Origin of the sequence: Victivallis sp. (assembly GCF_048170485.1) — a bacterium.
Taxonomy (GTDB): Bacteria; Verrucomicrobiota; Lentisphaeria; order Victivallales; family Victivallaceae; genus Victivallis.
Map to the genome: position 1 here is coordinate 1 of NZ_DBEXAY010000290.1, position 40,638 is coordinate 40,638.

Below are 40,638 nucleotides of genomic sequence, written 5' to 3' on the forward strand. Positions count from 1 at the left end.
AGGAGGGAGTGCTCGAACGCTTCCCCCGGCGCGGCGTCTTTGTGCGCAGCACCCCGGCACCGCGCGGCATCTGCCACCGGATCGTCTTCGTGCTGCCCGACGAACCGATCGGCGACCCCACCCGTGGCTTCATCCACTGGAACCGCTTTCTCGAATTCAACTCCGGGCTTGCCGAAGGGGCGCGCCGGAATGCGCTCGAACTCTCACTGCTGCCGGTCAGCCGGGTGCCGGAGCTCCGCAGCGACAGCGGGGTGCTCGCCGCCGTCATCGTCTCCACCGCCGGGTTCGGTTGCAGCGGTACCGGCGACCGTTATCTGCGCCACTTGCGGAAAAACCGGATTCCGGTCATACAGATCGGTCCGGAACCGCCCGCTCCCGGGGTGAACTGCATCCGGTACGACCGACAGGCAGCCTGCCGGCTGGGTGGGGATTTTCTCGCGTCAGCCGGATTCAGCCGGATCATTTTTCTTCGTTCTCACCCGGACGGGATGCGCAGCGGACTGATCCGGCAGCGGCTGACGGAGCTGGGGGCCGTTGTTGACAGCCGGGAGATCCTGCTCAGCGAGGAGATCGATTCGGCCGCAGCGGAACTGCGCCGGGAGTTTGCAGCGATGAAACCGCTTCCGGAGCTCTTCTACTGTGACCGGATGATCTATCCGCTGGTTCTGCTGCGTGTTGCGGCAGAGTTCGGCCGGGTGCCGGGACGCGACTTTCAGGTGCTGGCCTTCACCTGCCGCACCGCAATGGAGCACATTTCGCCCGAACTGGGCTACCTGCGGATCCCTTACTACGAGATGGGACTCTCCGCCTGCGAGCTGGCGCTCCGGCTCGACAACGATCCGGACCGGGTGGAGTTCATCGAACTGCCGGTGGAACTGGTGGCATTCCGCCCCGTTGCGAAATAAAGTTTTTTACCGAAACTGGTCCGAACCAGATGGGAGAGTAGGAACGATGACAAGATGGAAACAACAGCTCGGCGTAATATCGGTGATGCTCGCCCTCACCATGCATGCGGTCAATGTGCGTGATTTCGGAGCGGCGGGCGATGGAAACACCGATGATACCGCGGCGGTTCAGCGGGCGCTGGACGCGGCGCTGCGGACGGCGGACAAGGGGCGGTTCGGCCTGGCGCCGCTGGTTCCGAGGGAACCGCGCAGAAACCTGATCGGCGACAGCGGAACGCCCGAAGTGTTCTTTCCGGCGGGGGTCTACCGGATCACTTCGCCGCTGGTCGGCGGACGGATCGCCATGCTGCGCGGCGCGGCAGGAGCGGTCATCGAACAGACAGATCCGGCGGCGGACCTGCTCTATTTCGACGCGGGGCGGCGGCTCCGGATCGAAAATCTGACCTTCCGCGGCGGGAACTGCCAGTTGCGGCTGTGGACCCGCAACGGCGACATGTCGATTCTGGCGGTGGACCGCTGCCGCTTCGAAGGGGCAAAGGTGGCGTTCCGGACCGACTCGCTGGCGTTGCGCGGCAGTCCTCCGCAGAAGAAGGTTCCGCCGTACACGGTCCGGCGCGCGCCCGACGGCCGGGCGCAACTTGCGCCGCGTTCGCCGGAAAATCTCAAATGGATGTACAACTCGACGATCGTCTCTTTCACCGGCTGTGAGTTCCGCGACTGCCGCCGGGCGGTCTGGAGCCAGGTGGATTATCTGGTTCTGGAGAACTGCCGCGTCACTCCGGCGCGGGAGGCGGCCGCTTCGATTTTCTACCATCGCGGACTGGTGCGGGTCAACGAACTGACCGGGAGGGCCGATCCGGCTCCGGGGCGGAGCAGCGTCTGGTTCGAACTGGACCGGGATAGCGAAACCACCCCGCCCATCACGGCGGAAGGAGGGTACTGGAGCACCGGCAGCTACGCCTTCCGCAAACTTGACCTGGACAACACCGGGGAACGGGGGATGTGCGTGGTGCGGAGCAATTGTATCCCCCGCCGGTCGCCGCGGTCGATTCTGGTGACCGACAGTATCGTCAGGGCAGCGGGTTCGCCGGAAAACGGAATCATCCACATCGCGGCGGGAACGCATCCGAATCTTATGGTGGTCCGCAACGTCCGGGAGCGTTCCGGGCGGCCGGTGCGGGCGGTCTCCTACGAGCGGGAGCCGGAGAGCGCCGGACTGGCGCGGCTGCGCCACTACCGCGACACGCCGGTGACGGAGAACTATTCCATCGTGCTCGATGGCAACAGCGCTTCCATCGACAACCGTCTGCCGGAAGCGCTGCTCCCCTTCCGCGACCGCACCGTCGCCGTCGAAATTCCGCCGGAAACGCCGCGCCGCTCCCGGTCAGAAGCTGAGGAGAGCTGCCTCCCTGCAACCACGCTCAAACCCGGCCTGAAACAGGATCAGTCGGCCGAACTGCAGAAACTGGTCGATGAAGCTGCAAAGCGCGGCATGCACACGCTGCTGATTCCGGGAGAGCGCTACCGCGTGGATCGGACCATCGAACTGCCACCGACACTGCGCATCGCCGGGCGCGGGGTCGCGCTGCTCCATTCGGACAATCCGGAACAGATCTTCTTCCGCGGCAAGGCGGTACGCGACATCACCTTTGAAAACCTGAAATTTTCCGGCGGCAGAAGCGCGGCACAGCTGGAAACGCCGGGCAATGAACCGGTGCGGGCGGAGTTCGATTTCTGTGCCTTCTTCGGACAGACCGGCACCGCGGTGGAATTCCGTGCCGGGAGCGGGAAAACCGGGGAGCCGAACCAGGCGCGGCTTACGTTGCGCAACTGCCTCTTCCGTTGCCGACGCGGGGTGGACACCAATGCTGCAGAGAGTGAGCTTCGCACCTCGTGGTTCCATAACACGCCGGAGCTGAACGACTCCGGATTCCTCCTCAACCGCGGTGGGCGGATGGTGATGATCGCCAATCTGGGGATTCCAACCGCATTCGCCCCGCAGAAATGGAAGACTCTTCCGCAGGATGTATTCGGGCGAAATCTACGCTGGGTGGATAATTACGGCACACTCTATCTGCAGGACAACCGGTTCGGCGGAGAGTCCGCGGGGGGAATTCCCGCAGTCTTTCATCGCGTTTCCGGCGGGGAAGTTGTAATCGAAGGCGGCTACTGCAGCCATTACAATCCGACGACGATGCAGAGCGTGATCCACTTTGAAGCGTTGCCGGAGCGGCTGGTGATCCGGGAGCTGGTCACTCATCCGGACCGAGCTCCGGGAAAACGCCGCCTGCAGAGCGGACTCTCCGGCGGGAACGTGGAAATTTCAGGGGTCTTCGCCCGATACTGACCGGAAAAAAAGAGATCGAGATGAATTCGACAAAAGATAATCGCCTGTCACCGGACATTCCCCGGCCGGCCTCGAGAAAATGAACCGATAAAATTCAACATTGATGGAGGTTTCATCATGTCCCATCGCCTCTTGCTCACCACCGCATTCTCTTCCCATCCGGAAAAAGAGGCTTCCGCCACTGGCCAGCCCGCCTCCTCCGCCCCGAACCCGGCACCAGCACCCTGCCGGATTTTTACACTTATCGAACTTCTCGTAGTGATCGCTATCATCGCGATTCTCGCTGCAATGCTGCTGCCGGCACTGAACAAGGCGCGGGAGGCGGCACGGCAGGCGAGCTGCATAAACAACCTCAAACAGCACGGCACAGGCGTGACATTCTACCACGACAGCTATGACAACTACGTTGTACCATACCGGATGGGCGCAACGGCGGGGAGTGCAACGATGTGGCACTTCGCCAACAGTGCCTACGCCGACATCTTCAAGCGGTTTGACCAGGTACAATGGGACACCTCGGACAACAGCCGGGTTTTCCACTGTCCATCGGTTCCGCGCGGCATAAAATTCTACTATGACGACACCCAGACAGAGGAGCTGGCGCCGTGCAGTTACATGATAAACAGCGGCATCAGCTTCAGCATGAACCATCTTGACAACGAAACCTGCCCCCCTCGCAAGGTTTCCTCCTTCAAAAACCCGTCGCGTATTCCATATATTGTCGACGGACTGGGACCGGCGCAGTACGATTCGTGGCGGGTGGGAGTCTCCGATCCATTAGTGGTGATGGGTTCCGGGCCCAATCAGCGGAAAATCGACTATCGTCACAACGGCAAGGTTCTGATTCTCACGCTGGGCGCAAATGTGACCTCCACCAGTAATCTGCCCAAATCGGAGAAGCCGCCGGCGGGAGCACAGGATGTGCTGAAATAGCAGGAGGAGCAGGAGAAAAATTTCGTGCCTGCTTTTCCGATGATGGAAACCGTTCCGTTGCGATGATATATTATCGATGCAACAGGAAATTCCAGCAGGAGGACGACCCATGATGATCCGGGCAATCGAAGGCGACATCACAACTCTGGCGGTCGACGCCATTGTCAACGCGGCGAACTGTTCGCTGCTCGGCGGCGGAGGCGTGGACGGCGCCATTCACCGGGCCGCCGGGCCGGAACTTCTGGAGGCGTGCCGCAAATTCGGCGGCTGCCGGACCGGCGAGGCGAGAATCACCCCGGGCTTCCGGCTCCCGGCAAGATTCATCATCCACACCCCCGGACCGGTGTGGCACGGCGGAGACCGGAACGAACCGGAACTTCTCCGCAACTGCTACAACAATTCTCTGCTTCTGGCGGCGGAGGCGGAATGCCGCTCCATCGCCTTCCCCTGCATCAGCACCGGCGTCTACCACTACCCGGCCCGGGCGGCGGCGGAAATTGCCGTCACCGCGGCGCGGGAGTGGTCCGGTCCCCTGCCGGAAGAGGTGATCTTCTGCTGTTTCAGCGCCGGAGCACTCGCCATCTACCGGGAACTTCTGGAGCGGCAGGAAGCGTGAACTATCAGGAACCGCTGTTCCGGCCCCCCGCGGAGGCCGGGAGCCTGATCTTTCAGGTGGCATACGGCTGTCCGCACAACCGCTGCCGTTTCTGCGGCATGTACAAGCGTGTCCGCTACCGGCTCCGCCCGGAGGAGGAGGTTCTGGCCGAAATCGCCGACGCGGGACGCCGCCATCCCGGGACCGCGCGGGTCTTTCTCGCCGACGGCGACTGCATGGCGCTCCCCTTCGACCGGCTGAAACGGTATCTGGAAGCTCTGAATCGCGCCTTCCCCTCGCTGGCGCGGGTCGGCAGTTACGCCAACGGCAGTTCGATTCAGAACAGAACCGGCGAGGAACTCGCCGCCCTGCGCCGGCTCCGGCTCCACACCCTCTACCTCGGGCTCGAAAGCGGTTCGCAGGAGGTGCTCGATCTCTTCGGCAAAACCGAACAGGTCGAAGGGATGATCGAAGCGGTGCTCCGGGCACAGGCGGCCGGTCTGCGCCTTTCGGTGATGGTGCTCATCGGCCTCGGCGGACGCGCCCTGCGTCAACCGCACATCGAACGGACCGCCGCCGCCCTCAACCGGATGCAGCCGAGACTGCTTTCGGCTCTGCGGTTCATCCCGATTCCCGGCCTGCCGTTTCCGCCCGGCTTCGAACCGGTGACGGAGCTGGAGGCGGTGGAGGAGCTGCACGAACTCATCAAACGTCTGGAGCTCGACCACACCGTGTTCCGGGCCAATCACACCTCGAACCCGGTGCCGCTCTCCGGCAGGCTTCCGCAGGACCGGGAGCGGCTGTGCCGGGAGCTCGAATGCGAACTCGCCTCCGGCACGCTCGACCGGAACGGCCCCGGCCCCCTCCCCGTTGAACTGTGACCGTCAGGAGGGCCGGCGGCATTCCCGGCGGAAGGCGGTCGGCGTCTGATCGGTGTAGCGCCGGAATTCCTGGGAAAAATAGAACTGATTGCAATACCCGAGTTTCGCAGCGATCTCCTTGATGGAGAGATCCGTGTGCCAGAGCAGTTCTCGTGCCTGCTCCACCCGGCAGGTATTTCGATACTTCTGCGGCGAAATGTGCAGTTCCTCCCGGAAAATCCGATTGAGGTTGGTGAGGCTCATCCCCAGTTCGGCGGCGACCTCCTTCATCTCCAGCGGTTGGTCGAGTGCAGATTCCAGCTTCTGTTGCGCCTGCGCCAGCAAGGGTGCGTTCCGACGGCGGCTGCGCAGATTGCCGGAGAGCTGGAGCAGAAACTTGTATCCGGCGGCGAGCAGTTCCGGAATTTCCTCTTTATCTCTGCGTTCGAGCAGAGACCTCATCGTGTCGATACTCTCAAAGAGCGGCGCAGGCTCCCCGACATACTGCATGGTGAAGCGATCCAATCCCAGCGTGGTGCAGATCGATTCCAGGTGAGGACCGGCGAATTCGACGACCAGTTTGCGGTAGCCCCCGGTGGAAAAGGTGTCGAACGAGTAACTTGTCCCCGGCGGAATCAACAGCACCATCCCTGGTTCCAGCAGATATTTGCGCTCTCCATGCCGGTACATCAGCCGCCCTTCCAGCACCAGAGAGACGATCATGAACCGGCAGAACTCCTCCCGGAACAGAAACCGGTTGGCGCGGTGCGCCTCCTCCACCGTAAACGGATAGAATGGATAGAAATCGCCCTCCATGAAATTCCGGCTGCCGGCAGAGCGAATCCGGGCCGCAAAATAATCCCCCTCATGATGATACCGATGTTTTGCGTGATTGCTCTGTTCCGCCGCCATGGTCGAAATCCATATTCAATCTGGTTGTTCCATGCATATTTTATCACGGGAAACAGTTGTTTCAAGCCATCCCCGGTGATATATTGAAAAAAACAGAAACACAGGAGTCGATCCCTCATGGCAATGCATTGCGAAATTCCGTTTCCCGGTATCCGAAAGCTCACCTTCGGCGAACCGGAAGATTGCGTCCCCTCCGCCCAGCCCTACCGGAAAGCGCCGCTCGCCGACGCGATCGCCGAACTGCCGGAACCGGAGACCGCCCCGTTCCCACTCGAAGAGATCCGCTTCACCCTCTCCGCCCGCGGCTGCCGCCTCGAACTGCCGCTCCGGCCGGGCGAGGATCTCTACGGCTTCGGACTCCAGCTTAAAAGCCTGCGCCAGACCGGGAAGAAGCGGACGCTCCGGGTCAACAGCGACCCGGTCGCCGACACCGGCGACAGCCACGCACCCGCACCGCTCTACTTCTCCACCGCCGGGTACGGCGTCCTGCTGGACACCGCCCGCTACGCGACATTCTACACCGGAGGAAACCTCCCCTTCTCCCGCCGGAAAGCCGCCGCCTCCGCCGGTGACATCAAGCTCACCGAGGAGGAACTTTACGCCTCATCCGGCGCGACGGCCCCGGTCATCGCCGAGGTTCCCGCCGCCCGCGGCGTCACACTCTACCTCTTCAGCGGCCCCACGCTGCTCGACGCAGTGCGCCGTTACGTGCTCTTCTGCGGCGGCGGCTGTCTGGTGCCGGAGTGGAGCCTCGGCAACTGGTACCGCGCCTGCGGCACCGCCACCGAAGCCGGAGTGGCCGGACTCGCCCGCGAACTGCGCGAGGAAAACATTCCCTGCGACGTGCTCGGGCTGGAACCGGGCTGGCAGTCGCACGCCTACTCCTGTTCACTGCGCTGGAGCGAGGAGCGTTTCCCGCACCGCCGGGAGCTGATACATTCCCTGCGCGACGCCGGATTCCGGGTCAACCTCTGGGAACACGCCTTTCTCCACCCCACCTCGCCGCTCTACGAACCGATGGCGGAGTATGCGGGCGAATTCGAGGTGTGGCAGGGGGAGGTCCCCGACTTCACGATTCCGGAGGCGGCGAAACTCTTCCGCGACTATCACGCGGAGGAGTTCACCCGGCAGGGCATCAGCTCCTTCAAGCTCGACGAGTGCGACAACTCCGACTTCATCCGCAGTCCATGGTCGTTCCCGGAGTGTTCCCGCTTCCCCTCCGGCTGCGACGGCGAACAGATGCACTCGCTCTTCGGGCTGCTCTATCAGCAGACGATCCTCGACGCCTGCCGTGACGCCGGAATCCGCACCTGCGGGAGCGTCCGCAATACGCACGCCTTCGCCCCGCCGATGCCCTTCGTGCTCTACAGCGACCTCTACGACCACCGGGACTTTCTGCGCGGCGTCGCCGGGTGCGGCTTCTCCGGCATGCTCTGGACCCCCGAACTGCGCCACGCCCAGTCGCCGCGGGACTACCTGCGCCGCCTCCAGGCGATGGTGCTCGCGCCGCAGATGCTGATGAACATCTGGTCGATGCCCCACCCGCCGTGGCGACAGCTGGTCCGCGAACGCAACCTCGCGGGGGAATTCCTCCCCGAGGCGGAACAGCTCCGGCTCAAAACGCTCACCCGGAAGATTCTGGAACTTCGCATGGGATTCATTCCCTGCCTCTACGCCGCCTTCGCCGACTACCATTTCCGGGGGATTCCGCCGTTCCGCGCGCTCGCGATGGAGTGGCCGGAGGATCCCCGGCTGCGGGAGGTCGATCAGGCGTGGATGGCCGGGGAGAATCTGCTCTGCATCCCCTTCACCGCCGACGAGGAGGAGCGCACCGTCCCGCTCCCGGAAGGCGGCTGGCGCGACTACTACACCGGTGAGCTGTTCCAGGGCGAAGTCACCCTCCGCCCGGACGAGGAGACACTGCCGATTCTGGTGCGCGAAAATTCGATCGTTCCGGTCGCCCGGCCGGTCACCCACGTCACCGACGGCATGGTCTACCATCTGGTGTTGCGCCTTTACGGCAAAACGCCCCGGCCCGCCCGGCTCTACGCCGACGACGGCTGGAGCTTCGGCTGGGAGAACGATCCGGAGCACTGGGGCGAGGTGCGCGCCGACGGCACCGCCTCAACCTCCCTCTCCGGCCGGTACCGGGTCGACGCGGTCGAAGAGATCGGCCGCTGATTCCGGAGCGGCCGCGTCAGGAGATGCGGCGGAGCGCAAGTTCGATCGCCGCGTAGAAACTGCCGGTGTCGGCCACCCCTTTCCAGGCGATGTCGAACGCGGTGCCGTGGTCGGGACTGGTCCGCACCACAGGCAGACCGAGCGTCGAATTGACGCCGCGGTCGAAGGCGAGCATCTTGAAGGGGATGTGCCCCTGATCGTGGTACATCGAGACGATCCCGTCGTAGCGGCGGCGGGTCTCCTCGATGAAGAGCGTGTCGGGCGGGAACGGCCCGTCGATGTCGATCCCCTCCGCCCGGAGCGCAGCGAGCGCGGGCTTGACCGTCTCCTCATCCTCCCGGCCCATACAGCCGTTTTCCCCGGCGTGCGGATTGAGGGCGGCGGCGGCGAGCCGCGGATGAGCGACCCCTTCGCGCCGGACCACCTGATCCAGCAGCCGGGTCACGTCGACGATCCGCTCGAAGGTGACCTGCCGCGGCACCTCCGCCAGCGGAATGTGGGTGGTGACGAAGACCATCCGCAGATCTCCGGCCGACTGCATCATCACGAAATTCCGGGTGCCGCACAGCTCGGCAATCCGTTCAGTGTGCCCGGTGAAGGGGATTCCGGCCAGGTTGACCGAATACTTGTTCATCGGGGCGGTGACCAGCGCCCCCGCCTTCCCGGCGAGAACGTCGAGCGTCGCCATGGTCAGCGCGTCGTAGGCGAGTCTGCCGCAACGCGCCGAGGCTTCCCCGATCGTCAGCTCCGCGAAGGGAAGAGTTCCGGCGGCGCAGACCTCCGGCAGGAGGCCGCCGCTCCACCGTTTCGCCGCCTCCGCGAGGATCGACGGTTCGCCGTAGAGGCGGAACTTCACCCGCCCGGCGAACCGGGGATCGGCCGCGGCGCGCACCGCCAGTTCCGGACCGATTCCGGCGGGATCCCCCGCCGTCACGGCGATGACCGGCAGGTCGGATTTCATCGTCACCACTCCTGCCCTTTCTTCATGAAGTAGGCGGCGACATTGGGCACGATCGGCTTGATCAGCGTCTTGATCGCCTTCGCGTATTCGCGGATCTCCGACTGGGCGTGATCGCTGTCGCGCAGTTCGAGGAAGTGGAGCAGATTGCCGAGATCAACCGTGCCCCAGAAGGTGACCATCATGTTCTGCGGAAGCACGCCGCGCGCCTGTTCGCGGCAGACGCCCGACTCCAGCAGATGCTCGTAAAGTTTCAAACTGGCGCGGTTGTGCGCGTCGATCTCCGCCTTGAGCTCCTCGCCGCCGAACGAGGGGTCGAAATAGGAGGCCTGCCGGTTGTCCTCCGACTGGCGGCGGAGGGTGCCGGGGGTGTAGAACTCCATGTCGATCTGGGTGTAGCGGCGCGAAATCTCATTGTAGCTCCAGGTGCGATGGCGGTGCCACTGCCCCCGCACGAAGAGCGGGCAGTGCACGCTGAAGGTGAAAACGACATGCTCGAGCGGGCTGGTGTGGCGGTTTTCAATGAGGTAGTTCAGAAGCCCGATATCGCGCTCATCCATCGTCTGCTTGAGCTTGCCGAAGGAGACCCGGGCGGCGTTGACGATCGTCGTCTCCGTGCCGAGGTGATCGATCAGGCCGACCCATCCCTGGCCGTCGAGGACTTTCACATGATTGGCTGGCGGTACGTTGAGATGTTCCATTCTCTTGCTCTCCCGTTGGCCGCGAGGGCGGCCGCTTTATGTGTTGACTGTTATTTCGTCTTCGTTTCGTTCGTTTCCGGAGCCGGGGCCTTCTCCCCCGCCTCTTTCAGCAGCTCCTGCACCAGCATTCTGGCGGCGGCGGCCGACTTCTCCACGGCCGCCGACATGGCCTGAACCGCCGTCGCGGGAGAATCGTCCCGCATCGGAACCTCATAAAATGCATCCCGTTCCAGCCGGCCGCCGTCGGAGAGGCGGGCCGAATAGTTCACGCCGACCACCGCCCGCTTCCGTCTCCGGTCGAATTCGAACCGGTAGACGGTGCCGCTCAATCGAACCACTTCACTGTTGCCGCGCACCTCTTCCGGGTCCGGCATCGCCGCCCGGAGCCGCCGTTCGATCAGCAGTTCCGGGCTGACCAGCCAGCGGTTGTACTCGTCGGTCAGCATCCGGTCGTTCTCCTCCCGGACCAGAAAACGCCGGTCCGCGCCGGAGACGTTCCGGAACACGCCGAAGCGCACCGGCACCGGCAGCGGCGCAATCTCCTCCGACGGCGGCTGAGCCAGATCATACTCCGCCGGCTCCACATACTCCGGCCCCATCAGAGCGCACCCCGCCGCCGCGAACAGCGCCGCCGTCAGCATCGTCATGACAACTTTCTTCATACTCTCTCTCCGCAAATTCATCCTACCGCGCCGGCGGAATCCGCAGCGTCTGCCCGACCCGCAGACCGGTGGCGCTGTTCAGCTGGTTCGCCTCCAGAATCAGCCGGTATTTCGAGGCCGAGCCGTAGAAGCGGCGGGCGATTCCCCCCGGCGTATCCCCGGCCCGGACCGTATAGAACTGCTCCGTCTCCACCGGCTGGGGCCGGGCCGGAGACGGCGGCGCGACGGGAGCGGCCGGAGCCGCACTCCGGACCTGCGCCTTCTGCCGGTCCATGATGTAACGCTTGAGAAAACCGATCTGACGGCGCAGCGCGGCATTTTCCTGCGTCAGCCGCTCCAGTTCATCCGCCGGAGGCGACGGCAGCTCTTCGCGCGAGAGTTCGCGCAGGAGCTTCGCCCGCGCCATCCGGCAGTACCCTTCGACCGTCTGCCGGTCGGAGGAGTCGGGCGCCAGCGCCAGATAGCGCCGGTAGAAGTAGAGCGCCGCCGCTGGATCGGCCAGCGCCTCGTCGTAAAGGGTCGCCAGCGCGAGATTCGCCTCCGGCGCATCCGGACGGCGTTCGACCAGCCGCCGGTAGAACCGTTCCGCCGCCTCGGCATCCCCTTCCCGGCGGCTGCGGTCGCCCTGCACCATCAGAGGATCCCGGCGAATGTCCCCGTCGCCGCATCCGGCGACGAAGAACAGCAGAAGGAGCGGCAGAAGGACAATCGCTCTCATCGCTCCGCCTCCCCGGCCATCCGCTGCCGGAGCACCGCAAGTCCGCAAACCGCCGCCGTCTCCAGCCGGAGCACGTAGGGGCCGAGGTTGAGCCCGCGGACCCCGGCGGCGAGAAACGCCTGCTCCTCCTCCGGAGTGAATCCCCCTTCCGGGCCGACCAGCCAGGCGAAATCGCCCCCGGCGGTCTCCTCCCGGGGTGAAGCCTTTCCGGCGTCGACCGCGCCGAAAAACGCCTGGATCTTCCGAGCCCGGATCTCCTCCAGCGCCTCCGACGGCTTCACCATCGGCAGAATCCGGGGGAGAAACGGATTTTTCGACTGCTTGCACCCTTCGCGGAGCAGAGTTTCCCAGCGTCCGCTCCCCTCGGGCTGCGCCACCGACCGTTCGCAGTGGAGCAGACGGATCGACCAGACCCCCAGTTCCGCCGCCTGCTTGAGCAGCACATCGAACTTCGCCCGGCGCGGCACCGCGCAGTAGAGATGGAGCCGCCTTGCCGGCTCCGGTTCGCGGCGACGCTCCTGAATCACCAGCGTCCGGCGGGGTTCCACCCGGGCAACGGCAACGAGACCGCACCCGTCGAAGAGCGCAACCTCGTCGCCCGGCGCCGCCCGGAGGGTCCGGAAGAGGTGGTCGAACTCGCTCTTTTCGAGCTCCGCCGCCTCGCCCGGCGCAGGGATGGTTTCACAGAAAAATGTACGCATGAAAAATCCGTATCTGATTGTCTCGCCTTAATTTACCCCCCCTGACGGAAAAATTCAATCCCGCGCCGGAAAATTCCCGGCTAGGGGCGGTGTTCCGGGCACCTCTCAGCGCCCGAGATAGCGGCGGTGTACCCGCATGCCGATCGAACAGAGCAGATCGTAGACGTGGGTTCCCTTGAGCTGCGCCCACTCTTCGAACGGAATGAAGCGGTCCCCCTGACGGCCGATGCAGACCACCTCGTCGCCCGGTTTCGCCTCCGGCGCGTTCTCCAGAGAGATGGTGGTGTAATCCATCGAAATGCGCCCCAGCACCGGGCAGAGTTCGCCGTTGACCAGCACGTAGCCCCGGTTGGAGAGCGCCAGCGGCAGTCCGTCGGCGTACCCGGCGGCGATGGTGCCGACCCGGGTCGGACGGGCCAGCCGGTGCATCCGGCCGTAGCCGATGCAGGAGCCCGCCGCGAGGACCCGCACGGCGGCGAGCCGGGTTTTGAGTTCGACCACCGGCGAGAGGCGCATCGACTGGCGCACCTCGTTGTCGTAGTAGCCGTACATGTTGATGCCGCACCGCGCCATGGTGAAGGGGGCGTGCGTGCTCTCGGGGAAGTTGTTGAGCGCGTCGCTCGCGGCCATATGGATGTCGGGGAAGGTCATTCCCTCCCGCGCCAGCTGGGCGAGCAGCACCTTGAAGGCGGCGAGCTGGCCGAGACTGTAGTCGTCGTAGCGCCAGAAGGCGCTGGAGAAGTGCGAATAGATTCCCTGAATCTCGAGGTTGGGCAGACCGCGCATGGCGAGGATCTGCTCCGCGGCGTTCTCCGCGGGCATGCCGAGCCGCCCCATGCCGGAGTCGACGGTGACGGCACAGCGCACGCGCCGGTTCTGGTGCACCGCTTCGGCGCTGATCTTCCGGGCCATCTCCAGGTCGTTGAGCGGGCAGACGATGCCGTGTTCCACCGCCGGGGCGATCTCGTCGGGCAGCAGATTGCCGAGGATCTGGACCGGCAGTCCGAGCGGAGCAAGTTCCAGCGCCTCGTTGATTTCGGCCACGCCGAAGGCGCATGCACCGGCGGATTTCACCACTTCGGCCACCGGCAGAACGCCGAGTCCGTAGGCGTTCGCCTTGAGCACCGCCATCAGCCGGCAGGGAGCGACCCGCCGCCGGATCTCCATGAAATTCTCCGCCAGAGTATTTAAGTTCACTTCGAGATTGACACGGCTTTCCTGGCTCATTTTTCCCTCAAAACTGATTTGGACAAACAGATGCTTCCGCATAATATATCACGCGTGCCGCCGGAAACAAGTCTCCGATCCGGCGCCGGCTCTTGAAAAGTATGCGCCACGGGTGTATATTATTCGGTTATCATTCGGAATAAAACAGAAACCACAGTTTCTCAAGGAGTGAGTAAAACATGTTCAGCGCATCCGATTTGAAAAAAGGGCTGAAGATCCAGATCGACGGCGCCCCGTGGGTCATCACCGAGTTCGATTTCTGCAAGCCGGGCAAGGGCACCGCGCTCTACCGCTGCAAACTCAAGAACCTGATCAACGGCTCCGGCATGGAGAAGACCTACCGGCCGACCGACAAGATCGAGAAGCCGGACCTCGAAGAGCGGGAGATGTACTACTCCTACTTCGACGGGCACCACTACATCTTCAGCGATCCGAACACCTACGAAGAGATGGCGGTCTCGGCGGAAACCCTCGGCAAGCAGGCCTATTTCCTGATCGAGGACAGCCTCTGCAACTTCGTCCTCTTCAACGGCGAGCCGATTGAAATCACACTGCCGACCTTCATCGAGAAGGAGATCGTCGAGACCGAGCCGGGCGTCCGCGGCGACACCGCCACCAACGTCACCAAGCCGGCGAAGATCGACAACGGCTACGAGATCCAGGTGCCGCTCTTCATCAACCAGGGCGACATCGTCAAGATCGACACCCGCACCGGCGAGTACGCCGAGCGCGTCAGCAAGGCGTAATTCCGCCTTCGCAAAAAAGCCGGAAATTCCGGCACACAAAAAAAAGAGCTGTCGCCAACTTCTATCAAGCTTGCGACAGCTCTTTTGTATTCAGCATATTGGAAAGCCATGCGTCATTCGCAGCCCGGCATTTCGGACATACCTCTTCTGTACAGAGAAATTCTTTCTCCTACCAACGCAGGTAGCGGAAAGGATCATCGCCAAGTTCATGATCCCGGCGATAGTCGGGATCATATACATCACGAATCACCCGCCTGACCCGGAACTGATCGGGAGTGGCAACAATACCGCCGCTGCCGAAGTGGTCAAAAATCCGGATTGCGATCGTATTCCACTCGCCGAACCGGATCCATTCGCCAGGAACCGGATAACTGCGTTTCAGCTCCCAGAAATGGGGAGTTTTCTTCGATATTTCACCGATTTTTCTGCCATTCCAGAAGGTGACGTCGCAGTCATCGACCACACCGAGATCCAATACGATCTCTTCGCCCCGCCATTGAGCGGGAATCCAGACTTTCCGACGAACCCAGAAAACTCCATCAAATTCGGCAAGTTCTCCTCCGAGGTCCTCGATCTTGCCTGGCAGAGAAATTTTCCGCCAGGTGGAGTCGTCAAATCCGCCTTGAGCAAACCCTTTCGCCAAGCCGGCATCGCCGGGATCCTCATGCGCCTGCTGTGGCGTCTGCGCCTTCGACAGCGGATGAGTCACCATCATCCGCCATGTTCCGGCCAGCGGCAGAGAGGCCGGTCCGCGGGTTCCGCCGTTCAACAAAGCATCTTCGCGCAGGAAACGGCCACCGGAATTGGCGATCAGCTGTGCCAGCAGACGCCGTAACCGCCAGGAGGTAAAACGTAAATAGGTATTCTTTTCCACGGCTAGCTCATCCGGCAGCAGAGCAAGGGCAACCGCCGAACCGTTCCCGGCCCGGTACCGCTGCAGCAAAGGACAATCCGACAGGAAAAGCACCGCGTCAACATCCGTCCGGGAACGGAACTCCGAAACAGAACAACCTGCGACTTCCGGCCAGTCCGGTATTTTCATCCGATTGGAAAACTGGCTTTTTTCCAATCGGAATCCGAAACGTTCCGGAACACTCCCCCGTTCAATCAGAATAACACGGCCGCCGGACTGGAGAAATTGCTCCAGCTCAATATCGCGGACCCGGTTTCCTTCTCCAAGAATTACCAACCCTGACTCCGGCAGCCGGTCGGCAATGGTAAAATCCACCTCCATCTCCGTCAGAAGTTTCGCCCCCTTCTCCCCGCCGATGTAACTGGCACGCATTCCCGGGCGGGCAACGGGAGCCGTCGCCAGATAATGCAGAATCCGCAACAGAAACCGGTCCGCAACCGGATCCGGCTGTGTCCGCTCCGTAAGATCGAGCGAACAGTAAATCACCCGCCCGGAGCCAAGAGTTTTCTCCATCAGCGGCGTATAAGCAAGGTCAAACTCCCCTTCCAGCAGCGGAGTCCAGGAACCGTGATGCGGCTTTTCTACCGCGATCGACGCCACGCTGCCCTGATTGCTCACATGCCAGCCGAAAGGCAGAGAAGCTTTGGGCCATGCGATCGAAGTCCCGGACTCCTCCGGCAGAAGAGTTCCGGCTCCCCGCCAGTTGCAGAGTTCCCCGGCATCGATTCCGGAGAGTATCGGGTGATTCCGTTGCGTGGCAACCGGCCAGAAGCGTCGGGAGACATGGCGGGATATCCGGAACTTGCCAGCATCCATCAACACGTCACCGGTTTGCCCGAGAATCAACAGCCGGCCGCCCGAACGGACAAAACCATCCAGAGCTCCCGGTAACGGCTCATTCAGCGCTCCCTGCGCAACGACCAATACGTTCCCTGCGGCAGCTTCCCCCTTCCACTCCCGAAATGGAATATTCAAACGGAGAAAATCCCGCCGTACGGCTGCTCGTGGATCAAAGAGAAGTACCTCATTCGCCATTTTTTCACGAATAACCGGGTAAACGGAAAAATGGAATTCATCGAAGACATCACCTTTGCCGAATTTTCCCTTCACCCGGATCACACCCGATGTGCGGGCAGCGGTTTCCGGCAACTCAGTCTCCAGCGGCAGAAGAATACTTTCCCCGACCGGAACACTTCCTGTCAGCCGGCCGTCGGCTATCGTTTTTCCGTTCACGACAATCTCGAACGAAAGCCGATACTCCTGTTTCGACCGTTCGTCATTGCAGAGCGCGATCGATTTGCAGAGCTTTTCACCACTGTAATAGTGATGTCCTTTTTCCGTGAAGGAGTGGATCTCCCCCGCGATATACATCAACAGAGGGGTATTTACCGCCTGCAGTTCGCAACCCGGCAGTGTTATTTCAGCCCCGTCTTTCAGGCCGAATATGAACAGGTCGGCCTCCCGTTGAAACCAGCCCCGGTCGCCGGGTCGAAATGCGGGCAGCGGACGACGCCCGCTCTTCATCTGCCAGCCGGCGCCCCATTCCCACGGGATCACGCCTCCGGAAACTCCCCAACTTCGAAATGAACGTAATGTATTGCGAATAAACAAAGATTGTAATTCAAGCGCCGCCGGAGCATACACGATCTCCGGATGTGACTGCATCCAGCGATACTGCTGTTTTTCCACAAAGAAACTGCGGATCATTTTGCGGTATTGCGGCCGTTCCAGTTCGTATGCTTTCTCTCCGAGGCTGGCGGCACAGAATTCCGTCAGCAACGGTTCGGAAGCAGGAGCGCCAAATGCACCGTTGCGGCCTCGAAAGAAGTTGTAACTGAAAGGAGTACCGAATTCCACCGCCATAAAAGGCATATCCCCGGATTTCACCCAGAAGCGGAACCACTCCTCCCGTTCCTGAAGCGGCAGCAGATTCAAATAGAAATTACACGCCTGAAAGTCGCCGAGATTGGCGCCGGAATGCATCGCCACCGGCCGGGAGGGATCCATTGCCCGGATCACCTGCAGTTGTTCGCGGGCAGGAGCGGTAAAACGCTGCCATGCCGCATCGCCCTCCAGCGCCCGGCGGTTTCCGATACGCCTCGGATTCTGATCGTCGATATGTGCATACCGGTTAGGGGTTGCCGCCAATAGAATAACAGATGGGTTGTTGCGAATCTCCTTCCATTGCCGGACCAGCTCCCGACGCCAGCGTTCCTTCACCGCAGGACTCTTCCACTGTCTCACGTAAGCCGTAGCCGTATGAGCAGGATACATCAGCAGAAAGCCTTTTTCATCGGCAATGTCAGCCCACGCTTTCCGGGCGATGATGCGGCCACGTTCATAATGGTCGTTCGGCCAGAGTTCAGCAAGGTTGAAATGGCTGGCCAGAAAACCGTCGATCTGCGCCGCAATGGCGGAACGGAATCCGCCAACCGCCACCTCGTGAAATGGCAATGTCGGACGAAAGCGAATCTTCTTTCCATTAAGCAGAAAATCCCGGCCCGCGATTCGGATGTCGCGGAATCCGAATCGTTCCCGAAACACATCCCGCGTCACACCGTCTATGCGGAGCACACTCTCCAGCGTGTAGAGATACGGCTGCCCGACATCCCACAGGATCGGATTCTCCCAGTGATCCGCCAAGGTAACACTCTGCAAACCGCCGCGATTCAGCGATCGTTCCCCGGAAAACTCCTTGACACATCTCCCGGCAGCATCAAGAATGCGGAAATGGAACTGAGCTGGACCGCTCTTCTCAACCCCGGTAATCTCCACATCCACCGAAATTTGTTTTGAACGGGTGTCCGTGCGGATAAACACACCGTCAATATGAATTCCGCCAGGACGGGAAACAAGCAATACGTCGCCGGGAATGCCGCGTGCCGCCAGAGGCCGATCCACCTCGACGGAATGACCGGCATCCAGCACCACTTCGTTCCGCCCTCCGCCGGAAGCAGTCACAAGCAGTTCCAGCTCCGCCCTTTTCCCCGCCTCCAGAAAAGGAGTGATGTCGAGTTCACCCCCCGGCCAGTCGATTTTCCCGGCATATTCTCCATCGACCCGGAGTTCCGCATCCGTGGAAACCCGTTCCAGCCGCAGAAAAATCCGACGATTTTTCCATGTTTCCGGTAAAGTGATACTCCGCCGGAACCGTGCACGGTCAAGCCGGTTCAGTGCAAGATTCTTCCAGGCAGGACCGTTGCCGGATACAATGACAGCGCATTCCGGTCTGCCCCAGTAATCGGCATGCCACAATCCAGGAACCCGGCAGAGTCCCCATTCCGCAGAGTCATCTGCCGAACCATCTCTTTCCCCAGGAGCAAAGCGCCAGATTCCGTTTAAAACAATTTCTCCCCGAACCCCGCCTTGCTCAATGACCGGTTCTTTTCCCCAGCATAGAGCATCCGTATCAGATGCCACCAGAAGCAATTTCTGATCCAGAGCGTCCACCGAAATGGACTTGACCAGCAAAACTCCGCACGCCTTGAACAACCCGACTTGAAATCGTACCGAAGCGGCTCCAGTCGGAACGGGGCTTTCTGTAACAACTTTTTGGAACTGTGGTGATGCCGTCTTCAATTCCGGAGCATTGCCGTATCCGATAACTTTTCCTCCGGCATCCAGAAACGTCAGGGAAACCCGGGCGGTATTCCACGGTTCGGCACCGGGTTTCAGCTCCGGCGCGCAAAAAACAACCGAAGTGCGGAGACGCCTCCACTCGGGTTGCAACCGGAGCAGACGGCCGAGGTAGATCGCCTGTGCCGCATCGGAATTGCCTATGCGAACCACAGTCTCCTTCTCCACTGACGTCATCGAAACCCGGGTACGAAGCGCATAAGGAGAGACCTCCCAGCCAGACGGCAACCCTTCCCGGTTCGTTTTCGCCGTGGTAAACTCCCCCTCCGGTAAAAGGTTCGCAAGCGAAATCAATGGAAATAACATGAAGAGAAGAAGAGAAAAACGGGACATTTTCATCATTCTCCACCCAGTCGAACCACCTGCAACGATTTGAGCAGAACAATTCCCTGTGCCTTGAACAATCCGGCTTGCAACAGGATAACCGCACTGCCGGTTGGAATCGCATTTTCCACCCGGATCTCACGGAATTCCGGCTCTGGAGCTTTCAACTCCAACGCGGAACCATATCCGATCGTCTTGCCTGTCGCATCGAGAAACGTCACGGAAATCCGGGCATTGTTCCATGCCTCCGGCCCCGGTTTCAACTCCGGAGCAGCCATCTCAGCAACCAGCAGGATCCGTTTCCACTCCGGTTTCACCGGCAGTCTGACCGCGGCATACAGAGCCGCCGGACGATCGGGACTGGCAATTTTCAGGAAGGTCCCTTTTTCTCCCTGTTCCAGCGAAACGTGTGAGCGGAGGGCATAAGGGGAGACCTCCCAACCGGACGGTAACGTTTTTCCTGGCGCGATACCAGCGGAAAAATTCCCGGCTGGCAATAAATTTTCCGATGCCGGTTCCGCCCCGGAACAGATGACAGCACAACAGGTGAGCAGCAGAGACCAACGTAACATTTTTCACTCCTTTTCCTTTATTTCAATATCGGACGAACCGTGTAATTCTCAAAAATCAGCTGAGAAACACTTCCGCTGAGAGAAGGACGCAAGTCACATGCAATCCCCAGTTTTCCCCACAGAGCAGGAGCATTCAAATACCCGGCGTGTCCATCGGCGTACGCGTAACAGCCACTGTCACGGTGAATGAAGAGCGGTCGAGCATCCACATAGACATCACCTGCCGTAGCGATGACGGAGGAAAATCCGGCCGACCCACCGCCGGCGGCACCCACATGGAACACATTCTGCTCAGCATGATATTCAGAAAACGACATCAATCCGGAATATCCCTGACGTGTCCGGCCGATGTCACTGACGTGGGCAGTGTATTTTCCGCGCTCACTCCGGCTTGCGTGAACCGTCGGAACCGGCAGCGCCGCTTCCCGGATACTGTAAACTCCGGTCAGCCAGCGGTTCATTGAGTAAGAACAACGTTTCGTTCCGCCCCAGTCCACCCGTTCAACTGCATCGGAGGGACAGCAGAACACATTCCAGTCTGTCAGATAAGCGGTATTGATACTGTTCCAATCCGAGCTCAGGACCATATAACCGATTTCTCCAAAATAGCCGTTGTGGTCATTGATATAGGAAGCATTTGCCTGGGCAATCTGCTTCAGATTCGAGGTACAGGAGATCCGTCGGGAACTTTCCCTTGCGGAAGAGAGGGACGGCAACAGCAGTCCGGCCAGAATCGCGATGATCGCGATTACGATCAGCAATTCAATCAGCGAGAATCGATGGTTAATACAACGTCTCATTTTTCCTGCTCCGTTTCCGGTGACCGGTGCAACTGCGGCCGGCCCCAGTAAGCATTGTTGTTCCAGAAACATTTTCCCTCATTCGCGTCATCTGTCCGCAGCGTAAGTTCAGTGGCCTCTCCCAGCGGGATCTCAACGTTCCACGCCTCCATTTCCGCAGTCATCCGCCCGGAATTCCAAACTGTTTTTCCATCCAGAAGGACCGAAAAGGCAACTGCACCTCCTGTGCCTATTTCAGCATGAAGCCCGGCCAGCGCTGTAAAATACCGGAAAACTCCAGCCGGCAGAATCCAGCTCATATAACAGCTCCGGTCAAACTGCATTCCGCTGTGCGGCAACACCCCGAGCCCCGGAAGATGCACGATTTTCCCGCCGACCCGAAGCGCGCCCGGTGTCACCGGCACATTGTTGGGAGGCATTTTTTTGTTGCCGTCCAGAATTGCGCCGCCGTAAACCAGATCGTGTCGTTCCGCGGCAGGAGGAATCAGCCGCAAATCCACAGGAGGCAGTTTTCCGACCCGCTTCTCTGCAATCAGAATAGCGGAGAAAAGCGCATCCAGCGTCAGCTGAGCCGCCACAGTCACCGGTCCTGCCGCCAACTGTTCTGCACGGCCGGTGTCATGAGCGAACAACGCCTCCACCGTCGGTATGATATAGCGTCGGCAGTGACGGATTGCCAGCAAGACATCAACTGAGAGCCTCCAGGCGGCCTCTTCAATGGAAACCCCTAAGAGTTTCGGTTCAGCAAGCGTTCCACAGGTTCCGGTCACCGCCTCTACCGAGGTATGATAGTGAAAATCAAGCAATTGGGGATCCTCCGGTACCGGAAGCATCTGACTCAGAAGAAAATTGTTGGGGTCCGGCGTAATGTGAGCCGGTTGGACCGCGTCCCCCATGGCATGGCTCAGACAACCGGCATGTTTGATGAATGCAGTGAAATTCCGCTCCTGCAACGAATGGACAATCCGTTCCAGCATACACCGGTAAAGTCCGATGCGTTCCACCTGACGATCCATGGGGCCGGGGAAGAAGTGAAGCCGCGCCGCCCCGGCACGTTCCGGCGGGAAATCGATAAACCTCCTCCACTCGGCATCAACAGCATTCTTGCTCTCTTCGCTGCGGGTCGGATCATCAAAAAGATCCGGATAGTTCGCCGCCAGAGCCGGCAGAGACTCCGGAACACCGGGGAGGCGGCAGTACTTTTCCGGAAGAGCGCGAAGAGCTCCCCAAAAAATATTCGCATGAGCATCGTAATTCATCTGACAACCTCCTTTCCGGTTCCACTCGCCGGAGCGCCCCGCAGATATTCTTCAACGGCGCGGAAACTTTCGGCCACCCGGCATCCGGCAGGCAGACGCTGCGACGAATTCCGTGGTCTCAGCAGAAAACTGTTCCGGATCCCCGCGCGCGCCGGAATCCGGCAGTCATCATCGGGATTGTCGCCCACCGGACACAATTGTTCCAGCGGTGCTCCGATTGCTTCGATCACCTTCTGCCAGTAACCGACCTCCGCCTTCATTGCCCGCAACCGCGTCGCACTGAAAAAACCGTCAAAAAGCTCCTCCGGCCGGGAAATCCCCGCCAGACGGAGCTTGTGCCGGATTCCATCCTCCGGATTGTTGCTGGTAATATAGAGCGAACAACCCGCTTCACGCAGTCGCTTCAACGTCTCCGGGAGTCCCGGTTCCGCCGGGATCAGGTAGTGCGATTCGACTTCCCGCGCATACTCCCAGAACGGGCCGGGTTCAAAATGAAACTCTTCAAGAAAATCGCTCCAGCTCCACCACTTGATTCGCGCCTGGACCGCCTCCATTCGCGCCATGCTCTCCGCTTCCGGCATGCCCCGCTCCTCCACGGCATAACGCCGGATGACCGTCGCCAGACTTGAAGTCGAATGGCAAATTCCCGGCACCATTCGAAAAACGAGCAGCGTATCATCGATGTCAATCAGTAAAATCGGCTTCATTCAGATTTCCCATTGCAGTATTTCCCGGTTTCCCCATTTATTATACCATAAAGTTTTTCCGGAAAAACCACTCCCCGACAAAATTTTTCGAAAAAAAGCGGAAAAAAGAGATTTTCCCGCCAATTTGTTATTGAAATCATAACAAGTTATGCTATTTTCCCCAGTATGAAGCTTGAGAGAAAAAAACTCTCTTCGCAGCTCAAGGAGTTCCTCTGCGAAGAGATCGCCGCGGGGAAATATCCTCCCGGAGAACGCGTTGCCACCGTCCGCGAACTGGCACGCCTCTTCCGGGTCGGACACACCACGGCCGCCGCCGCAGTGCGTGAACTTGTGGCGGCGGGAGTTCTGACCGCAAACGCCGGCGGCGGAACCCGGGTTGCCGGGAAACTGCCCTGGCGCCTGAAGGCCAGCGGCAGACGGAACCGCGTACTCTATTTTCTCCACTGCAATGCCCCCACCATCAGCCCCTATCACAACGATGTACTGGCGGTCCTGCGCCGTGGAGCCGAAGCGTGCAACTGGAGTGTCAGGGAGGCTCCGTTCAGTGAATCCGCGCTGCGCCACGCCCGGAGTGACCGGAATGCGGTCGGTATCGTGCATGCGGTGTCAGAAGATTTCACGCCGCCCGGACCGGTTCCCGTAGTCTGTTACGGAATGCGGTCGGACCGGCAGAATCCGACGGTAACTCCCGATAATTTCCGCGGCGGTTACTCTGCCGGTGTTCTCTACTGCAACTCCCGGCACTACAAATCCGCCCGCTTCATCACCGGAACCGGAGAACAGCCGGGCTGGATGGAGCACTTCCAGGAACGGTATCAGGGCTGTGCCGCCGCGCTGGCCGCCTGCGGAGTGCCGCTCCCGCCGCCTCTGCCGTGGAACCGCCGGCTGAATCTCTGCGGTGAGGTGGAGCATCTTCTGCAGAAACTCCGCAACGGAGAACAGCCCTCCCCCATCCTGCTCTTTGTCGCCAACCGGGCGATGGCGGTGGAAATCAGCCTCCTCGCACAGAGCTTGAAACTGAAGATTCCGGAGGAACTCAGCATCGTAACCTTCATCCGCCGCAGCGGCATGGAAAGTCATCTGCCGCTCGACACCTACGATTTCAATCATGTGGAAATGGGAGAAGCGCTGATCCGCCTGCTGAAATGGGCGGATGAAGGCGCGCCGCTGCCCTCACGACTCCAACTGCCGATGACGCTGTTCCCTCAGGGCAGCACCATCAGCGACAAACGGTCGGAATCCTCCGCTCCGGCAGAGGGGAAGCCGGACTGCGGAAAATAGAATTTCTTCACCGCAAAAGTTGACGATGTAAAAAAGGCAGCCGAACCCGACTGCCTTCTTGTATCTCTTCACGGGAGAGGAACGGCGGTGCCGCCTCTCCTCTTCCGGACACCCAAGATCAGCCGATGCGGTAGATCCAGGCATTGGACTTTTTGCAGAAACGGCGCGACACGCACGGGCAGTTCGCCGCCGCCTTGTCGAGCAGTCCGCCGATCTCCACCGCCTGATCGGGTTCGCCGACCTTCGCGGCGATCTCCGCGGCGGTTCCTTCGACCGAACCGAGCTCCTTCAGCTTCGCCATCACCTTCTCGCGCAGCGCGAGGATTCCCTTCGCCGCCAGCTTGTAGGCCTGCACGCCCGGCTGGTGGAAGGCGTTGATGTTGATGAATTCCGCATAGATCGCCACCGCGCGCTCGTAGAGGGCGATCAGCATGCCGAGCGTGAAGGCGTTCACCTCCGGCACCTGAATCGTGATGATCTGCCGCCCCTTGCCGCGCAGCGCGGCGCTCAGTCCCTCGAGGAAGCCGTGCAGATAGGTCCCCATCTCGGTATTGGCGGTGATCGGGAGCTTTTCCGCATCCTTGAGCACCTCGATGAAGGTGGCGAAGAAGTCGTCGCGCCCGTCGTTGAGCTGCTGGATGAAGGCGTGCGCATCGGTGCCGCCCTTGTTGCCGAAGACGTTCAGACCCTGATGAACCTCTTTCCCGTCAAGGTCGTACGCCTTGCCGAGGCTCTCCATCACCAGCTGCTGCAGGTAGCGGGAGAGCAGGATCAGCCGGTCGGAATAGGGCACGATCACCATGTTGCGGTCCCCCTTGCCCTTTCCGGCGATGTACCACATCGCGGCGAGCATCATCGCCGGATTCTTCTCCGGGTCGACGGTGCGGGTCCAGTCGTCCATCCGGCAGGCGCCCTTCAGGAACGAAGCGAAATCCACCCCGGTCAGCGCCGCCGGAACGTGGCCGACGATGCTGGTCTCGCTGGTGCGTCCGCCGATCGATTCGGCCATCTCGAAAATCGCGAGGAAGTTGTTCTCGCGGGCGTGGCGGTCCAGCTCGCTCCCCTTCATCGTGATCGCGGCGGCATGGCGGGCGAAGGAGAGCTTCTTCGACGCGTAGAAATTCTCCATCGCGATCATGTTGTTCTTGGTCTCCTGGGTGCCGCCCGACTTCGAAATCACCAGGTGGAGGGTCCGCTCCGGATCCATCACTTCGAGCAGATCGGCGAACTCCGCCGAATCGGTGTTGTCGAGGAAGTAGATCTTGAGGTAGCCGTTGCGCTGCGCGTCGCTCTTCTCATTCCAGTAGGGGCCGTTGATCGCGAACTGCATCAGCTGCGGCCCGAGCGCCGAACCGCCGATGCCGTTGACCACGACCGCATCGAACTTTTTGCCGGTCTCCCCGGTGATCTTGCCGGAACGGACCTCTTCGGCAAAGGTCTGAACCGAACGGAAGAGTTCGCTCTCCGGATAGCTCCGGCGGTCGGTGAAGTGGGTGACCTTGCGGTGCTCGTCGGGATTCTTGATCTCGCCGGCTTCGATCCGGGCCATCTCGCGCGTCGCCCGTTCAAACTTCGGCGCGAGCGCCTTCAGGTCGGACTCCTCAAATTTCATCCCGGCGAAAGCGATTGAGAACTGGCTGTCGGCATCGACCAGCGTGTACTTCGCGTTGCGTTCCATCCACTGATTCATAATCCATCTCCGTATCTTGGTTGGGTGTCTCTTGTTTACTATACACCCGTTCGGAAGATTTGTCGATCCTTTCCGGCGGAATTTCCGTCGCTTTCCCGGCAGAAAGCCGCCGGCGGGACTGGAAAAAAATATCCGGCGAGTGTAAATTTTCTCCGATACAGAAAAAACAATCCGCAACGAGATGGAATTTGATCGATGAAACCAATGCAAACGGTCCGCTACCGGCTGGAATACCTGGCGGTGTTGCTGCCCTACTCCCTGATCCGCCTGCTTCCCTACCGGATGATCCGGCTGCTGGGGCGCCTGTTCGGGGCCGGGATGCACCTCGTGCCGGGAATCCGCGAACTGGTCCGCGCCAACATCCACGCCGCCATGCCGGAACTCCCCCCGGAGGAGGTCGCGCGAATCGGCCGGGAATCGCTCTTCCACATGGCGTTCAACCTGCTCGAATTCATCTGGCTGAACGGGAATCCCGCCCGGATTGAACGCTGTTACTGCCTGCCGCCCGACATCACCGCCGAACTCAAGGGGCACGTCGCCGCCGGCGAACGGATCATCTTCGTCAACCCCCACCTCGGCAGCTGGGAGGCCTCCGGCGTGATGGCGCCCTACTACGCCGGCGTCGACATGGTCGCGATCGCCAAACCGGTCCGCAACCCCTACATCAACCGGCTGCTCAACAGCGGGAGCCGCGAAAAGATCAAGGGGCTGGAGATCATCTTCTCCCGCGGCGCCATCCGCGCGGCGATCAAGGCGCTCCGCGAGGGGCGCGGCATCGGGACGCTGATCGACCAGAACACCAAGGGGCGGGTCGGCGGCATCTTCGTCAACTTCTTCGGCATCCCGGTCTCCAGCAGTGCCGCGCCCGCCGTGCTCAAGAAATTCTGCGACGCCGAAGGGATTCCGGCGGTCATCATCTACGGCACCAGTGTCCGCCATGCCGACGGCCGGGTCACCGCCCACTCCGCCAAACTGAGCAAACCGTTCTGCGAATACGCCGACGAACGGGAGGTCATTCAGGAGCTGATGGACATCTCCGAACGGTACATCCGCGCCTATCCCGAGCAGTATCTCTGGTTCTACCGGCGGTTCCAGAACATTCCCCCGGACTGCCCGCCGGAGATCCGCGCCCGCTACCCCGGATACGCCAAGGTGACCAATTCGCACTTCTTCCGGGAAACGATCCACGATCAATGAGTTCCGCCGCTCCGGCAGCCGGCATCCGCCGGTTCCGGGGTTGACAAAGTTCCCTATCTGGCAGACCATCCGCGAGGAGCGCGGATGGCGCGACAACCCAACGAAAGGAACTTTGTCCATGAACCAGCAGCCGCACACCTCCTCCGCCCGGAACCCTCACGCCACCGGCCTTCTCTTCGCCTCGCTCGCCGAACCGGCGATCGTCGAAAAAGCGGTCGCCGCGCTGGTGCACCAGCTCCGGCCCGCCTGCGCCCGTCTGGGAACGGTGGCGCTGACCGCGATGGAATTCGATTTCGAAAACGCCAGCGCCCGCTGTGAATTCCTGCTCTATCACACCGGCCACTCCTGCGGCGAACCCGGCAAGGTGTGCGACCGGCTCAACACCGGTGCGGCTCTGCGCCGCCTGGAGACCGCCCTCCCCCGCGGCTCCCGGGTGCTGTTCCGGAGGCTGCGCTTTGAACCGGCGGAGAGCTCTTCGCGCGGATTGCTGTTGCGCGGCTACGCTCTGCTCGATCTGTCGGAATCGGCCTTCACTGCGGCCGACTGCGACGGCGGGGAGCGGCAGCTGCCGGAGTTCTCCGCCGTGGAGCAGGCGATGCGCCGTACGCTGCCGCACCGTGGGTCCACCCGGCTGCTCTCGGCCCGGATCGAACCGAATTCGGAAGCCTCCTTTCTCTTCTCGACGGCGGCGGAAAAAGAGCTGCTTCCGGCTCCGGCAGCGACGGCGGCTTATCCGCGATGCGTCGCCGTGCCGCCGTGCCGGTGAGGAGCCACAGACGCGGCCCCCCGTCCGGTAGAACCGCGACCGCGGGAAACCGTACCAATACTCCGGCCGGAATGAGAGATCTTCCGGCCGGAATTTCTTCCTGTAGATTCCGTTATCTCTTCCGGCAGATGCATGGGAACCATTCATATTTTTTTCAGCAGATGTTGATTTGTGCAATTTATTTGTAAATTTATCCTACCATCTGCCGTTGTTTTCGATCCATTCTTCTGGTATAATAAAAAATTAGACAACACGGCATGCCGTTTCGACATTGCCGTACAAAAGATGACAACCAACAACGGTTTCGTGAAACCCGAACCGGCAAAAAGGGGAAAATGCGATGAGAACATTTTTTACGCTGATAGAACTCCTGGTCGTTATCGCAATCATCGCAATTCTTGCGGCGATGCTGCTCCCTGCTCTGAACAAGGCGAGAGAGCGAGCCCACAGCACGACCTGCCAGAGCAATCTGAAGAATATCGCCTCCTTTGAACAGCTGTACGCCGCTGATTTCAGCGACACCATGATCACCATCGGACCACCTGAGGCGAAAGTAGACACCGGTTCGGGAGATTTCTCCGCAGCCCTGCTCTATTTAAGCAAAAAAACCAATTACATTCCGCCGACCAAACGCGGCAGTCTGCTGATCTGCCCCAAAAACAGCGGCCCCAAAAGCGCCGAACTGCGGCAGAAAGATTCCAGTTATCACTGGAGCAATACTTACGGCCTGCTCACACTTGCTGAAAATACGGCATACGATTGGAAAAAGCTGCAGCGCGAAAACAACAGTTTCCTGCATTACCCCGGCGGCGAGGGCAACATCTACGGCGGCTGCTATCCCCTGCTGAACCGGCTCAAATCTCCGAGCGCGGTGATGCTTGCCGTCGATACCGCCGTCCGGCCCGACCGGCACCCGGCCGAATTCCCGGATGCCTACGCGGCATTTCAACCGAGTTCCGGCCTCGATGGAAGCATCTGGATCGCCGCTCACAGCTCCAGCGCCAACAGCGCGTTCTTCGACGGGCATGTGGAATCCCTGACCAAACAGGAGATGCTCTCCAAAGAGCGCATGGGCTGGCGCCCGAACAATGACGTGAACTTCATCAATGTGCGATGACAACCGGAGGAAAATCATGTTCCGTAAAATTCACCGGCTCCCGGTTCTGCTGCTCTTCTGTCTTGGCCTGACGGCGGGGGGAAGCAATGTCGACCCGCTTCAGGCGGAACTGGATCAGGCCATCCGGAGCGGCAGGAAGCAGATTGTTCTTTCGCAGAAGGAATATCGCCTGACCCGTCCGGTCGTTCTCTCCAACCTGCGGGACCGGGTGATTGACGGCAACGGCGCCCGGATCGTCGTGACCACCGCCACGCCGAAACGCGGGGTCTGCGCAATAATCCTCACCAACCGGACACGCGGCGTGACACTCCGCAATTTCACCATCGATTATGACCCGGTCCCCTTCACGCAGGGGGAGGTCACCGCGGTGAAAGGCAGGCAGATCCATTTCAAGCTGGACCGGGGCTATCCGCAGCTGGAAGCCGGCCGGATCGGCGGCTGCCACTCCCATATTTTCACCGCATCAGGAGAGTGGAAGAAAAACCAGGGCGATGTGTACGGCTACATCAAATCTCGCGGAGATGGCACCGGTTTTGTAGACTCAACCGCCGCCCCCGTCAATGTGCAGCCCGGTGACCGGATCGCGATCGACTGGCGGGGCAAAGCCGGAGCGCAGGCGATCGATATGCACGGAATGACCGGATACCTCCGATTCGAGAACATCACCATCCAAGCCTCGCCCGGGGTGGCGTTCCGCTGTTACCACGGCGAAGGTGGCGACCTCTTCCGGAACTGTCGGATCGAACGTGGTCCCAGACTGCCGGGCATGGAGCGGGACCGGCTGCTTTCCATCGTCGCCGACGGCATTCACTTCGGCTACGCCCGGCGGGGTATCACAGTGGAAAACTGCGACTTCGGCTGGATGGGCGATGATGCGCTCAATCTGCACGGTCCGCTTCAGGTTGCCGGTAAAATTACCGGAGAGCACACGTTTCATCTGCTTGTTCCGGGAAAAATCACTGCCTCGACGATTTTCAGCCGCCTGACTCCCGGGTCAACACTGCGAATGCTCGATCCGAACAACTACCGCATTATTGGTCGTTATACCTATTGTTCCTACCGTCGTCTGCCCGGCGAAGAATATCCCGTGGAAGAAGCGAAAAAACTGCTTCATCGGATGAATTCCCAGTGGAGCAGAGGAATACATACGCTCTTTGAGGTGACGGTGAAAGAAAAACTCGATCTTCCCGCGAACTTCGTCTTCGACATCCCCTCCGTGAACTGCCGGGGCTATCGGATCGCCAACAACTATTTCCACGATCACCGCGCCCGCGGCCTCCGGATCATGGCCAGTGACGGGATAATCGAAAACAACCGTTTTGAACGGATCAAAGGGGCTGCAATCACCGCGCTCGCCGAATATTCCCGCTGGGGAGAGTGTGGCTGGATCGACAATTTGACTATCCGCTCCAATCTAATCCGCAGTTGCGGTCATAGTCAGAGCGGCCCTCAAGCCGCCGCAAACAATTATACACCGGGAGCCATTTCCGTCTGCGTCCAGCTAGACGACTATTCGAAAGCGGCGGCAGAACATCGAAACATCGTCATCGAAAACAACAGAATCGAAGATGTCCCGTTTGCGGCCATCTTCCTGCTCGGCGTGAAAAGCGGCCGCGTGACCGGCAACACCATGGCCGGAGTCTGGCGCGCCGGTTATCTCCCCGGCCGGGCAAAGATTTCCGGACTGCGGAGACAGCCGATTGAAATCCTTCACTCCGGCCGGATTGAAGTTCACAGCAACACCGTCGAGGCGGCAGGCCGGGAGTAGCCGCTTCGCTAGTGTTCGTGCTCGTGCTTCTCCTGGTAGGAACCGCACCACTCGGAAACGAAGTGGCGGTTGGTGCGGAATCCCTCCGCCCCCTCCTCGGGAACCGTCTCCTCAAAACGGTGTGACGCGGTGTGGCCGTCGGCGAAGAGGTAATTCGCCCGCCCGTTGTGGCGGCTGATGTCCACCACCCCCTTCCAGGCGGAAGGTTCGCACATCGCGTCATAGCACTGGTGCGATTCCGGCGTCGTGCCGTCCGCCTCGAACCCGCGCTCCGACAGGACGATGCGGTTCGAGGCGCTTTTCAGCGACGAGATCCGCCGCCCGAAAGTGAACATCGCGTTGATCATGTAGCTCTGCAGCTCCTCCCCGTCGTTCCACGCCCGGTCCGCCGGGCAGCGCAGATAGTTCAGATCGTACCCCATCACGGTCAGCGGCTGGAACCACTCCACCTCCGGCTCAAGTTCGTGCGGGTGATCGAACGTGCCGGTATGCACCACCGGCAGCACTCCGTCGAAAGCGTCCGCATAGAGGGCGAACGCGAATCCGGTCTGCCGCAGATTGCCGGCGCAGTTCGTCTCCCGCGCCTTCTCCCGCGCCTGATTCAGCGCCGGCAGAAGCAGGCCGGCAAGAATCGTGATGATCGCTATTACTATTAAGAGTTCGACTAAAGTAAATTTGTATTTCATGTGCTGTATTTCCTGAAAACCGTCACTCCGGAAACAGAAGGAAGAGCGAAACGCGCCCCGGAGTTCCGGCGCGTTCCCGCAAAAGAGTTCAGAAAACGGAATTCAGGCCGCAGGCGGCGCCCGCGCCCGGCAGGAGGCCGGGAGCGCGTCAGGAAGGAATCCGCCGGAGAGCGGCAGGCCGCGATGCTCCGGCAGGATCACGATCTCCGGCTGGAACGGCTCCGCCGGAGCGGCGGCATGGAAGATCCCCGAACAGACCGGGCAGTGCAGTTTGTCGGCGTCGGCGGCGGCAATCGGCGCGGCGGCGTCCATCCGGCTCGAAGCGGAGAGTAAGAGCGCACCACGCCGTTCGCCGCGGCACGACGCCCCGTGGAACAGCGGGTGAAGAAGTCCGTTCGCCGCGAACAGAAACGCGGCGAACAGCAGGCCGAACCGGAAACTCCGGCGGCGACAGATAGTGAACAATCCGGTCATGCGCGCAATATACTTCCTGTCAGAAGTTTTTCAAGCGCAACCGGTATTTTCCGGCAGAAATTTCTTCAGCGGGCGCCGCGGCGGTGGCACTCCGGCACGATATCGATCACGTCGGCCCAGACCGAATCGGGATCCTCGCTGATGAACTGAATCTTCATCTCCAGCTGACGCCAGAGTTCGTCATACTCCTGCATCTCGTAGCTGTGCCCCCAGAAGTAGAAGATGCCGGTCTTCTTCGCCTCCTCGTAACGGCCGTAGAAGTCGTTCGCCTGAAAGTGGCAGGAGGGGTGGAGCGCCATCGTCTCCTCACAGCCGGCGACGTCGCTGCTGTTCTGGGTGGTGCGCCCGTAGGCGAATCCCGCCTCGCGGAGCGCGCGGCAGGTCTCCGGAGTGTACCGGCCGCAGGGCCAGGCGAACCCGGGGCATTCGCACTGGAACAGATCTTCCAGCCAGGTGCGGGCGTCGATCGCCGCCTGCACGAATTTGTCGTCGGGCAGTGTGCCGACCGTCTCGTGGCGGAAGCAGTGCGACGCGACCCGGAACCCGGAATAGATCTCCTTCATCTCCCTGCGGCCCACCTTGCCGGGCAGGAATCCCCGGCAGCTCCAGCCGCTGTAGCCCGGTCCGGCCCAGCGGTTGACGCCCCGCTCGTCGGAATGGAATCCCGGATTGAGGTTGAAGGTCGCCTTCGCGCCCCAGCGGCGAAGAAGGTCGGTGAGCCGGATGTCGTTGATGACGCCGTCGTCCCAGCACTGTACCACTTTCAGCATACTGTCACACTCCCGGTTGAATTGCTGTGCCATTAAGATATCCCCGGCTTCCATATTTTGCAACACCGGGAACGGCGGGAGATGGGGGGAATTTTTTCCGCCCGGGGGCTTGACATTCCAGCAAAGCGGCATATTGTATGGATATAGATTGAAGAGGGATCCATCCGATCAGACGATTATTTTTTGAGGAGGTACCATTATGGAACAAAAAGACATTCAGCTTCTTCAGGAACAGGTTCGGATCCAGGCGGCGCCGCTCCAGCTCATCAAGACCGAAATGGGGCGGATCATCGCCGGCCAGGAGAAACTGATCGACCGGCTGCTGCTCGCGCTGATCTCCGACGGCCACGTGCTGCTCGAAGGTGTGCCGGGGCTGGCCAAGACCCTGGCGGTGAAGACGCTGGCGCAATCGCTGAACGGCACGTTCTCCCGGTTGCAGTTCACCCCCGACCTGCTCCCGGCCGACGTCATCGGCACGCGCATCTACAACGCCGACACCCACGAATTCTCGACCCGGATCGGGCCGGTCTTCGCCAACATCGTGCTCGCCGACGAAATCAACCGCGCCCCGGCCAAGGTGCAGAGTGCACTTCTGGAGGCGATGCAGGAGAAACAGGTCACCATCGCCGGCGAGTGCTTCAAGCTCCCGGCGCCGTTTCTGGTGATGGCCACCCAGAACCCGATCGAGCAGGAGGGAACCTATCCCTTGCCGGAGGCGCAGCTCGACCGCTTCATGTTCAAACTCCGCGTGAGCTATCCCTCCCGCGGAGAAGAGGCGGCGGTGGTCAACCGCATGGCGCATCCGACTCCGTCGCTCAACGCGATTGCGGTCGCCAAACTCGACGACATCATGGCCGCCCGCGAACTGGTCGACAAGATCTACATCGACGAGAAGATCATCGAATACATCCTCGATCTGGTGATCGCGACCCGTCCGGGCTGCCGGTCGGAGCTCTCCAGCCGTCAGCAGGGAGCCCGTCTGGAGGAGCTCGACGGGCTGATCAGCTTCGGCGCTTCGCCGCGTGCATCGATCGCGCTGGCGCTGGCGGCCCGCGGTGCGGCGCTGCTCGAAGGGCGCGCCTACGTGCTGCCGCAGGATGTCAAGGAGATCGCACCCGACGTGCTCCGGCACCGCATCGTGCTTTCCTATGAGGCGGAAGCGGAAAACATCGACTCCGACACCGTGATTCAGCGGCTGCTGGCGGAACTGCGCACGCCGTAGTGCAGCACACGCTCCAGCGTCCGGAAACTGTGGAATCATTCGCGGGAATGGAGGTTCACTCATGCTGCCGCCAGAAATAGCCAAACAGATACACCTGCTGGATATCCGCACCAACCGGGTGGTCGACGAGATCACCGGCGGCGCCTACCGCAGCGTGTTCAAGGGGCGCGGCATCGAATTCGACGAGGTGCGCGAATACACCCCCGAAGATGATGTGCGCGACATCGACTGGAACGTGTCGGCCCGGATGGGGTCGCCCTACATCAAAAAATACATCGAGGAACGGGAGCTGACCGTACTGCTGCTGGTCGACGTATCGGCTTCCGGCGCCTTCGGTTCGGCCGAGAAGACCAAGCGGCGGACCGCGGCGGAGCTCGCGGCGCTGCTCGCCTTCAGCGCCGGCCGGAACGGCGACAAGGTCGGGCTGATGATGTTCAGCGACCGGATCGAGCTTTACGTGCCGCCGAAATCGGGCCGCCGCCACACACTGCGGCTGATCCGCGAGATGCTCGCCTTCGAACCCGCTTCGCCGGGGACGGATATCGCGCTGGCTCTGCGGGAGACTGCGCAGATGCTCAAAAAGAAGAGCGTGATCTTTCTGATCAGCGACCTGATTTCGGAGGAGTCCTTCGAAGCGAGTCTCAAAATTCTCAACCGCAAACACGACTGCATCGCGCTCCAGATTTTCGACCCGGTCGAACACCGCTGGCCGTGCACCGCGCCGGTGGTGGTCGAGGACGCCGAAACCGGTCAGCTCGTCAGTTTCGGCGGCGGGACGCGCGATCTGAAAAAACTTGACCGGGCGCTCGACGAACAGCGGGCCGCGCGGCGGGAGATCTGCCGCCGCGCCCGGGTGGATCTCGTCGAGATCGAGAGCGGTCAGGATGTGCTGCGCCCGGTGGTCGAGTTCTTCTCGCGCCGCCGCGAACGCATGAGCCATTGAGGTGCCGCCATGAAACGTCTTTTACTGTATTCTGGAGCGACGGTCGCGGCGGTGATTGTGCTTGCCGTGCTCGTCGTCGGGAGCGGATATCTGTATTCGCTCCGCCTGACCGCCCCGGCGGAGGTGCCGGGGATTGCGACGCTCGCCCCCGCAGAGGGGATCCAGCTCGGCTCCACCGTCCGCGCGTCGGTCGAGCTGGAACTGCCGCTCTTCCGCCGGGTGAACAAGGTGGTCGCCGAGCCCGGCGACGGGTCGACGCTGGTGGGAGAACCGGAGATCGACCGGAGCGGCTGGAAGTGGTCGCGTCAAGGGTGGCGGATTGCCGCCGAACTCCGCCCCTTCCGGCCGGGAACCGTTCAGCCGGGGGTGCTGACGCTGGAACTTTCGCCCGAGAAATCCGGCGGGGAGCCGGTGCTCTTCACCGTGACCATTCCGGACTTCTCCGCCGGTGCGGCGAAGGTCGCCCCCAATGCGGAACTGCAGCTGGCCGATGCCGTCGCCGTGACGAAATCGACCGTTTCGAACCGGCTCTGGTGGCTGTTGCTGATTCCGGCGGCACTGCTGGCCTGGTTCCTGTGGCGCCGCCGCCGGAAACGGGCGCCGGAACTGCCGCCGTGGGAGCGGGCGATGCTCGCGCTTCACGCGCTCCGCGGCGAACTGCGCGACCACCGGATTCCGCTGGAAACCGGGTTCGTGCGGCTCACCGACCTGGTGCGCAGCTATCTGGAAACCCGGTTTGAGATTCCGGCCTCCACCCGGACCACGCCGGAGTTTCTCGCCGAACTCAACAGCCGGACCAGTCCGCTGCCGGAGGCGCAGCGGCCGTTCCTGCGCGATTTCATGACCGCGGCCGACCAGGTGAAGTTCGCCAAGGCGCCGCCCAGCGGGGAGCTGCTCGACGACGCGCTTTCGCGTGCCGAAGAGCTGGTGGAGAGCACCCGCATCCGGCCGGAGGAGTCCGCCGGAGGAGGTGAAAAATGATGGAATTCGCTTATCCCTGGGTACTGCTGCTTCTGCTGCTTCCGCCGCTGATCGGCTGCTATCTGGTCTACTGGAGGAAACGCCCGTCGATCGTGGTTTCGACCGCAGTCCCCTTCCGGGGGGTGCGTGCCCGGCGGCGGCCGACCTTTCCGCAGCTCTGCATGCTGATCGGCGCGGCGGTGCTGATCGTCGCCCTGGCGCGGCCCCGCTACGGAGACGAAAAGGTGATGATCCGCTCGCAGGGAATCGATATCATCCTGGCGGTGGATATGTCCGGAAGCATGCAGGCGTTCGACGTTCCGCAGAGCATCACCAGCGGCAGTCAGCTCGCCCGCGCGGTCAATGCCGGAGAGGTGAAAAACCGGCTCGAAGTGGCCAAGGATGAAATCCGCCGCTTCATCGAGGCGCGTCCCAACGACCGGATCGGACTCATCGGCTTCGCCCAGCTCGCCTACAGCCTCGCGCCGCCGACGCTGGACCACGCCTGGCTGCTCGCCCACCTCGACCGGCTCGAACCGGGCATGATCGGCGACGCCACCGGAATCGCTTCGCCGCTCGCCTCGGGGGTCAACCGGCTGAAGAAGTCGGACGCGCCCCGGCGGGTGCTGGTGCTCTTCACCGACGGGCGCAACACCGCCGAAAACCGGCTCACGCCGGAACAGGCGGCCGCACTGGCCAAAGAGTTCGACGTGGTGATCCACACCGTCGGCATCGGCAGTCGCAACGCCTTCTTCCTGGTGAACGGATTCGGCGGCGCCCGCTTCGAACGCATTCAGGATGAATTCGACGAGAAGCTCTTGCGGTCGCTCGCGGAGATCACCGGCGGCAGTTACTTCCACGCCGCCGACGCCGACGGCATGAAACAGGTGATGGACCAGATCAATCAGCTGGAAAAAACCACCATCGAACAGCCGAAATACATCGAGTTCCGGGAGTACGCCCCGCGTCTCGCCCTGGTGGCCCTCGGGCTGCTGCTGCTCGGCTTCATCGCCGACACCACCTGGTGCATGCGGCTGCCCTGACCGGAACGCGGCCTCACGGGAGGAGAAGCGAAAGCATCTCCTCGCCGGTGGCGAGTTCCCGCACCGAAAGCCGTCCTCCGTCGAGCAACCCGAACGACGGGGGATTTCCTCCTTTTGGCAGGGAGATCGAACCGGGATTGAAGGCGATCAGCCCATCGGCACAGGTTTCGAGACAGGGGATGTGCGTATGCCCGAACGCGAGAACGGAACCGGAGCCAATCGGCGGCGGCGTCGCCGGATTCCAGTGGTGCCCGTGGGTGAGGAAGAACTTGTGCCCCTCCGCCAGCAACGTGGAGTAGTCCGCCATCAGCGGGAACTCCAGCATCATCTGATCCACTTCGGAGTCGCAGTTGCCGCGGACGGCGACAATCTTCTCCCGGAGCGGATTGAGCAGTTCGGTCACCCGCCGCGGCGCATAATCCGGCTTGAGCGGGTTACGGGGCCCGTGATACAGCACATCGCCGAGCAGAACGAAAAGTTCCGGCTGGAGCCGGCCGGCCTGTGCCAGCAAGAGTTCCACGCTCTCCGGAGAACCGTGCACATCGGAAAAGAAAAGAATTTTCATCGGATTTTTCCTCAAAGAGAAGAGTTCACTTCGCCAAGGATGGCATTCAGGATCGCCTCGGCGATCTGCCGCTTTGGCGCCGGGCCGAATTCGAACCGCCGTCCATCCTTCGCCAGCAGTGTCACCGCATTGTCCGGCGAGCCGAAGCCGATATCGCTCCGGCTCACATCGTTGGCCGCGATCCAGTCAAGATTTTTTTTCGCCAGCTTGCCGGAAGCGTTGGCGAGCAACTCCTCGGTCTCGGCGGCAAAACCGGCCAGAATCTGCCCGGGCCGTTTCCGCGCCCCCAGCGAAGCGAGGATGTCCTCGGTCCGCTCCAGCTCAATCATGAGATTTCCCGGCTGTTTCTTCAGTTTCCCCGGGAACACCGTCACCGGCCGGTAATCCGCGACCGCGGCCGCCATGACGATCAGATCCATTTCCGGAGCCGCCGCGAGAACCGCCTCCGCCATTTCGCGGGCGGACTCCACCCGGATCAGCTTCACCCCTTCCGGCGCGGCGAGCGCCACCGGCCCGGAGACCAGCGTCACCTCGTGGCCCATGGAGTGCGCCGCTTCCGCCAGCGCATATCCCATTTTCCCGGTCGAACGGTTCGAGAGAAAGCGGACCGCGTCAATTCTTTCGCGGGTCGGCCCCGCCGTAATCAGAACACGCATGCTGTCACCTCAAGGAATTTCCGGCACCGCCGGACCACCGCAACGGCTACGCCAGCGAGCGGCTGACGTCGTCGATGATCTGTTCGAGCGAGATTTCCGGCTTCCAGCCGGTGAGGGAATGGATGAGATCCGTATCGGGCATCCGGCGGCGCATATCCTCAAACCCCTTTTCGTACGCCTTCTCGTAGGGGATCTGCTCGATGACCGAGGAACTCTTCGTCCGTTCAATCACCAGTTCCGCCAGCTGGCGGATGGTGACCGAGCGCTGACTGCCGATGTTGAACACGCCACCCCAGGTGTCTTCGCGGGGCAGCAGCAGCAGCAAGGCGCGCACCACATCCGCCACATGGCAGAAACAGCGGGATTGTTCGCCGTCGCCGTAAACCTGCAACGGCTCGTTGCGCAGGGCACGTCCGACGAACCGCGGCACAACCATGCCGTAGCGGCCGGTCTGGCGCGGACCGACCGTGTTGAAGAAACGCACCACAGTGCCGGGCAGCCCGGAGGCGCGGTGAAACGCCATCAGCAGAAACTCATCCAGCAGCTTGCTGCACGCATAACTCCAGCGGGAGTTGAAGGGAGAACCGATAATAAGATCGTCGGTTTCCGAAAATTTGGCATGGGTCGATTTGCCATACACCTCGCTGGTGGAGGCAACCAGAATGCGCCGGTGATGTTCCGCGGCGAGCCGGAGAATATTTTCCGTGCCGTGCACATTGGTAAGGATGGTGCGCACCGGATCGTGCACCACCAGTTCCACACCGACCGCCGCCGCCAGATGGATGACTGCGTCGCACTGCGGCACCAGAGAGCGGAGCAGTTCGGTATCGGTCACCACGTCCGATTCGATCACCTGCAGCCGGGGATTGTCGACGACGGCGGCGAGATTGTCACGGCTGCCGGTGGAAAAATTGTCCACCACAGTCACGGTTCCGCCCGATGCCAGCAACGCTTCCGCAAGATGACTGCCGATGAAACCGGCGCCGCCGGTAATCAAATAGTGCATGACGAATTCCCCTTCTGAACAGGATTACGGGTTTGACGGAGCGACCGCGGTATGGAACTTCCGGAAAAGCGCCATCACCGGCCCGGAAAGCACATAGAGCGTAACCAGCGCGGTCAGAGCATAGATCTGGAAGAAGCACAACAGCAGAAGCATGACGATCAGCGCCATCATCCGGCGCCGGTTGCGGCGCACCGAAACCAGCCATTTCCCGAAGTGGATGTAGGGAATCGGGCTGACCATCAGCAGACCGAGCACCGCCGCATAGCAGGGCAGAATAAACGCAACCGCATTGAGCCGGATTCCGGACCGGTAGGCGAAGACAACCGTCACACAGATGGCGGCCGCCGCGCCGGGAGAAGGAAGTCCGGAGAACTTCTCACTGCTCTTCTTCTCCAGAATCGCGTGTACATTGTAGGTCGCCAGCCGGAGCGCGGCGCAGCCGAGATAGACCGAGGAGAGGATGTAGACGGCAATCTCCTGGGTGCGGTTGAGTTCCCAGTCACGCAGGCTGTGGGTCATGATCGCCACCAGTGCGGCAGGTGCGACGCCGAAGGTGACCATGTCCGATAGGGAGTCCATCTGAAGTCCGTGCATGCTCGCCGCATTGAAGATACGGGCGGCGAAGCCGTCGAGCGCATCGAACACCATCGCAAAGCAGATGACCACCGCGGCGACGGCGAACACCCCGAGCGCATCGCCCCGGGTAAGATCACGCTCATACGCGCGCAACATGTAGAGGATCGCGGCGAACCCGCAGAGAGAGTTGCACAGCGTCAGAGAGTTCGGCACATATTTCAGCCAGCGCTGCGTCTGGATCAGCTCCCGGAACCGTTGTTTCATAACCGCTACTCCTTCACCGTTGCCATGACGGTCTCGCCGCCGTAGACCCGGTCGCCGACTTTGACATTGATTTCAAACCCGTCCACCGGCAGATAGAGTTCGGTACGGGAACCGAATTTGATCATACCGTAGACCTCTCCCTTGCGGAGCTTCCGGCCGGGATCGACCGGGCAGACGATCCGCCGGGCGATGGCGCCGGAGATCTGCCGGACCGCCAACGGGAACCGTTTTCCGCCGGCAGTGGCGGTTCCGGCGATCGTCATCGCCTCGTTGCGCTTGGCGCATTCGCTGTTGCGGGCGTCGAGGTATTCCCCTTCCCGATAGAATTTGCTCTCCACCTCGAGCTCGGCGGGAGCGCGGTTGACATGCACATTGAGCACCGAAAGGAAGATGCCGATCCGGCGCGCCTTGCCGTCGAAGGGGGGGAAGTTGAAATCCTCCACCACTTCGATATCCCGGACTACGCCGTCAGCCGGTCCGACCAGAACCGCGGGGTCCGCGGGGATCGTCCGCGACGGATTGCGGAAGAAGGCGGCAAACGCCAGAAACAGTACGACGACAACAGCCGCCACCGACCACCCCCAGCCGGGGTGCCCGTGACGGATCAGATACCAGCAGCCGATCAGAATCACCAGGGTGATCAGTCCGGCAGTTCCCCACTCGCGCAAACCATATCGGGTCAAAGTCATCATAATCGATTCATCGCCTTTTCCTGTAATTTCAGTGAATTGGATAATATATACTGTCTGCCGTGGATTTACAACTTTTTCCGGCGGTAATTATCGCATGGTTTTGCAGTTGCGAAGCCGGACTTCCACGGACGCTCCGGCTCGCCAGATCTCTTCTGCTTCGAAGAAAAAAAAACCTCCAGTTGTGTGCGAAGCAACTGGAGGTAAGAAAAATTCCGGCACCGTGCTACTCTCCCATAGTCAAATGTACAGTACCATCGCCGCTGGAGTCCTTAACTACCGTGTTCGGGAAGGGAACGTGTGTTTCT

At 61.2% G+C, this 40,638-nt stretch carries 37 protein-coding genes; 16 read left to right on the plus strand and 21 right to left on the minus strand.

Annotated features, from left to right (window positions below; translation table 11 throughout):
- The 5 genes from ACMLHG_RS14905 to ACMLHG_RS14925 form a co-directional block, all read left to right on the plus strand.
- On the plus strand, positions 1-905 hold a 905-nt coding region (locus tag ACMLHG_RS14905), incomplete at its 5' end, for a substrate-binding domain-containing protein (RefSeq protein ID WP_417171013.1).
- A 46-nt stretch (positions 906-951) separates the two neighbouring features.
- The gene (locus tag ACMLHG_RS14910) at positions 952-3,252 is read left to right on the plus strand and encodes a glycosyl hydrolase family 28-related protein (protein WP_417171014.1); all 2,301 of its coding nucleotides are present in this window, start codon (positions 952-954) and stop codon (positions 3,250-3,252) included.
- Between the two features lie 117 nt (positions 3,253-3,369).
- A complete protein-coding gene (locus ACMLHG_RS14915; RefSeq protein ID WP_417171015.1) occupies positions 3,370-4,185 on the plus strand; it encodes a DUF1559 domain-containing protein in 816 nt (271 codons plus the stop codon).
- Positions 4,186-4,294: 109 nt separating this feature from the next.
- Positions 4,295-4,801: an O-acetyl-ADP-ribose deacetylase gene (locus ACMLHG_RS14920; RefSeq protein WP_417171016.1), complete on the plus strand. Its 507-nt coding sequence runs from the start codon at positions 4,295-4,297 to the stop codon at positions 4,799-4,801.
- Positions 4,798-5,661 carry a radical SAM protein gene (locus tag ACMLHG_RS14925; protein ID WP_417171017.1) on the plus strand — a complete coding sequence of 288 codons (864 nt, stop codon included), beginning with the start codon at positions 4,798-4,800 and terminating at the stop codon, positions 5,659-5,661. Before ACMLHG_RS14920 ends, ACMLHG_RS14925 begins: the two co-directional genes overlap by 4 nt.
- 3 nt (positions 5,662-5,664) lie before the next feature.
- Here ACMLHG_RS14925 and ACMLHG_RS14930 read toward each other — a convergent pair whose 3' ends face one another.
- Positions 5,665-6,552, minus strand: a complete 888-nt coding sequence (locus ACMLHG_RS14930) for a helix-turn-helix domain-containing protein (protein WP_417171018.1) — start codon at positions 6,550-6,552, stop codon at positions 5,665-5,667.
- Positions 6,553-6,669: 117 nt separating this feature from the next.
- On the opposite strand from ACMLHG_RS14930, the gene ACMLHG_RS14935 reads away from it, so the two are divergent.
- A complete protein-coding gene (locus ACMLHG_RS14935; protein WP_417171019.1) occupies positions 6,670-8,733 on the plus strand; it encodes a TIM-barrel domain-containing protein in 2,064 nt (687 codons plus the stop codon).
- Positions 8,734-8,749: 16 nt separating this feature from the next.
- Here the strand turns inward: ACMLHG_RS14935 and pdxA are convergent, their stop codons facing one another.
- The 6 genes from pdxA to alr all read right to left on the minus strand — a co-directional run bounded on the left by pdxA (position 8,750) and on the right by alr (position 13,700).
- On the minus strand, positions 8,750-9,694 hold the full coding sequence (pdxA, locus tag ACMLHG_RS14940; RefSeq protein ID WP_295811627.1) for a 4-hydroxythreonine-4-phosphate dehydrogenase PdxA: 945 nt from the start codon (positions 9,692-9,694) through the stop codon (positions 8,750-8,752).
- A gap of 2 nt (positions 9,695-9,696) precedes the next feature.
- Entirely contained in the window at positions 9,697-10,392 is a 696-nt protein-coding gene (gene thyX, locus ACMLHG_RS14945) for an FAD-dependent thymidylate synthase (protein WP_294436671.1), read from the minus strand.
- A 50-nt stretch (positions 10,393-10,442) separates the two neighbouring features.
- A complete protein-coding gene (locus ACMLHG_RS14950; protein ID WP_417171020.1) occupies positions 10,443-11,054 on the minus strand; it encodes an ABC-type transport auxiliary lipoprotein family protein in 612 nt (203 codons plus the stop codon).
- Between the two features lie 22 nt (positions 11,055-11,076).
- Positions 11,077-11,772 (minus strand): LysM peptidoglycan-binding domain-containing protein, encoded by a 696-nt coding sequence (locus ACMLHG_RS14955; protein ID WP_417171021.1) that lies wholly within the window; start codon positions 11,770-11,772, stop codon positions 11,077-11,079.
- Complete coding sequence (locus tag ACMLHG_RS14960) at positions 11,769-12,473, minus strand: RsmE family RNA methyltransferase (RefSeq protein WP_295811639.1); 705 nt, start codon at positions 12,471-12,473, stop codon at positions 11,769-11,771. The genes ACMLHG_RS14955 and ACMLHG_RS14960 overlap by 4 nt, the downstream gene beginning before the upstream one ends.
- A gap of 105 nt (positions 12,474-12,578) precedes the next feature.
- Positions 12,579-13,700: an alanine racemase gene (alr, locus tag ACMLHG_RS14965; protein ID WP_294436664.1), complete on the minus strand. Its 1,122-nt coding sequence runs from the start codon at positions 13,698-13,700 to the stop codon at positions 12,579-12,581.
- Between the two features lie 179 nt (positions 13,701-13,879).
- On the opposite strand from alr, the gene efp reads away from it, so the two are divergent.
- On the plus strand, positions 13,880-14,446 hold the full coding sequence (efp, locus tag ACMLHG_RS14970) for an elongation factor P (protein ID WP_294436661.1): 567 nt from the start codon (positions 13,880-13,882) through the stop codon (positions 14,444-14,446).
- A 169-nt stretch (positions 14,447-14,615) separates the two neighbouring features.
- Here efp and ACMLHG_RS14975 read toward each other — a convergent pair whose 3' ends face one another.
- The 5 genes from ACMLHG_RS14975 to ACMLHG_RS14995 form a co-directional block, all read right to left on the minus strand.
- The gene (locus ACMLHG_RS14975; protein ID WP_417171022.1) at positions 14,616-19,148 is read right to left on the minus strand and encodes a hypothetical protein; all 4,533 of its coding nucleotides are present in this window, start codon (positions 19,146-19,148) and stop codon (positions 14,616-14,618) included.
- Positions 19,149-19,333: 185 nt separating this feature from the next.
- On the minus strand, positions 19,334-19,891 hold the full coding sequence (locus tag ACMLHG_RS14980; RefSeq protein ID WP_295811649.1) for a hypothetical protein: 558 nt from the start codon (positions 19,889-19,891) through the stop codon (positions 19,334-19,336).
- A gap of 17 nt (positions 19,892-19,908) precedes the next feature.
- A complete protein-coding gene (locus ACMLHG_RS14985) occupies positions 19,909-20,691 on the minus strand; it encodes a DUF1559 domain-containing protein (protein ID WP_295811655.1) in 783 nt (260 codons plus the stop codon).
- Complete coding sequence (locus tag ACMLHG_RS14990) at positions 20,688-21,950, minus strand: NPCBM/NEW2 domain-containing protein (RefSeq protein ID WP_417171023.1); 1,263 nt, start codon at positions 21,948-21,950, stop codon at positions 20,688-20,690. Before ACMLHG_RS14990 ends, ACMLHG_RS14985 begins: the two co-directional genes overlap by 4 nt.
- Entirely contained in the window at positions 21,947-22,657 is a 711-nt protein-coding gene (locus ACMLHG_RS14995; RefSeq protein ID WP_417171024.1) for an HAD family hydrolase, read from the minus strand. The genes ACMLHG_RS14990 and ACMLHG_RS14995 overlap by 4 nt, the downstream gene beginning before the upstream one ends.
- A 165-nt stretch (positions 22,658-22,822) precedes the next feature.
- Here ACMLHG_RS14995 and ACMLHG_RS15000 point away from each other — a divergent pair, with 165 nt between their 5' ends.
- The gene (locus ACMLHG_RS15000; protein ID WP_295812081.1) at positions 22,823-23,938 is read left to right on the plus strand and encodes a substrate-binding domain-containing protein; all 1,116 of its coding nucleotides are present in this window, start codon (positions 22,823-22,825) and stop codon (positions 23,936-23,938) included.
- Positions 23,939-24,056: 118 nt separating this feature from the next.
- On the opposite strand, the gene pgi is transcribed toward ACMLHG_RS15000, so the two are convergent.
- Positions 24,057-25,628, minus strand: a complete 1,572-nt coding sequence (gene pgi, locus ACMLHG_RS15005) for a glucose-6-phosphate isomerase (RefSeq protein ID WP_417171025.1) — start codon at positions 25,626-25,628, stop codon at positions 24,057-24,059.
- A 195-nt stretch (positions 25,629-25,823) separates the two neighbouring features.
- Here pgi and ACMLHG_RS15010 point away from each other — a divergent pair, with 195 nt between their 5' ends.
- The 4 genes from ACMLHG_RS15010 (at position 25,824) to ACMLHG_RS15025 (ending at position 30,476) form a co-directional block, all read left to right on the plus strand.
- Entirely contained in the window at positions 25,824-26,825 is a 1,002-nt protein-coding gene (locus tag ACMLHG_RS15010) for a lysophospholipid acyltransferase family protein (protein WP_294436657.1), read from the plus strand.
- Between the two features lie 118 nt (positions 26,826-26,943).
- Positions 26,944-27,591: a hypothetical protein gene (locus tag ACMLHG_RS15015; RefSeq protein ID WP_294436655.1), complete on the plus strand. Its 648-nt coding sequence runs from the start codon at positions 26,944-26,946 to the stop codon at positions 27,589-27,591.
- Between the two features lie 340 nt (positions 27,592-27,931).
- Entirely contained in the window at positions 27,932-28,708 is a 777-nt protein-coding gene (locus ACMLHG_RS15020) for a prepilin-type N-terminal cleavage/methylation domain-containing protein (RefSeq protein WP_295812074.1), read from the plus strand.
- Between the two features lie 16 nt (positions 28,709-28,724).
- A complete protein-coding gene (locus ACMLHG_RS15025; RefSeq protein WP_295812071.1) occupies positions 28,725-30,476 on the plus strand; it encodes a right-handed parallel beta-helix repeat-containing protein in 1,752 nt (583 codons plus the stop codon).
- A gap of 8 nt (positions 30,477-30,484) precedes the next feature.
- On the opposite strand, the gene ACMLHG_RS15030 is transcribed toward ACMLHG_RS15025, so the two are convergent.
- The 3 genes from ACMLHG_RS15030 to ACMLHG_RS15040 form a co-directional block, all read right to left on the minus strand.
- The gene (locus ACMLHG_RS15030; RefSeq protein WP_295812068.1) at positions 30,485-31,162 is read right to left on the minus strand and encodes a prepilin-type N-terminal cleavage/methylation domain-containing protein; all 678 of its coding nucleotides are present in this window, start codon (positions 31,160-31,162) and stop codon (positions 30,485-30,487) included.
- A gap of 102 nt (positions 31,163-31,264) precedes the next feature.
- Positions 31,265-31,636, minus strand: coding sequence for a hypothetical protein (locus tag ACMLHG_RS15035; RefSeq protein ID WP_417171026.1), 372 nt, complete (start codon positions 31,634-31,636; stop codon positions 31,265-31,267).
- Between the two features lie 65 nt (positions 31,637-31,701).
- Positions 31,702-32,406 carry a polysaccharide deacetylase family protein gene (locus ACMLHG_RS15040; protein ID WP_417171027.1) on the minus strand — a complete coding sequence of 235 codons (705 nt, stop codon included), beginning with the start codon at positions 32,404-32,406 and terminating at the stop codon, positions 31,702-31,704.
- Between the two features lie 199 nt (positions 32,407-32,605).
- Between ACMLHG_RS15040 and ACMLHG_RS15045 the strand changes: the two genes are divergently transcribed.
- From ACMLHG_RS15045 to ACMLHG_RS15060, 4 genes are all read left to right on the plus strand, one after another.
- Positions 32,606-33,628 carry an AAA family ATPase gene (locus ACMLHG_RS15045; RefSeq protein WP_295812064.1) on the plus strand — a complete coding sequence of 341 codons (1,023 nt, stop codon included), beginning with the start codon at positions 32,606-32,608 and terminating at the stop codon, positions 33,626-33,628.
- Between the two features lie 61 nt (positions 33,629-33,689).
- Positions 33,690-34,571 (plus strand): DUF58 domain-containing protein, encoded by an 882-nt coding sequence (locus ACMLHG_RS15050; RefSeq protein ID WP_294436637.1) that lies wholly within the window; start codon positions 33,690-33,692, stop codon positions 34,569-34,571.
- Between the two features lie 9 nt (positions 34,572-34,580).
- On the plus strand, positions 34,581-35,552 hold the full coding sequence (locus ACMLHG_RS15055) for a hypothetical protein (RefSeq protein ID WP_294436635.1): 972 nt from the start codon (positions 34,581-34,583) through the stop codon (positions 35,550-35,552).
- Complete coding sequence (locus ACMLHG_RS15060; RefSeq protein WP_294436634.1) at positions 35,549-36,574, plus strand: VWA domain-containing protein; 1,026 nt, start codon at positions 35,549-35,551, stop codon at positions 36,572-36,574. Before ACMLHG_RS15055 ends, ACMLHG_RS15060 begins: the two co-directional genes overlap by 4 nt.
- Before the next feature lie 13 nt (positions 36,575-36,587).
- Here ACMLHG_RS15060 and yfcE read toward each other — a convergent pair whose 3' ends face one another.
- From yfcE to ACMLHG_RS15085, 5 genes are read right to left on the minus strand one after another with little or no spacing between them, the layout of a single operon-like run.
- Positions 36,588-37,139 carry a phosphodiesterase gene (gene yfcE / locus ACMLHG_RS15065; RefSeq protein ID WP_294436633.1) on the minus strand — a complete coding sequence of 184 codons (552 nt, stop codon included), beginning with the start codon at positions 37,137-37,139 and terminating at the stop codon, positions 36,588-36,590.
- 11 nt (positions 37,140-37,150) lie between these two features.
- Positions 37,151-37,795 carry a bifunctional phosphopantothenoylcysteine decarboxylase/phosphopantothenate--cysteine ligase CoaBC gene (coaBC, locus tag ACMLHG_RS15070; protein ID WP_295812045.1) on the minus strand — a complete coding sequence of 215 codons (645 nt, stop codon included), beginning with the start codon at positions 37,793-37,795 and terminating at the stop codon, positions 37,151-37,153.
- A 46-nt stretch (positions 37,796-37,841) separates the two neighbouring features.
- Positions 37,842-38,801, minus strand: coding sequence for a GDP-mannose 4,6-dehydratase (locus tag ACMLHG_RS15075; RefSeq protein WP_295812042.1), 960 nt, complete (start codon positions 38,799-38,801; stop codon positions 37,842-37,844).
- Positions 38,802-38,825: 24 nt separating this feature from the next.
- A complete protein-coding gene (locus ACMLHG_RS15080; protein ID WP_417171028.1) occupies positions 38,826-39,641 on the minus strand; it encodes a CDP-alcohol phosphatidyltransferase family protein in 816 nt (271 codons plus the stop codon).
- Positions 39,642-39,646: 5 nt separating this feature from the next.
- Positions 39,647-40,333: a phosphatidylserine decarboxylase gene (locus ACMLHG_RS15085; protein WP_295812035.1), complete on the minus strand. Its 687-nt coding sequence runs from the start codon at positions 40,331-40,333 to the stop codon at positions 39,647-39,649.
- Between the last annotated feature and the right edge of the window lie 305 nt (positions 40,334-40,638).

Coding starts and splice junctions, on each gene's coding strand:
- ACMLHG_RS14910 (WP_417171014.1), top strand. CDS start 952: ATGACAAGATGGAAACAACAGCTCGGCGTAATATCGGTGATGCTCGCC.
- ACMLHG_RS14915 (WP_417171015.1), top strand. CDS start 3,370: ATGTCCCATCGCCTCTTGCTCACCACCGCATTCTCTTCCCATCCGGAA.
- ACMLHG_RS14920 (WP_417171016.1), top strand. CDS start 4,295: ATGATGATCCGGGCAATCGAAGGCGACATCACAACTCTGGCGGTCGAC.
- ACMLHG_RS14930 (WP_417171018.1), bottom strand. CDS start 6,552: ATGGCGGCGGAACAGAGCAATCACGCAAAACATCGGTATCATCATGAG.
- ACMLHG_RS14935 (WP_417171019.1), top strand. CDS start 6,670: ATGGCAATGCATTGCGAAATTCCGTTTCCCGGTATCCGAAAGCTCACC.
- pdxA (WP_295811627.1), bottom strand. CDS start 9,694: ATGAAATCCGACCTGCCGGTCATCGCCGTGACGGCGGGGGATCCCGCC.
- thyX (WP_294436671.1), bottom strand. CDS start 10,392: ATGGAACATCTCAACGTACCGCCAGCCAATCATGTGAAAGTCCTCGAC.
- ACMLHG_RS14950 (WP_417171020.1), bottom strand. CDS start 11,054: ATGAAGAAAGTTGTCATGACGATGCTGACGGCGGCGCTGTTCGCGGCG.
- ACMLHG_RS14955 (WP_417171021.1), bottom strand. CDS start 11,772: ATGAGAGCGATTGTCCTTCTGCCGCTCCTTCTGCTGTTCTTCGTCGCC.
- ACMLHG_RS14960 (WP_295811639.1), bottom strand. CDS start 12,473: ATGCGTACATTTTTCTGTGAAACCATCCCTGCGCCGGGCGAGGCGGCG.
- alr (WP_294436664.1), bottom strand. CDS start 13,700: ATGAGCCAGGAAAGCCGTGTCAATCTCGAAGTGAACTTAAATACTCTG.
- efp (WP_294436661.1), top strand. CDS start 13,880: ATGTTCAGCGCATCCGATTTGAAAAAAGGGCTGAAGATCCAGATCGAC.
- ACMLHG_RS14980 (WP_295811649.1), bottom strand. CDS start 19,891: ATGTTACGTTGGTCTCTGCTGCTCACCTGTTGTGCTGTCATCTGTTCC.
- ACMLHG_RS14985 (WP_295811655.1), bottom strand. CDS start 20,691: ATGAGACGTTGTATTAACCATCGATTCTCGCTGATTGAATTGCTGATC.
- ACMLHG_RS14990 (WP_417171023.1), bottom strand. CDS start 21,950: ATGAATTACGATGCTCATGCGAATATTTTTTGGGGAGCTCTTCGCGCT.
- ACMLHG_RS14995 (WP_417171024.1), bottom strand. CDS start 22,657: ATGAAGCCGATTTTACTGATTGACATCGATGATACGCTGCTCGTTTTT.
- ACMLHG_RS15000 (WP_295812081.1), top strand. CDS start 22,823: ATGAAGCTTGAGAGAAAAAAACTCTCTTCGCAGCTCAAGGAGTTCCTC.
- pgi (WP_417171025.1), bottom strand. CDS start 25,628: ATGAATCAGTGGATGGAACGCAACGCGAAGTACACGCTGGTCGATGCC.
- ACMLHG_RS15010 (WP_294436657.1), top strand. CDS start 25,824: ATGAAACCAATGCAAACGGTCCGCTACCGGCTGGAATACCTGGCGGTG.
- ACMLHG_RS15015 (WP_294436655.1), top strand. CDS start 26,944: ATGAACCAGCAGCCGCACACCTCCTCCGCCCGGAACCCTCACGCCACC.
- ACMLHG_RS15020 (WP_295812074.1), top strand. CDS start 27,932: ATGAGAACATTTTTTACGCTGATAGAACTCCTGGTCGTTATCGCAATC.
- ACMLHG_RS15025 (WP_295812071.1), top strand. CDS start 28,725: ATGTTCCGTAAAATTCACCGGCTCCCGGTTCTGCTGCTCTTCTGTCTT.
- ACMLHG_RS15030 (WP_295812068.1), bottom strand. CDS start 31,162: ATGAAATACAAATTTACTTTAGTCGAACTCTTAATAGTAATAGCGATC.
- ACMLHG_RS15035 (WP_417171026.1), bottom strand. CDS start 31,636: ATGACCGGATTGTTCACTATCTGTCGCCGCCGGAGTTTCCGGTTCGGC.
- ACMLHG_RS15040 (WP_417171027.1), bottom strand. CDS start 32,406: ATGCTGAAAGTGGTACAGTGCTGGGACGACGGCGTCATCAACGACATC.
- ACMLHG_RS15045 (WP_295812064.1), top strand. CDS start 32,606: ATGGAACAAAAAGACATTCAGCTTCTTCAGGAACAGGTTCGGATCCAG.
- ACMLHG_RS15050 (WP_294436637.1), top strand. CDS start 33,690: ATGCTGCCGCCAGAAATAGCCAAACAGATACACCTGCTGGATATCCGC.
- ACMLHG_RS15055 (WP_294436635.1), top strand. CDS start 34,581: ATGAAACGTCTTTTACTGTATTCTGGAGCGACGGTCGCGGCGGTGATT.
- ACMLHG_RS15060 (WP_294436634.1), top strand. CDS start 35,549: ATGATGGAATTCGCTTATCCCTGGGTACTGCTGCTTCTGCTGCTTCCG.
- yfcE (WP_294436633.1), bottom strand. CDS start 37,139: ATGAAAATTCTTTTCTTTTCCGATGTGCACGGTTCTCCGGAGAGCGTG.
- coaBC (WP_295812045.1), bottom strand. CDS start 37,795: ATGCGTGTTCTGATTACGGCGGGGCCGACCCGCGAAAGAATTGACGCG.
- ACMLHG_RS15075 (WP_295812042.1), bottom strand. CDS start 38,801: ATGCACTATTTGATTACCGGCGGCGCCGGTTTCATCGGCAGTCATCTT.
- ACMLHG_RS15080 (WP_417171028.1), bottom strand. CDS start 39,641: ATGAAACAACGGTTCCGGGAGCTGATCCAGACGCAGCGCTGGCTGAAA.
- ACMLHG_RS15085 (WP_295812035.1), bottom strand. CDS start 40,333: ATGATGACTTTGACCCGATATGGTTTGCGCGAGTGGGGAACTGCCGGA.